Annotated in this window: 49 protein-coding genes, 1 other RNA gene and 1 riboswitch (1 of these 51 running past the window's edge); of the genes, 6 read left to right on the top strand and 44 right to left on the bottom strand. The window is 43.1% G+C overall.

The features are described 5' to 3' along the window. The 6 genes from AWH49_RS18715 to AWH49_RS18690 all read right to left on the bottom strand — a co-directional run. Window positions 1-686: dynamin family protein (locus AWH49_RS18715; RefSeq protein ID WP_211268420.1), on the bottom strand; the 686-nt coding region annotated here is incomplete at its 3' end. Window positions 687-1,189: 503 nt separating this feature from the next. After that, window positions 1,190-1,660 carry a chemotaxis protein CheX gene (locus AWH49_RS18710; protein ID WP_063966926.1) on the bottom strand — a complete coding sequence of 157 codons (471 nt, stop codon included), beginning with the start codon at window positions 1,658-1,660 and terminating at the stop codon, window positions 1,190-1,192. 436 nt (window positions 1,661-2,096) lie between these two features. Beyond that, window positions 2,097-2,579 carry a YhcN/YlaJ family sporulation lipoprotein gene (locus AWH49_RS18705; protein WP_063966912.1) on the bottom strand — a complete coding sequence of 161 codons (483 nt, stop codon included), beginning with the start codon at window positions 2,577-2,579 and terminating at the stop codon, window positions 2,097-2,099. A gap of 322 nt (window positions 2,580-2,901) precedes the next feature. Continuing rightward, window positions 2,902-3,141, bottom strand: a complete 240-nt coding sequence (locus AWH49_RS20240) for a hypothetical protein (protein ID WP_157723783.1) — start codon at window positions 3,139-3,141, stop codon at window positions 2,902-2,904. Window positions 3,142-3,274: 133 nt separating this feature from the next. Beyond that, window positions 3,275-4,579, bottom strand: a complete 1,305-nt coding sequence (locus AWH49_RS18695; protein ID WP_063966910.1) for a nucleobase:cation symporter-2 family protein — start codon at window positions 4,577-4,579, stop codon at window positions 3,275-3,277. Continuing rightward, window positions 4,576-5,163 (bottom strand): xanthine phosphoribosyltransferase, encoded by a 588-nt coding sequence (locus tag AWH49_RS18690; protein ID WP_063966909.1) that lies wholly within the window; start codon window positions 5,161-5,163, stop codon window positions 4,576-4,578. The genes AWH49_RS18695 and AWH49_RS18690 overlap by 4 nt, the downstream gene beginning before the upstream one ends. A 106-nt stretch (window positions 5,164-5,269) precedes the next feature. Continuing rightward, window positions 5,270-5,370, bottom strand: a riboswitch (purine riboswitch). A gap of 216 nt (window positions 5,371-5,586) precedes the next feature. On the opposite strand from AWH49_RS18690, the gene AWH49_RS20480 reads away from it, so the two are divergent. Genes AWH49_RS20480 through AWH49_RS18680 form a run of 3 tightly spaced genes read left to right on the top strand, consistent with a single transcriptional unit; the run spans window position 5,587 to window position 7,883 of the window. Then, a complete protein-coding gene (locus tag AWH49_RS20480; protein WP_169816017.1) occupies window positions 5,587-5,727 on the top strand; it encodes a hypothetical protein in 141 nt (46 codons plus the stop codon). Window positions 5,728-5,752: 25 nt separating this feature from the next. Then, a complete protein-coding gene (locus tag AWH49_RS18685) occupies window positions 5,753-6,238 on the top strand; it encodes a cupredoxin domain-containing protein (RefSeq protein WP_063966908.1) in 486 nt (161 codons plus the stop codon). Beyond that, complete coding sequence (locus AWH49_RS18680; RefSeq protein ID WP_063966907.1) at window positions 6,231-7,883, top strand: b(o/a)3-type cytochrome-c oxidase subunit 1; 1,653 nt, start codon at window positions 6,231-6,233, stop codon at window positions 7,881-7,883. The genes AWH49_RS18685 and AWH49_RS18680 overlap by 8 nt, the downstream gene beginning before the upstream one ends. A gap of 99 nt (window positions 7,884-7,982) precedes the next feature. Here the strand turns inward: AWH49_RS18680 and AWH49_RS18675 are convergent, their stop codons facing one another. The 8 genes from AWH49_RS18675 to AWH49_RS18640 all read right to left on the bottom strand — a co-directional run bounded on the left by AWH49_RS18675 (window position 7,983) and on the right by AWH49_RS18640 (window position 15,082). After that, window positions 7,983-9,128, bottom strand: coding sequence for a THUMP domain-containing class I SAM-dependent RNA methyltransferase (locus AWH49_RS18675; protein WP_063966906.1), 1,146 nt, complete (start codon window positions 9,126-9,128; stop codon window positions 7,983-7,985). 12 nt (window positions 9,129-9,140) lie between these two features. Beyond that, window positions 9,141-9,704, bottom strand: a complete 564-nt coding sequence (locus AWH49_RS18670; RefSeq protein WP_063966905.1) for an EAL domain-containing protein — start codon at window positions 9,702-9,704, stop codon at window positions 9,141-9,143. A 123-nt stretch (window positions 9,705-9,827) separates the two neighbouring features. Further along, window positions 9,828-10,218, bottom strand: an RNA gene (rnpB, locus tag AWH49_RS18665) — RNase P RNA component class B. Window positions 10,219-10,273: 55 nt separating this feature from the next. Beyond that, window positions 10,274-10,603, bottom strand: coding sequence for a cell division regulator GpsB (gpsB, locus tag AWH49_RS18660; RefSeq protein WP_018393750.1), 330 nt, complete (start codon window positions 10,601-10,603; stop codon window positions 10,274-10,276). Between the two features lie 290 nt (window positions 10,604-10,893). Next, entirely contained in the window at window positions 10,894-12,120 is a 1,227-nt protein-coding gene (locus tag AWH49_RS18655; RefSeq protein ID WP_063966904.1) for a ribonuclease H-like domain-containing protein, read from the bottom strand. Window positions 12,121-12,137: 17 nt separating this feature from the next. Continuing rightward, the gene (locus AWH49_RS18650; protein WP_063966903.1) at window positions 12,138-14,384 is read right to left on the bottom strand and encodes a DEAD/DEAH box helicase; all 2,247 of its coding nucleotides are present in this window, start codon (window positions 14,382-14,384) and stop codon (window positions 12,138-12,140) included. Window positions 14,385-14,456: 72 nt separating this feature from the next. Further along, a complete protein-coding gene (locus AWH49_RS18645) occupies window positions 14,457-14,819 on the bottom strand; it encodes a DUF1798 family protein (RefSeq protein WP_018393753.1) in 363 nt (120 codons plus the stop codon). Window positions 14,820-14,839: 20 nt separating this feature from the next. Then, complete coding sequence (locus AWH49_RS18640) at window positions 14,840-15,082, bottom strand: hypothetical protein (RefSeq protein WP_018393754.1); 243 nt, start codon at window positions 15,080-15,082, stop codon at window positions 14,840-14,842. 285 nt (window positions 15,083-15,367) lie between these two features. Here AWH49_RS18640 and recU point away from each other — a divergent pair, with 285 nt between their 5' ends. Then, entirely contained in the window at window positions 15,368-15,973 is a 606-nt protein-coding gene (recU, locus tag AWH49_RS18635) for a Holliday junction resolvase RecU (protein ID WP_063966901.1), read from the top strand. Window positions 15,974-15,999: 26 nt separating this feature from the next. Further along, entirely contained in the window at window positions 16,000-18,657 is a 2,658-nt protein-coding gene (locus AWH49_RS18630; RefSeq protein ID WP_063966900.1) for a PBP1A family penicillin-binding protein, read from the top strand. Between the two features lie 49 nt (window positions 18,658-18,706). Here AWH49_RS18630 and AWH49_RS18625 read toward each other — a convergent pair whose 3' ends face one another. The 16 genes from AWH49_RS18625 to AWH49_RS18555 all read right to left on the bottom strand — a co-directional run bounded on the left by AWH49_RS18625 (window position 18,707) and on the right by AWH49_RS18555 (window position 32,584). Beyond that, window positions 18,707-19,177: a YpoC family protein gene (locus AWH49_RS18625; protein ID WP_063966899.1), complete on the bottom strand. Its 471-nt coding sequence runs from the start codon at window positions 19,175-19,177 to the stop codon at window positions 18,707-18,709. Then, window positions 19,174-19,830 carry an endonuclease III gene (gene nth / locus AWH49_RS18620; protein ID WP_018393758.1) on the bottom strand — a complete coding sequence of 219 codons (657 nt, stop codon included), beginning with the start codon at window positions 19,828-19,830 and terminating at the stop codon, window positions 19,174-19,176. Before nth ends, AWH49_RS18625 begins: the two co-directional genes overlap by 4 nt. A gap of 12 nt (window positions 19,831-19,842) precedes the next feature. Then, on the bottom strand, window positions 19,843-20,529 hold the full coding sequence (locus AWH49_RS18615) for a DnaD domain-containing protein (protein ID WP_034285927.1): 687 nt from the start codon (window positions 20,527-20,529) through the stop codon (window positions 19,843-19,845). A gap of 103 nt (window positions 20,530-20,632) precedes the next feature. Next, window positions 20,633-21,826 (bottom strand): pyridoxal phosphate-dependent aminotransferase, encoded by a 1,194-nt coding sequence (locus tag AWH49_RS18610; RefSeq protein ID WP_063966898.1) that lies wholly within the window; start codon window positions 21,824-21,826, stop codon window positions 20,633-20,635. Window positions 21,827-21,843: 17 nt separating this feature from the next. Next, window positions 21,844-22,338, bottom strand: a complete 495-nt coding sequence (locus AWH49_RS18605) for a cell wall elongation regulator TseB-like domain-containing protein (RefSeq protein ID WP_063966897.1) — start codon at window positions 22,336-22,338, stop codon at window positions 21,844-21,846. 6 nt (window positions 22,339-22,344) lie between these two features. Further along, window positions 22,345-22,515, bottom strand: coding sequence for a YpmA family protein (locus AWH49_RS18815; protein WP_018393762.1), 171 nt, complete (start codon window positions 22,513-22,515; stop codon window positions 22,345-22,347). A 50-nt stretch (window positions 22,516-22,565) separates the two neighbouring features. Next, window positions 22,566-25,370, bottom strand: coding sequence for an ATP-dependent DNA helicase DinG (gene dinG / locus AWH49_RS18600; RefSeq protein WP_157723782.1), 2,805 nt, complete (start codon window positions 25,368-25,370; stop codon window positions 22,566-22,568). Window positions 25,371-25,446: 76 nt separating this feature from the next. Further along, window positions 25,447-25,830: an aspartate 1-decarboxylase gene (panD, locus tag AWH49_RS18595; protein WP_018393764.1), complete on the bottom strand. Its 384-nt coding sequence runs from the start codon at window positions 25,828-25,830 to the stop codon at window positions 25,447-25,449. Further along, window positions 25,815-26,687 (bottom strand): pantoate--beta-alanine ligase, encoded by an 873-nt coding sequence (panC, locus tag AWH49_RS18590; protein WP_063966896.1) that lies wholly within the window; start codon window positions 26,685-26,687, stop codon window positions 25,815-25,817. The genes panD and panC overlap by 16 nt, the downstream gene beginning before the upstream one ends. Then, a complete protein-coding gene (gene panB / locus AWH49_RS18585) occupies window positions 26,684-27,523 on the bottom strand; it encodes a 3-methyl-2-oxobutanoate hydroxymethyltransferase (RefSeq protein ID WP_063966895.1) in 840 nt (279 codons plus the stop codon). Before panB ends, panC begins: the two co-directional genes overlap by 4 nt. 246 nt (window positions 27,524-27,769) lie before the next feature. Then, the gene (locus AWH49_RS18580; RefSeq protein ID WP_063966894.1) at window positions 27,770-28,744 is read right to left on the bottom strand and encodes a biotin--[acetyl-CoA-carboxylase] ligase; all 975 of its coding nucleotides are present in this window, start codon (window positions 28,742-28,744) and stop codon (window positions 27,770-27,772) included. Then, on the bottom strand, window positions 28,729-29,922 hold the full coding sequence (locus AWH49_RS18575; protein WP_082862950.1) for a CCA tRNA nucleotidyltransferase: 1,194 nt from the start codon (window positions 29,920-29,922) through the stop codon (window positions 28,729-28,731). The genes AWH49_RS18580 and AWH49_RS18575 overlap by 16 nt, the downstream gene beginning before the upstream one ends. Next, window positions 29,915-31,057, bottom strand: coding sequence for an N-acetyl-alpha-D-glucosaminyl L-malate synthase BshA (gene bshA / locus AWH49_RS18570; protein ID WP_063966893.1), 1,143 nt, complete (start codon window positions 31,055-31,057; stop codon window positions 29,915-29,917). Before bshA ends, AWH49_RS18575 begins: the two co-directional genes overlap by 8 nt. 1 nt (window position 31,058) lies before the next feature. After that, window positions 31,059-31,451 (bottom strand): methylglyoxal synthase, encoded by a 393-nt coding sequence (locus AWH49_RS18565; RefSeq protein ID WP_063966892.1) that lies wholly within the window; start codon window positions 31,449-31,451, stop codon window positions 31,059-31,061. Between the two features lie 15 nt (window positions 31,452-31,466). Then, window positions 31,467-32,264, bottom strand: coding sequence for a 4-hydroxy-tetrahydrodipicolinate reductase (gene dapB / locus AWH49_RS18560; RefSeq protein WP_034285943.1), 798 nt, complete (start codon window positions 32,262-32,264; stop codon window positions 31,467-31,469). Continuing rightward, the gene (locus AWH49_RS18555) at window positions 32,261-32,584 is read right to left on the bottom strand and encodes a nucleotide pyrophosphohydrolase (RefSeq protein WP_034286755.1); all 324 of its coding nucleotides are present in this window, start codon (window positions 32,582-32,584) and stop codon (window positions 32,261-32,263) included. The genes dapB and AWH49_RS18555 overlap by 4 nt, the downstream gene beginning before the upstream one ends. A gap of 107 nt (window positions 32,585-32,691) precedes the next feature. On the opposite strand from AWH49_RS18555, the gene AWH49_RS18550 reads away from it, so the two are divergent. Beyond that, entirely contained in the window at window positions 32,692-33,561 is an 870-nt protein-coding gene (locus AWH49_RS18550) for a YitT family protein (RefSeq protein WP_034285946.1), read from the top strand. A gap of 38 nt (window positions 33,562-33,599) precedes the next feature. Here the strand turns inward: AWH49_RS18550 and AWH49_RS18545 are convergent, their stop codons facing one another. The 14 genes from AWH49_RS18545 to aroB all read right to left on the bottom strand — a co-directional run. Next, on the bottom strand, window positions 33,600-34,280 hold the full coding sequence (locus AWH49_RS18545; protein WP_034285948.1) for a zinc metallopeptidase: 681 nt from the start codon (window positions 34,278-34,280) through the stop codon (window positions 33,600-33,602). A 72-nt stretch (window positions 34,281-34,352) separates the two neighbouring features. After that, entirely contained in the window at window positions 34,353-34,559 is a 207-nt protein-coding gene (locus AWH49_RS18540) for a sporulation protein YpjB (RefSeq protein ID WP_018393775.1), read from the bottom strand. Between the two features lie 60 nt (window positions 34,560-34,619). Next, window positions 34,620-35,207, bottom strand: coding sequence for a lipoprotein heptaprenylglyceryl N-acetyltransferase LhaT (gene lhaT / locus AWH49_RS18535; RefSeq protein WP_169816016.1), 588 nt, complete (start codon window positions 35,205-35,207; stop codon window positions 34,620-34,622). A gap of 52 nt (window positions 35,208-35,259) precedes the next feature. Next, entirely contained in the window at window positions 35,260-36,027 is a 768-nt protein-coding gene (locus AWH49_RS18530) for a menaquinol-cytochrome c reductase cytochrome b/c subunit (protein WP_018393777.1), read from the bottom strand. A gap of 45 nt (window positions 36,028-36,072) precedes the next feature. After that, window positions 36,073-36,747 (bottom strand): menaquinol-cytochrome c reductase cytochrome b subunit, encoded by a 675-nt coding sequence (gene qcrB / locus AWH49_RS18525; protein WP_018393778.1) that lies wholly within the window; start codon window positions 36,745-36,747, stop codon window positions 36,073-36,075. A gap of 14 nt (window positions 36,748-36,761) precedes the next feature. Continuing rightward, window positions 36,762-37,265, bottom strand: coding sequence for a Rieske (2Fe-2S) protein (locus tag AWH49_RS18520; RefSeq protein WP_018393779.1), 504 nt, complete (start codon window positions 37,263-37,265; stop codon window positions 36,762-36,764). A 153-nt stretch (window positions 37,266-37,418) separates the two neighbouring features. Further along, complete coding sequence (locus AWH49_RS18515) at window positions 37,419-37,880, bottom strand: YpiF family protein (RefSeq protein WP_063966923.1); 462 nt, start codon at window positions 37,878-37,880, stop codon at window positions 37,419-37,421. A gap of 87 nt (window positions 37,881-37,967) precedes the next feature. Beyond that, entirely contained in the window at window positions 37,968-38,531 is a 564-nt protein-coding gene (locus tag AWH49_RS18510; RefSeq protein WP_063966890.1) for a ReoY family proteolytic degradation factor, read from the bottom strand. A gap of 19 nt (window positions 38,532-38,550) precedes the next feature. After that, window positions 38,551-39,819 carry a tetratricopeptide repeat protein gene (locus AWH49_RS18505; protein ID WP_063966889.1) on the bottom strand — a complete coding sequence of 423 codons (1,269 nt, stop codon included), beginning with the start codon at window positions 39,817-39,819 and terminating at the stop codon, window positions 38,551-38,553. A 159-nt stretch (window positions 39,820-39,978) separates the two neighbouring features. Further along, on the bottom strand, window positions 39,979-41,256 hold the full coding sequence (aroA, locus tag AWH49_RS18500; protein ID WP_034285954.1) for a 3-phosphoshikimate 1-carboxyvinyltransferase: 1,278 nt from the start codon (window positions 41,254-41,256) through the stop codon (window positions 39,979-39,981). Between the two features lie 16 nt (window positions 41,257-41,272). Further along, window positions 41,273-42,376 (bottom strand): prephenate dehydrogenase, encoded by a 1,104-nt coding sequence (locus tag AWH49_RS18495; RefSeq protein WP_034285955.1) that lies wholly within the window; start codon window positions 42,374-42,376, stop codon window positions 41,273-41,275. Window positions 42,377-42,391: 15 nt separating this feature from the next. Then, on the bottom strand, window positions 42,392-43,489 hold the full coding sequence (gene hisC / locus AWH49_RS18490) for a histidinol-phosphate transaminase (protein ID WP_034285957.1): 1,098 nt from the start codon (window positions 43,487-43,489) through the stop codon (window positions 42,392-42,394). Between the two features lie 15 nt (window positions 43,490-43,504). Continuing rightward, window positions 43,505-43,876, bottom strand: a complete 372-nt coding sequence (aroH, locus tag AWH49_RS18485; protein ID WP_063966888.1) for a chorismate mutase — start codon at window positions 43,874-43,876, stop codon at window positions 43,505-43,507. Continuing rightward, window positions 43,870-44,095 carry the 3' portion of a 3-dehydroquinate synthase gene (gene aroB / locus AWH49_RS18480; protein WP_063966887.1) on the bottom strand. The gene runs 869 nt beyond the window's last position, so 226 of the gene's 1,095 nt are visible here — the last part of the coding sequence; its start codon lies beyond the right edge, outside the window — the gene reads right to left on this strand; its stop codon occupies window positions 43,870-43,872. The genes aroH and aroB overlap by 7 nt, the downstream gene beginning before the upstream one ends.

Raw genomic sequence — 44,095 nt, 5'->3', positions numbered from 1 at the left:
GTTGCAAATGAATCATACACAGACTGGCGGAACGCACTAAACGATAATTCTTCTTCTTTATGTTTATCTATCTGGTTAATAATTAAATACAACTTCACCCCATGCGACAACAGTTCTTTCGTATAAATAAAGTTCAATTCTGACTGTACGTGGTTGTAATCCATCACGTAAAACACCATATCCGCAAGGTGAAGCGCAGACTCAGTTGAGATACGATGTGCATCATCTGTCGAGTCAACGCCCGGCGTATCCATCACGGTCACGTCAGGCGGCAAATGAGACGACGAATGTCCGATTTCAATGGATGCCACTTCATCGCCATCTTTTGCGAACTTTTTTACATGCTTTATGTCATATGGCGCTTTAAATAAGAGCGGACGGCCATTATGATAGTTAATTTTAGCAAAGTCTTCTTCGGCCGGTTTAATTTTAACGAGATTGGCACTTGTTGGAATAGGGCTTGACGGTAAAAGTGCTTCACCTGTTAATTCATTAATCATCGTCGATTTGCCGGCTGAAAAATGGCCGCAAAACGCGACGATAAATTCATGATCATTCATTTTACGTAAAAAGAGCTCGGCCTTTTCCGCCCGTTCAGTGTCTTCATTATGTATAAATTGTTCATAAAGCCTCGCTGTGCGTGCCCGAATTGTTTCCATCGTGTGACTTTTTGTCGGTGCTTCCATATTTGTTCCGTCCCTTCGATGCGTACACCTTTTTTTCATTATTGTATATGATTTTTGGCAAATAAAAAAGGATACAATGAAAGCGGTGTGCACCTGTTTCACTGTATCCCTATATTCATTGTCATTTATTATTTTTTAAATACAGGCGTACTTGTTTGATTTGCCGTACGATCCAGCACAAATTTCATTACTCCACCATACGTTACTACTGTCGCCGTCACAAATAACCAGATCATTTCAAACGCCTTCTCTCTTAGTTGATAATGATTTTCATCCTTATTTATATCCTAACACCCATTTTCTTTTTTTGCAACCAAAAAAGATGCCTTATTCATCATCGATCAGAAAGATGTATACATGAGTAAACATCACGCAAGGGCAAAAACGAAATCCCCCTTACGATTCACACGAAAGACTTTATGTCTATTTTATATAACAGCCTATTCAATGCCATCTTATATATACTTAAATATGTTTATGTATATGGAATTCGACAACTGCTGTTAGCCTTTTTCAATATTTAAAACTAACTCGTATTCCCCGGCTTCCTGAAACGCTATTGGCAGCTTGATCGCCTGCTTGAATCCGGAAATTTTCGAATCACCTACAATGATCGTTGGCGGTGTAATATCAATCGTAATTCCTTTTGTAAACAATGCGGCACCCATATTGCCCGCGATCATATTGACAACTTCACCGGCAAATGACTCAACCATTTCACCTTCGATTGGCATGCCAAACATCTTCGTCCCTAAACGTGAAAACGATTCTTCTGATCCTTCTAAAATTAGGCGGCCCGGCAAATCACCGGTGATCCCGATAAAAACACCTATTGCATGATGGCTAAATGACTCCGTTAATAATGTCGGTCGTCCCACCTGCGCTTCGATTGGAATGACCGTCCGGATGGATTCAATGGCGCAATTCAACACTTCTTTAATGACCGTATTTTTATCTAGTTGTGTGTTTTTCATATTCACACCCCGCTTTTTCTTTTTATCCCACATTAACAGGCAGTAAGACCCCCATTGAGTGAAGTTTCACTTTATTTTACTGTAGATCTCCTCATTTGTCAGTATTTTTTACTATAACTTTAGAACTAAAAAAATAGACATTTAAATGCTACCTATTAAAATAATCAAAATATGATTGAAGTTACTGATTTTTTTAGAAGTGACTGTACCCCCTTTTCTAAGTGTTTGTAGTATACACCAGTTCTATTTCATTCAATTATTGCTTGAATCTCTAAACTCCGGCAAGGCACTATCCAGAATTGAAATACTAATTCTGGCTTCTTTCACCTGTTTTTCAAATACTTCATAATAACCAGAAAAATAAACGAAAGGTCCTGCTCAAAATTAGCACGACCTTTCGTTTATTTTATTCATACATTTTTACATCTGAATTTATTTAAGTATTTGGGAATATTTTTCGAACTGTATTACCAAATTCGTCAATAAAATCTTTACTTGGTTCCCCTGCAGTAAGTCTTTTTTCAAACTCGGCCATATTCTTTACGAATTCAGGTTTTGCTGAAACAAATACTTCCTCAATCTGTGGATCTCCATCCATTAACAGGTCCGAAATTTTTTCTTCTATAGGAACTGGAACTGCTTCAGCTGTATCATTTAAAACTAAAGCAACATAAGCTTTGTGACCTTGAATGATCACATGTGCTTGATCGATTTGCTTCATATCTGCAATTCGTATTGCTGCAGACCTAGGCAATTCCAACTGCAATTCTTCATCTCCAGCAACCTTCTCCTCTATTGCTTTATCGCTTGTCTCTTCTACGACTACTTTTTCATTTTCAGCCACTCTTTCTTTATTATTACATCCTATCAATGTAAGAATGGTCAAACAAACTGTAATATAAATATTAAATTTACCCATCATATTTCCTCCTTTAACTATACAAAATATTTAAAAATTGATGATTTTGTCCCACAGTGCTCACTCCTTTTTAATGACTGCTTTTTTAGCCTTTCCGGATTCAATCTGGTTTATGAATGATTTTAATGAAGAAATTGAACATCAGAATGCTGGAGTATTATTGGAGCCGATGAAATTGTTCAGCTCAATAGTAATTGAAGAAATTAAGAAGTTGCATACATAATCCAATATCGGTGCCAACGATGTTAAATTTCAAGGCGCCGAAATCGTGGACTTTCACCAGATTCACCATAGAAAAGAAAAAAGATAGCCGAATAAACGGCTATCTCATCAAAAATCTGAGTCTAGCATTGACCGTCTGGATGCTTAAATCATTTGTTTTTGTCTTATAATTGAAATGATCTTCCTTCATATACACAAGATATTTTCTGATAATAGGAGATGTTAACTCAGCTACTAACATCACATCAGGATAATGTTCCTCATAACTTTTTATTGTTGGCGCTCGTAATCCTTCAGATTTCTTTGCTGATAAAAAAGCAATTAAATTCCAATTATTCATTTGATACACTTCTCTTTGTAAGTCTTTTTGAACACAAAAAACGTCACCTCCATTTCTTTTCATGTAAGAAATGGAGATGACGTTACGACATTTTAATGTCTTTAAAACATGGGGATATTTTCCATCAGTTGTTTTATGACATTTTTTCTTTCGCGGGCACATCCACTGTCCGCTTCCAGCCGATTTCATTAAACAGTACATTAAGGACAAGCGCCGTCAAACTGCCGGCGACGATTCCATTCCCCGTTAAAATTTTCACACCGTCCGGCAGACCTGCAAATAATTCGGGGACAACTGTCACACCAAGCCCCATCCCAACTGAGCAGGCAATAATCAGTAAGTTTTCCTGCTTACCCATGTCGACATTTCCGAGCATTTTAATTCCTTGAGCCATCACCATTCCGAACATCGCCAGCATCGCACCGCCAAGCACACTCGACGGAATAATCGTCGTGAATGCACCGATTTTCGGCACAAGGCCAAGGAAAATCAAGAAGCCGGCTGTGTAAAAAATAACGGTTCTTGATTTCACACCCGACAGTTGCATAAGACCGACATTTTGTGAAAAAGCCGTATACGGAAATGCATTAAAAATCCCACCGAGCATAATCGCTATTCCTTCTGCACGGTATCCTTTCGCCAAATCGTGTTCAGTGACTTCTTCATCACACATATCTGAAACGGCAAAGTAAACACCTGTTGATTCAACAAGACTCACCATCGCCACGAGGATCATCGTTAAAATACCGGACCATTCAAACGCAGGGACGCCGAAATAAAACGGCTGAATGACATGAAACCAAGATGCATCCATAACGGGAGCAAAATCGACTTTGCCCATAAAGAAGGCAATAACCGTTCCGATAAGAAGACCGAGCAGCACAGAAATGGAACGAGCAAAACCGTCAAAAAAGCGATACATCAAAATAATAATAGCCAACGTCGTAAATGCAAGGGTAATATTCTCGGTTGAACCAAAGTCTGGGCTGCCTTGCCCGCCACCCATATTATTCATCGCAACCGGAATAAGTGTCACGCCAATAATCGTCACAACCGAACCTGTCACAACCGGCGGAAAAAAGCGGACGAGCCTGCTGAAAAAAGGAGCGATAAGTAAAACAAAAATGCCTGATGCAATAATAGCACCATATATATAGTTAATACCGTGCGTTGTCCCGATTGCAATCATCGGACTGACAGCGGTAAACGTACAGCCAAGAACAACAGGAAGTCCGATGCCGATCCATTTGCCACGCCATACTTGCAGCAATGTCGCAATTCCGCACATGAAAATATCAATCGATACGAGATACGTCAGCTGTTTCGGCGTCATGCCGATCGCTGCACCTACGATTAATGGAACAAGGACCGCGCCTGCATACATCGCTAGAACGTGCTGAATGCCAAGGGATGCCGTTTTAAACGTCGAGGGCTTCATTTTTGCGGCCCCTCTTCTTTAAACTGGATTTCCCCTTCTTTAAGCGATCCGATACGCGCTAATGATTCAACACGTATACCTTCTTGTTCGAGCAATTGGGCGCCGTTCTGGAATGATTTTTCAATAACGATGCCAACACCTGCAATGGAGCTGCCCGCCTGACGAACGATGTCGATTAATCCGAGGGCTGCCTGGCCATTGGCAAGAAAGTCATCAATAATGAGCACATGATCATCCACCGATAAAAAGGCATTTGATACGGCAATACGATTCGCCGTTTCTTTCGTAAATGAATACACATTGGCTGTCAGTAAATCATCCGTCATCGTCAGCGACTGCCGTTTACGAGCAAACACGACTGGCACGCCGAGTACGAGACCCGTCATAACAGATGGTGCAATGCCACTAGATTCAAGTGTAACAATTTTTGTGATTTTTTCTGATGCAAAACGATTGGCAAATTCTTCTCCAATTTCTTTCATGAGCAAAGGATCGATCTGATGGTTCAAAAAAGAATCTACTTTTAAAACATGTTCGGACAAAACGCGTCCGTCCTGTTTCATTTTTTCCTGAAGACGTTTCATTCTTTCTTCCTCCTATTTATATCTTCAGACATAAAAAAAAGCCTAAAGCATGATTTTCTCTTTATTGAATAGAGTGAACAATGCCCCTCAGGCTGCGAACGGACGAACCGCACTGTTGTTCACTCATAGTCGAGCCATTTACGATAGTCCGGTAGAAACATGCAGACCAAATCCCACGATTATATGAGCGGGTATAGTTCATTTATGCTTTATATATTAGCAGAAAGCACGAAAAAATCAAGATAAAACACGAACGTTAAGATTCTATTTTTTCTGATTATTCGTTAACATATATTCACCACTATTTCACATTTTTTTCACAATAAAAAGATAATTCGTGATTTTTCTCACAGAATCTATTTTTTTACACACCTAAGATAGTGTTAACGGGGAATAAGACGATCAAGAGAGGAGAGATTTAGAATGGCTTCTGGAAAACGTAATCACAAACTTCGGGAAGAAGAGCACTCATTAAAAGGAACATTATACGCCGTATTTGGAATAGGCATTTTTATCATCGCTTCATGGATGGTCGTCTTTTCTATTTTCACTGATCGTTTCTAATTTGTTTGAAGGAGGAATTATACGTATGCATTTACACCGTTATGAAAAGTGGTGGCTCACGTTTGGAATCGGCTCGCTTGTCTTATTCCTCGTCATCGTTGGGATTAGTGCGTTCCACCAAGGACATCAGCCGCCTAGTTCAGTAAAAACGATTAACTATGAACAAGTGGACAAAGTCGCTCCATTTAATGAACCTGGCCTTAAAAAAGTAGAAGGTAAAGATTGGGACTACGAACTTGTCGTCGTCGCTTCTGCTTTCATGTATATGCCGACTGAAGTGGAGATTCCAGTTGGTTCAACTGTAAAAATCATCGCTACAACGAAAGATGTTGTGCATGGATATGGAGTGGCCGGCACAAATATTAACATGATGCTCGAACCGGGCTACGTAAGTGAATATGTCACAACGATGGATAAAACAGGTGAATACCTTGTCGTATGCAACGAGTATTGCGGCACAGGGCATCACACGATGAAAATGATGTATAAGGTGGTGGATGTAAATGAATAACAGCACATTTTTATGCGTAGATAAACGCGATGCACGCCTCGCGATGGCCCATATGTATGTTGCATTTGCGGCCCTTGCCATTGGCGGATTGATGGGACTTTTACAAGTATTTGTCCGTTCTGGACGTTTCGAGCTTCCAGCAAATATCGGTTATTATCAAGTATTAACCGTTCACGGCGTCATGCTTGGACTTGTCTTAACAACATTTTTCATTCTCGGTTTCCAAGCTGCTGCTGTCAGCCGTACATCTGGTACATTTACAGCGAAACAGCGCCTGGCTAGCTGGATTGGTTTTTGGATTATGCTGCTAGGTACTGTGATGTCAGCAACGATGATTTTATTAAATGAAGCAACGGTTTTATATACATTTTATGCACCGCTGCAAGCACACTGGATTTTTTATCTCGGTTTAACATTTATCGTCGTTGGCAGCTGGTTCGTCATCTTTGCCCAATTGGCAAAGTATGCACAGTGGCGCAAAGAAAACAAAGGAGAAATGTCCCCGCTTTTAACGTATATGGTCGTTGCCAACTCCCTCATGTGGTTCGTTGCAACACTTGGCGTCGCAGCAGAAGTATTGCTTCAACTTTTGCCGTGGTCACTCGGGTTCATTGAACGTGTCGACGTGGCAATTACACGTACACTGTTCTGGTATTTCGGTCATGCACTCGTATATTTCTGGCTCCTTCCCGCTTACATGGCATGGTATGTAGTTATCCCGAAAGTGATCGGTGGTAAAATTTTCTCGGATTCACTTGCCCGTCTTTCATTCATTTTATTTTTATTGTTCTCGATTCCGGTTGGTATTCACCATCAGCTAACAGAACCTGGTATTACAGAATTTTGGAAATTCGTACAAGTTATTTTAACCTTTATGGTTATCATTCCGTCGCTCATGACCGCATTCAGTATGTTTGCCACATTTGAGCTGCGTGGACGTGAACTCGGTGGTAAAGGATTGTTCGGCTGGCTTCACAAGCTGCCGTGGGGTGATGCACGTTTCGTTGTTCCATTTATCGGTATGGCCGCGTTCATTCCAGCTGGTGCCGGTGGTATTATCAACGCCTCTTATCAAATGAATCAGGTGATTCACAATACAATCTGGGTGACGGGTCATTTCCATTTAACCGTTGCAACAACTGTTTTATTAACGTTTTTTGGGATTGCCTACTGGCTCATTCCACATTTAACAGGACGCATTTTAACGCCACAAATGAATAAACTTGCAATTATACAAGCATTTACGTGGACGTTTGGGATGACGATTATGTCCGGCGCGATGCATTGGGTCGGTCTTCTCGGGGCACCACGTCGTTCGTCTTACTCAACATATGGCGATGCTGAGCAGGCACTCGAATGGATTCCGTATCAAATCGCACAGGCCGTCGGCGGCACAATCTTGTTCCTCGGCATCATTTTAGTCTTGATCATTTTCGTGAACTTATGCTGGTTTGCACCAAAAGGCGATGAAGAATTCCCTGTTGGTGCAATCGATAAAGATGCTGAAAAAACACCGAAGATTCTCGAAAACTGGAAAGTCTGGATTACTGTATTAGTTGCGCTCATCTTAGTTGCATACACAGTTCCAATTATGGACATAATCAACGGCGGTCCACTCGGATCAAAAGGATTCAAGTTCTGGTAATACCATATAAAAAGCGCAAAAGCAGGCCTGGCACCGCTTTTGCGCTTTTTATATCTTCTGGATTTCTGACCAATCACCACTGTTTCTGATCACTCCGCTTTATTCAGATTCAGAGCGGCGCGGCGGGCGCTTGCCCCAATATTGATAGTAATCACAGCGAATAAACCCGTTGAATAGTTTTCGCTTTTTCGTCGCTGGCTTGCCATATACTTCTTCAAATTGTTCATGCGACGTAAGCATGTAAATAGACCACGTATCAAGCGATTTGAACTTATATCCCATATCTGCATACAATTTTTCAACAGCTGGACGGTCGCTTAGTCGCTCACCATACGGTGGATTGCCAACGATGACGCCATACTCTTTATCTGTTTCAAACTGTGTAACATCTCTAACCCGGAAGTTAATTAAATCACCAAGCCCTGCTTCAAATGCATTGCTGTTGGCGATACTGATCATATTTGAATCAATATCAAACCCTTCAATATCAAGCGGCTGATCATAATTTGCTTTGTCTTCTGCTTCCGTTCGGACGTCATTCCATACATTGTCACCTATCCACGCCCACTGTTCAGACACGAAATCCCGGTTAAAACCAGGCGCAATGTTTTGACCGATCAGTGCTGCTTCAATCGGGATCGTACCCGAACCGCAAAATGGATCAACAAATGGCTTGTCTGGGTACCAGTTTGTCAGCTGAATAAGTGCAGCAGCCAATGTTTCCTTGATCGGTGCTTCTCCTTGTCCGACCCGATAGCCTCGTTTATGTAGACCTGCACCGCTCGCATCGATCGTAATTGTCACTTTATCTTTTAAGAGTGCGACTTCCAGTGGAAAATGCGCACCCGTTTCTGGCAGCCACGCCTCCATTTTATACACATGCTTCAATCGTTCTGCAATTGCTTTTTTGACGATGGCCTGACAGTCAGATACACTAAACAACGTTGACTTAACCGATTTCCCCTGCACCGGGAACGATGCATCTTTCGGCAAAAATTGTTCCCATTCAATCGCTTTCGTCTTTTCAAATAATTCATCAAACGTTTTCGCATAAAATTCGGCGGCCACTATTTTGACACGATCTGCCGTCCGCAGCCACATATTGCAGCGGGCAATTGCCGTCGCATCTCCTTCAAAATATACCTTGCCATTTTCCGTTCGTGGCGAATAACCGAGCTCTTTTACTTCTTTAGCAACGAGCGCCTCTAAACCCATAGCAGCTGTCGCGATGATTGTATACGTCATAACATCCTCTTTTCATTCGTATTCTTCCGTTAAATCCAAATAAAGAAAATCAATTAATTCTGCAAACTGGTCTATGGACTGAATAAAACTGCGGTCAATTTTTAAATGGTCTATAGGAAAACGCCTTAAATAACTAAGTGATAAGTACCCGGTGCCGAAATCATCAATCGACAATTTAAATCTGATACTTTTCAGCTCTGTCAGCCGCTGCACAGATTTTTTCGCGTCCAGCATGACCGTACTTTCGGTCACTGCCAGTTCAAGAAAACGGGCGGGCACATTCTCATCACTTATAATGCCACAGTCGTCTTGTAAAAATTGAAGCGGCGAGACATTGACGGCCAGCGAAAACTTGTTAAATCCAAATTGCTCCAACGTTTTCAAATCACGACATACTTGTCTCAGCACCAACTGACCAATATTGTATGAATATCGATTTGCAATGCCCGTCAACGGATCGCTGTGTGCCATTTTCTTTAACTCTTCTTCCGCCGTTTTTTGATTCGTTATATCTGTGAAGACACCAATATACTGCTCTACAAGTCCTTTGTCATCCGCCACAGCTAAAATCGTCAACCATTCAGGATAGAGTTCGCTATCTTTCTGTTTGTTCCATTGAAGGCGACTCTCCTGTTAAATAGAAGAAAAGCTCCCCTAATAAGGAGAGCCGAGTATTGTATATTTGAACCCTGAATAACGTTCTATAAGCCATGTTTTGTTCCTTCGTACTACAAACGGCCAGGGTGTGACCTCGTACTCCGGTGGCAATCATCTGTCTGCAGAAACTTATGCTTCTGCCTTTCCATTCGTTCAGTTCCGTCCGGAAAGTGCCCCTACCAAAATTTGGGTTGCTCACTCACGGGGTTTACCTCGTTCCACCTTTATCATTTCTGATAAAGCTCCGTCACTGTGGCACTTTCAAAGTATTCACACCATATCCACGAGGACGTAGGTGTTTTCCCTGCCGTCAGCATTAAAATGCTGCCCTGGCTTATGGTTTCGCCAGGCGCGATCACTACAGGCATCTCAGCACTGTGCGAGCATGGACTTTCCTCTGCAGCCGCTCGGACTGCAGCGATTACCCGAACGTTATTCATTTTCGTTCCTTTATTATAATAGATGAACGGTCCAAATGCAACGAGTATTTATTCGTTGTTAAGACGATCACCAAATACGTGCCGCTCTAAATTCGACAAACGTTTCAATATGTCGAAATTTGTTGATCCCGCTACTGGTTGCTGCGCGCGTATCGGCGGCTCCGGTTGTCTTTGACGGGAAGCGATGGAACTGTTTTCTTTTTTCAAACGTAAATTTTCCTGCTGTAATTCTTCAATTGCCTGTTGAAATACATCATAATCTTTAATGACCAGATCTAAAAACTGATCCACATCATCCGGATTGTATCCGCGCATGGATGTTTTAAATTCTTTTTCGAGAATATCTTTCCCGGTCAGCTTAAGTTGCTCTGACAACATTGCCTTGCACCACCTTCATCGATTCCTGTTTTTATACGTTAATTGTTTCAAAAACAGTGCCGTTTGTCAATTAGGAAACAGGTCGTCTAAAGGTTTATTGCTTTTTACAAAAAAGCATAGAAACTATCTTTTAAATTCGTTAACACAAATGCAGTCAACCCGATAAACACAAAAAATAATAGAAAAATCGCACGATTCAACCTGTCATTCACCCCATAGTTATAATTTCTCTTTTTAAAATGGTACTCTTTATTTTACGATGTTTTCAATCATGTTACAACAAAATGACATTAGTTTTTAAGATATTTCGACTTTTTTCTTTCTAGCCGTGTCAAACGGTGTTCAACTTCCTTTCTTACCCTTTCATCTGTCGCCATTTTAAGTGTCTGTTCGGTTATCTTAATCGCTTCGTCTATTTCCTTCCATTTATGTTCATACAGCTTGGCCAACTCAATTGATGCATCGAATGCCCGCTTACTGCGGGACTGCCGGACGCGGTCAAATAACGCTCTCGCTTCTTCAAACGATTTTCTCCGCTTATATTGCATCGCCAGTCTGTAGGCAGCGTCAAGCGCAACGTCGTCTTGCCCCCTACCTGCTGACTGCGCAAGGGCCATTCGGGCAGCTTCAACGTTGCCGGATGATTCAAACCATTTAGCGATTTCAAGGGCTGTGCGATCGTCATTTCGGGTCGAGCCATCTAGCACAAGCCGGCTAATATGTGTATACAGTGTAAGCAGGCTGAGAATATCACGCTCATTATGCTTCATTACCTGCAATACACCTTCCGGGTCCTCACGCTCCACATAATCAAAATAAATAATTGGTGCTAAGTGCCCCGGCACATCATCGATCCGCTCAATGCCAAGAATGTTTTTTTCTACATTGACGAGCTTGACCGATTCCATTGTATGTTTAAATAATCGGCGCGATGCATGATATAGATCGAAATGACCAAATGCGGGAAGAGCCGGCACTCGGTCACGCACAAATGTGTGGCGTGACTTTACCTGTGGCCAGTCAAAAGATTTCCCATTATAGGTTACAAGTGTCGTATAATCTGTTTCTTGTAAAAACTTCGCATAGAGTGCCGTTTCATTACCCGGTGACGGCAGGAAATACTGCTTTACTGTTACATGGTTGCCTGAAATGCGAGCCGTTCCGAGCAAAAAAATAACACTGCCTGATCCTCTAAGACCTGTTGTTTCCGTATCAAAAAAATACAAATCCGACGAAGAAAATCCTTTTGCGGACAACGGATGCGCGCCGTCAAAAGAAGACCAGTCCTGAATCGTTTTTTTTGCATCAAGGAATGTGTAATGGCCATGCTTATAATCAAGTGAATAATGCGTTTCACGGGTAATGCAGTACTCGCCTTCAAAATGGAATACGTTTGCGCCTGCCGCTTCCCACGTATCCCAGTGACGAATGTTCTCTTGCTGCTTTTCAATCGGTACCGCTGTCTCTTCCCGCACAAGATGTTTTTTCATCCGTTGCAGTTTTTTGGTCATACTCATCCGTCAGTACTCCTTCCTTAAAATTGATCAAGCAGTTGGATACTTTTTCGTTTTGCATTCATTCCGTCGATTTCCATGCCAATGCAAGAAGGACACCCATCCTGACATGGGCATTTTTCAATTAAATCTTTTGCAGCAGCTTTCACTTCATCGAATCTCTTATATACATCTTCAGCTAGACCAATGCCGCCCGGATAATGATCGTATAAGAAAATTGTCGGAAGTCCCGTATGTGTTGCTTTTATTTGCGAGACAACGTGAATATCATTCCGATCACACATCGTATGGATCGGCACAATGTGATTCAACACATTCGCAATCCCCATCAGCAATTGCTCAAGCGTCTTTTCTTTTAATTCCGGACTGATCTCTTTTAATTCCAGCCATGCTGCACTCGTATGCAGCTCTTCTTCCGGCAGTGAAATCGGTCCAGAGCCAATGTTTTCGAATGTCGACAGCTTGATTTTTTTGAAAATCGTCGGAAGTGCGTTTACTGTCACATCACCATAATGAATAGCTGTCGTGCTTCGCTCTATCGATCGATCAATTTCCAACACTTTTAACTGAACAGCTAGATTCGCATCTGTATAGTATTCCACATCCACTTTCCGGACGTACGCCTTTTTATGCGCCCAATCCAGCTTTTCAACTTGAAATTGCGCACCTTCATGCAAATAAATAGCTTCATCATGTAAAAGAGTCATCGCACTAAACCGGTCCATTTCACCGATAATTTTCACGTTCCCCACATCGGATTGATCCACAATGATCACATTTTCCTGAGAAGCAGAACGCAAGCTAATATTCGTTGCAGGAAATGATTCATGTGCCCAATGATATTTGCCCCCATTGTAGTGAAGTACTCGTTCTTCCTGCAAGTATTCCAGTATATCACGGACTTCGATCGGTCCGAATTCTTCCTCTTCTTTAAAAGGCAATTCATAAGCGGCACATTTTAAATGATCAACAAGAATAATCAAATTTTCCGGATTGATCCGTGCAGATTCCGGTGAACGCTCAAAAAAGTAGTCAGGGTGTTGGACGACGTATTGATCGATTGGAGTAGAACTTGCGACCATAATAATAAGCGCTTCGCCGTGCCTTCGTCCAGCTCGCCCGGCCTGTTGCCATGTGCTGGAAATACTTCCTGGATAACCCGTCATCACGCACACCTGCAGCTGCCCGATATCGACACCGAGCTCCAATGCATTTGTGCTGACAACGCCTAAAATCTCCCCATCACGCAGTCCTTTTTCAATAGCCCGACGTTCATTCGGCAAATAACCGCCGCGGTACCCTCGAATTGTCTTTGGACCTAGCTCTTTTTTTACCAGTTCTTGAATATGGCTTAAAATAATCTCCACTCTCACCCGGCTTCTCGCAAATATAATCGTTTGGATTTTATTCTTTAAAAATTCTTTTGCGATATTGTTCACTTCCACCGTAGCGCTCTTTCGAATATTGAGCGGCTCGTTCACGACCGGCGGATTATAAAAGACAAAATGCTTTCTTCCTCTTGGCGCCCCGTTATTATCGATCAGTCTCATTGGATTGCCCGTTAGCTGTTCCGCCAGTTCTTGCGGATTCGCAATTGTCGCCGATGTACAAATAAAGATTGGACTGCTTCCATAAAAAGAACATATCCGCTTCAATCGCCGGATTACATTCGCTACATGGCTGCCAAAGACACCGCGGTACGTGTGCAGTTCATCGATCACGATGTATTTCAAGTTTTCAAATAAATGAACCCATTTCGTATGGTTTGGCAAAATAGCCGAATGAAGCATATCCGGATTCGTAATAACAATATGACCCGCTTTTCGCACCTTCTGCCGGATCGCAGGCGACGTATCTCCGTCGTACGTAAAACTTTTAATATCGATGCCCATTTCACTGATCATTTCATTTAATTCACTTTTCTGATCCTGAGCAAGCGCCTTTGTCGGGAAAATATATAGCGCCCGGTTCACTTCATTTTCAGCGATCGATTGCAGAACGGGCAAATTGTAACAAAGCGTTTTTCCTGAAGCAGTCGGTGTTACCGCCACAATATTTTCTCCACTCACGACCGTCTCAAAAGCGGAATATTGATGCGTATATAACTCCCCGACACCTCTTTGTTGAAGGGCCTTTCGAATCCGCTCGTCGACCATTTCCGGGATCGGTTTCGTTTTCGCTTCCTCCGGTTCGATCTCATGCCAATTTATAATATGTTCATTGTTTCGTAATTCAGCAATTAATTCTGAAAGTGTTTTCTTCTTCATCGACCTTCACACCTCTCTTACTATGCTAGTTTAACGAACAAACGCTCTTTTTGAAAGCAAAAAAAGAACGCCTTATAGCGCTCCATCTTGTTTCAATATTTTTTCAAGCGATTCAAGCACGTATAACGCGGAATCTGCCGATTGAATAAATTTTGCTTTGCCAGTGTCAAAAAAATGTGCGTATGCACCGACGCGGCGTGCATTATCCGCCGTTTGTGTCACTTGAGCCGCATGTACATATTTTTGTGGATTTGTTTTCAGCCAGTCGAGCGCGGATTGTTCCCATGCATCGGCCACTTTGTCCATTTCGTCAGCAAATGGCTTCACAACACTGAAAAAATCAGCTACTTCCTTTGTTTCTCTCCGCTCTTCATAAATTGATTTTGCTTTATGGATAAGCGTTTGAAGTGTTTTCGTCTGTTCAATCAACTGCACTTCCTACTACCCCGTTTCGTTTACATTGACCCTGCCGCTGGTTTTAACGTAGACATGAAAGAAGGTATGTCCGGTTCGCCACATAAAAAGCGAGCGCCTTCTTCTACAAGTAACAGCCTGTTTTGAATGCGTTCTTTTTGCACCCGCATTCCGAATAACTGTCGATGCCGTTCAGCTGCTACTTTTGTGTGTACGAGTTTTTCCAGTTCCAGCGTCTCTTGTTCAATCTCGGCTAATCGTTCCATCCATTCTTCTTTTGTCATGATCGTCTCCACCCCTTTGCTGTGATAATGATAGGTATTCGCACTTCTTTGTGTAATCCCTTCCTTGTCGACAAAACAAGTTATCACCCGGCAAAGAAAGAAGGATTTCGACAATTATTATAGAAATGGCCTGGCTTTCTTATGCATATGCTAGCTACTATTATAGTAGCCGAATTACGTAGATTATTCAATTCTTAATGGGAAAAAAGCAATAAGGCTTTCCAAACAGGCGATTTGCTCATTCATGTGGTACAATATGTATGGATTCAAGAGGAGGGAAAAAAGATGGCTATCCGCTACCCAAATGGCAAAAAACATACGTATCCGGCACGTCTAAATCAATCTGAAAAGCCACTGAAAGACACCACCTTCAGCAACCGGGGCATGACGCTTGAAGAGGATATCAATACGACGAATTCGTACTATTTAAATCGTGGGATTGCGGTCATTCACAAAAAACCTGTCCCCATCCAAATTGTCCGCGTCGATTATCCGGTTCGAAGTGCAGCTGTCATTAAAGAAGCTTATTTCAGACAGGCGTCCACAACGGATTATAACGGGGTATACAAAGGAAAGTACATTGATTTTGAAGCGAAAGAAACGAAAATTGCGTCGTCTTTCCCGCTCAAAAACTTTCACGAACATCAAATCAGTCATATGAAACAGGTAGAGTCACACGGGGGCATTGCGTTTGTCATCATTCGCTTTTCCCAATTGGACGAGCTCTTTTTTCTACCTTTTCAAGTGCTGTATACGTTCTGGTGCCGAATGATTGAGGGTGGACGCAAATCGATTGCGAAAAAAGAACTCATTTCGTGCGGTACCCCTCTCAAGCTCGGATTATCGCCTCGAATCCCTTATTTGGATGCGGTCGAAAGCATATATTTTTAACTTTTGAAAGTGAGGAAATAAGACACATGTCTGAGGAATACAAATCGAGAACTGAAAAGAGGAGCCAACAACGAAAAAAAACGGCTCATTCAAGAAAAGTACCGAAACAGAAAAAAACACCTACTAATAAAAAGCAGTCGATTATTAAACGTATTTTACTTGCGCTCGTACTGCTTGTCTTTTTAACACTTGCAGGAGGCGCGGGATTGTTTGCTTACTTTGTAAAGGATGCACCGGAATTGGATGATGCGCTGCTTCGCGATCCTATCTCATCGAAAATTAATGACATGAACGGCGATCTTATTACGAATATTGGCTCTGAGCGGCGCGATTATGTCCAATATAAGGACATTCCTGTTCTCATGCGCGACGCTATTTTGGCGACAGAAGATGCTCGCTTTTTTAAACATAAAGGGATAGACCCCATCCGGCTTGCCGGCGCCGTTGTGAAAAATGTGACAGAAGGATTTGGCTCCCAGGGCGCCAGTACAATTACTCAGCAGGTTGTGAAAATGTCATATTTAGATTATGACAAAACGCTGAAAAGGAAAGCGCAGGAAGCATGGCTTGCATATAAACTCGAAGAAGCCTATTCAAAAGAAGAGATTTTTGAAATGTATGTAAATAAAGTGTATATGTCTAAAGGAATAAATGGCATTAAAGCTGCTGCTGATTACTTTTTTGGCAAAGAGTTAAGTGAATTGACCTTGCAGGAAGCCGCCTACATTGCTGGTATGCCACAAAGTCCAAATAATTATAATGCCAATGAGCACCCAGAAAATGCAGAAAAACGAAAAGACATCGTTCTTTCACTTATGAATCAACACGATAAAATTACGCAGTCAGAAATGCAAGATGCTCAAAATCAAGACATTACTGATTCTTTAATTGAACCAGTGAACAAATCAGAGGTATCAAAAGAATATGACTCCTATGTTGACCTCGTTGTTGAAGAAGTAGATAAAATGGGCTACAATGCGTATTCAGACGGCTTAATCATTGAAACAACACTCGATAAAGACGCACAGTTGTATATGAATAAATTGTTAAACAGCGATGAATTCATTAACTATCCGAATGAATTGTTCCAAGCTGGGATTGCCCTCACAGATACACAAACTGGTGAAATACGCGCTATTGGCGGCGGTCGAAACCAAGAAGTACAGCGTGGTTGGAACTATGCAGTTGATTCTCAGCGTCAGTCCGGATCCGTCATTAAACCGCTCATTGATTACGGGCCGGCAATTGAACATTTGAAATGGTCGACGTATGAACAAATTGACGATAGCCCGCTCAATTATTCCAATGGCGGACCATCTGTCGGAAATGCCGGCGGTTCGTACGCCGGAATGATGACGATGCGCGAAGCACTCGTACGATCGAAAAATACGCCAGCGGTTCGTACGTTGAAGGAAGTCGGATTTGAAGATTCATTTAAATTCCTGTCGGGACTCGGCATTGATATGAAGAACGAATATGAATCGTATGCGATCGGTGCTAATGACGGCGAAGATGCGATCTCCCCTCTTCAATTGGCCGGTGCATATGCCGCGTTTGGCAATGGCGGTACGTACAATGAGCCGCATACCGTGACAAAAATTACGCTTCCGGATGGTACGGAAATTAAAAGCGAATTTAAATCAGAATCAGCCATGAGTGATTACACGGCCTACATGATTTCGGATATGCTAAAAGACGTTGTGGACCATGGAACCGGAAGAGCAGCGAATATCCCGGGTCTCCCTGTTGCCGGTAAAACAGGAACAACAAACTATACAGCAGACGAATTAGCAAAGTATGACATCCCATACAGTGGATCACCGGATGCTTGGTTTGTTGGCTACACGACGAATTATACAGCCGCTGTCTGGACAGGATATGAAAACCGGACAGAATATTTATCCACAGAAAGCCAGCAAATTGCAAAAGAATTGTTTAAACAGTTAATGACGGAAATATCATCTGATGTAGAAACGGAAGACTTTGAAAAACCGGACAGCGTCGTTGAACTGGCTATTGTTAAAGGATCCAATCCGGCCCAAATTGCTGGAAACGGTGTATCGGACAGTGATAAAGTCTATGAGTTGTTCGTGCGCGGTGCACAGCCGAAACGGACAGTACAAAAAGTGAAAGAAAAAGAACCGAAAAAAGAGCCTGTTGAAGATGATACAGAAAAACCAAAGCAGGAAGAAGAGACAACATCTGGTGAAGTAACCGGATTAAGTGCTTCAGCTGACGCGGGCGGCAATATCTCTGTCTCTTGGTCGTTCAGCGGCAGTGGCGCCTCATTTAGCGTGACGAACGGAGCTGAAACGCAGTCGATTGGCGGATTTTCTACCGTATTTGGCGGCGGGCAGCCCGGTCAGACCTACTCGATTACAGTGACAGCGATTGTTGATGGTCAAAGCGTTGACTCCGCTTCTACATCGGTAACCATTCCAGGCGGCCAAACCGTGGAGCCAGAAAACCCTGTTATAGAACCAGAAGAACCAACTACAGTACCAGAAACACCAGAAGAACCAACTACAGTACCGGAAACACCAGAAGAACCAACTACAGTACCAGAAACACCAGAGGAACCAACTACAGTACCGGAAACACCTACTGATAATGGTAATGGTAATGGAAACAACAGCGGCAGTACGCAAAGTAACAGTATTAGGGAACCCGCAGAAACAGAATAAAAAACAAAAGAGCGTCTATATAGAGCATTTGCTCCGTATAGACGCTTTTTTATCGCTTACGAATGGCATTTACTGCTGCCGCCTTCCGTAATTCAGACATCAGTTCGACCAACTGTCGAAACGCCGCATATGTGTAAGGTCCGGCGACAATAAATTGAAATCGTTCGCGAAAATTAATCGGTTTTATGCTAAGCTCCGCTTCTCTTTGCTTCCAGACAGCAGGAGCTGCTGGCGAGCCATTCACCCAGAATAGCGCCATGAAAAAAAGAGCCAGCAGAGCGTTCATCTCTTCCTGCACATCTTTTTGACGCTGGCGGTGCTTTTCCTTCACAGCAGCTACAAGTCGTTCCCATATCGGCAACAACTCTGGCAGCCCATGTTGCTCTTTTAGCCACGGTGTTTTTTCACCGGTTAATTCATACAAAAAATAAGGATATTCATCAAGCTTTTCTGGGAGCGATATATGCTGTTCTTCTGAAAAAAAACGGAGCGACTCCGGCAATATGACTATTTTCTTCACGCGCCAGCCTTCCGCTTCATTCGCTTTTTCCCTTCCCGGCATAGATTTAAAAGCGGGCATTCCGGGCAGTTCGGAGACTGTGCCTTACAATGATAGCGACCAAAGAAGATCATCCGGTGATGTGTCACCGACCATTCATCCATCGGAATTTTCTTCATCAATGCCGCTTCCACTTCAGTCACATTGTCTTTCCAACGACAAAATCCAAGTCGTTTGGAGATGCGTTCCACGTGCGTATCAACCGCGATCGCCGGTACACCAAATGCAACGGATGCCACCACATTTGCTGTTTTACGGCCGACGCCTGGAAGTTTTACGAGTTCATCCTGTGTTTCCGGAACAATCCCATTCAACTCGTCAATCATCATATGCGACAATTTTTGAATGTTTTTCGCTTTGTTTCGGTACAAGCCGATCGAGCGAATGTCTTGCTCCAGTTCTTCGAGCGGCACCGCTATGTAGTCTTCCGGTGTTTTATATTTTTCAAATAACCCTTTCGTCACTTTGTTGACGAGTACATCTGTACATTGTGCAGATAGTAGAACAGCAATGACAAGTTCAAACGGATTCGCATGGTTCAGTTCGCAATGCGCATCTGGAAACATCTCGCCAAACGTATCGAGACAATGATGAATTTCTTTTTTTGTCAGCATATCAAATTCTCCTTACTGCTCAAGCCAATTGTAAAATGGAACAGCATTTTCAGAACGTGTTACCTGCTCTGTTCCAGTTGGTTTACGGAATTTCCGCCCTTGCTCGCGCGCCTGATCCACTGTTTTAATGCCTTGCTTTTTCCACTCAAATAAAATGCGGTCTATATAGCGGAAATTCAGCTTCATTGACATCACAGCTTCACGAAGAGCCGCTTTAATAACCGACGGATCGTGTGCATCCTGGTCAATCCAGAGCGCCAGCGTTTCACATTCAATTGCTGAGAGCGGCCGGCCAAATTCTTCTTCAAACAAGCTGTATAAATCTTTTTCTGCTGTCATCGCCTGTTGCAATGACTGTCCGCGTGCATCAGATTCAAAAAGAGCAGCAATCTTGTTCCAGAGCGGTTTTAATGAATAAAATTCATAGCCGGTCTGATCACCTTGTTCAATAGCCACCACTTGCTTTTGAATCATTTTTTTTACGCAAGCTGCACAATCGGAAGACGAAATCGTCATCCGTTCCGCAAGGTTTTCAAAACTTGGAAACAATATGCCTTTTTGAGTAAACGAATAAATGTGCAACAACACCATCATCTCTTTTTCATCGATTTGCAGCCGTTTATAGTTTTGGAGAAGAACGTTCGGAATGCTTGTCATCCCATCTTCCATCCAGTTCATTAATAGCTCTTTTTCTTTCATTTTCCATTCCACCTCGAAAACTTTTTCACTGGCATTGTTTCATATTATACTAGCTGACACATAAAAAGAAAAGCCGCCCGAATGGACAGCTTTGCTAATAATGTTACCCTTTTTTGTTATTGTTAACGTAATCTGCAATGCGCTGTGTTGCTTTTTCAAGCAATTCAAGTGATGTTGCATAAGAAAGACGGATGTTTTCAGGCGTTCCGAAGCCGCTTCCCGGTACGACCGCTACATTTGCTTCTTCAAGAAGAGCCGTAACAAAGTCATCTACACTTGCATGACCCGTCAATTTCGCCGCCTCTGTCACATTTGGATACAAGTAAAATGCACCTTGTGGTTTCAAGCATGTAACACCTGGAATAGCTGTTAACTTTTCATAAATAATGTTCAGGCGCTCTTGAAATGCTTGTTTCATCTCTTCAACTGGCGCTTGAGTCTCTGTATAAGCCGCAATGGCACCGTATTGGGATGTTGTTGTCGGATTTGATGTAGAATGGCTTGCAAGGTCTGTCATCGCTTTAATGACCTTTGCGTTACCCGCAGCATAGCCAATGCGCCATCCCGTCATTGAGTGAGATTTTGATACACCGTTAATAATGATCGTCTGCTCTTTTAACTCTGGAGACAATTCTGCAATCGAAATGTGTTTGTTGTCGCCATATACTAGTTTTTCATAAATTTCGTCGGATACGACCCAAATATTTTTACGGAGTGCCACTTCACCAAGTGCTGTTAGTTCATCCGCTGTATAAAGCATGCCTGTTGGGTTTGATGGCGAGTTGATAATCACTGCTTTGGTTTTATCTGTGATCGCTGCTTCTAATTGTTCAGGCGTAATTTTGAAATCATTTGATTCTTTGCCGTCTACGTATACTGGAATACCATCTGCAAGCTTTACCTGCTCCGGATAACTAACCCAGTATGGTGTTGGAATAATGACCTCATCGCCTTCATTTAAAATAACCTGGAAAAGGTTGTAAAGCGCGTGTTTTGCACCTGTTGTTACAATAATTTCATTTTGTTTATATGTAATACCTTGATCTTCTTTAAATTTGCTAATGATAGCATCTTTCAGTTCCGCAAGGCCGCCCGCCGGTGTATATTTTGTCTGTCCCTCTTTCAATGATGCATATGCTGCTTCAATAATGTGATCTGGCGTATTAAAATCCGGTTCGCCAGCGCCAAGACCAATGATATCGATTCCTTGCGCTTTCATTTCTTTCGCTTTCGCTGTAATGGCAAGCGTTGCTGAAGGGGTAAGTGCTTTAACTCGTTCTGCTAATTGTACATCCATTTGAATTCTCCATTCTATTATATGTTTTCGATTTTTCTCCACCATTTTCCGTTCGTAAACGATAAATAGTAGTAATTCAAATTACCTTTTTCATTTTCAAACGTGAACAACCAGACAGGGGTTTCTTTCTCAATGCCAAGTGTGAGCGAAAGAATCTCTGCATTGCCCGCTTCCTTCTTGAAGAGATTACGCGCTTCTTTTTCTGTTACACCTGTATCAAGTGGTTTAATAATCGGTTCTGACTTGCCATCCTGCGCTATCCAGACGGCGACATTTTTGCCGTTTTCATCTTTCCCTGTCGCCGCATAAAAGACATCCGTACTCTTGTACAGATACACCTCTTCCACTTCTGTGAGAGCAGCTTTTTCCTTCACTTCCTGTACAGCGGTCGCTTTTTCTTTTTCATACGGTTTTTGTGCATTATTATACATGATTCCAATTATTAGCGCAACAACAAGGATCGGAACTCCGATTATTAATAGCCATTTTTTAAAGTTTGTTCGTTTATTCATCGCTTCTTACGTTCTATAAATGGTGAAAACGGCTTTCGTTTCGTCTTCTGCATCAAGCGCCAGACCAAACATTAAATTTTCACGCTTCAGTGTCCGATTTAACGTATCCACGAGCTTATATAAATCACCGCTATTTTCAACCGTTACGGTCGACAGTACATCAATTTTCGACTCCATTACAACCCCTCCTGTTGGCATTATAGCAGGAATATCCACTCTTTATACAGTTATTTTTCATTTGGGAGCCACTTCTCAATTAGCTCCATTGTACCGGCAATATCTTCTTCAACGGCCGCTACACCTGGGATCGACTGTAAAAAGGATTTTCCATACCGGCTTGATACAATGCGCCGGTCAAAAACAACCGCAATCCCCCGGTCAGACTGCGTGCGGATCAAACGTCCGAATCCTTGCCGGAAGCGGATAACCGCCTGCGGAAGTGAATACGCGGAAAATGGATTTTTCCCTTCCTCCTTCAACTGCTTGCTTTTAGCCGCTACAAATGGATCATCCGGTGGTGCAAACGGGAGTCTAACGATAAACAAGACAGATAAATCTTCACCTGGAATGTCGATCCCTTCCCAAAAAGCGCCAGTTCCGAGCAAAATCGATTTGTCATACTGACGAAAATTTTTCGTTAGACGTGTAACACTTCCATTCGTAATGCTCTGCGCAATAATCGCATAATCGGCCAGCAGTTCTGTTTCTCGAATATAATCATATGTTTTTTTTAATATATCAAATGATGTAAACAAGACAAGCATTCGTCCACCGGCTGCTTCTGCTGCGGCGATAATATAATTGGCCACTGCAGCCGCATAAGCTAAACTGTCCACATCTTTCACTTCCGGCACATCATTCGGAATGACGATTCGACAGTGATCCGCATAATTGAACGGCGATTTGAACACGTATTCATCATATGAAAACGCAGACAAGCCAATTTCATGTGCAAAAAACTGAAATGAATCTTCAACGGTCAACGTTGCCGACGTAAACACGACATGTTTACGTTCAAGCAAATAATTGCTAATGAGCACGCCTGCGTGAACAGGCTGTGTGCGCATAGTCAATGTATTTAATAAAGACCGAACGTCGCCTTCCATCCAGACAACTTCGCGATCATCCGGGCGAAATACAAGTTCAAACAAACACTCATTCCACTGGCGGCACCGCTCGATTAGTGTCGCTGTATCATCGACAAACAACTCATCACGCGCAGGCATCTGTCCACGAATTTGTTCAATAGGGGCTATTTTTTTCGATAATTCTTCAGTGAACAACGAAAGATCTTTATAAATACGCTCCGCTCCCCATTCGATTTGCTGCCATTCGGCCGTTTGGCGCTTCTCTTCATCAATTGCCAACTGTCTTTTGGACTGTGCCATCCATTTCGTTTTTTGTCCGAAGAAAGCCCCTATCAAGGCAAACCACTCCTCCGCTTCCACTAAAACAGATGACATCCGCTTCGTTAGTTCAACAGAAGACGGAACAGATAGATGCTTTTTCTCTATTCTCATGATCTGATAAAGTAGCCTCTTCTCATCCGGCGTACCCATTTTCCCAAGCAAAAATTTCAATTGTGAAAGTGATAGTTCTTTTCCGAGCCGTTCACGTGCTGCTTTTTCAAACTGATGTGCTTCATCGACAATAACATGCCCATTGTTTGGCAAAAGCGGACGCTCTGCTTTCATATCAGCAATTAAAAACGAATGATTCGTGACAATTATATCCGCATTTGTCGCTACCTCTTTTGCGTACCCAAAAAAGTCATGTGCACGCCACGCCTGCTTCGCTTTATTCATATAATCATCTGCCTGACACACTTCTCCCCAAAGAAGAAGTCCACCTGAAGACAAATTTAATTCATCTCCGTCTCCTGTCATCGTTTCAAGCAGCCAGACAAGAATTTGCATTTTCGCGATCGTCCGGTCGTAATTCGTCTCTCGTTCTCTTAGCGCCCGCACAAACCGCGACAAGTCAAGATAATGACGTTTTCCTTTTAACACGGCTGCCTTCACATCAAATGGAAGCATCGTCTGCATTTTTTTCAGCTCGCGCTCAAGAAGCTGATGCTGCAATAAAACAGTATACGTTGAAATGATAACCGGCTTGCCTGACTGCCTGCTTTTATACACACTTGGCAAAAGGTAAGCTAGTGACTTTCCAGTTCCAGTGCCCGCTTCAATGACTGTGTGGACACTGCTTTCAAGCGACTTCTGCACCGCTTTCATCATCTCCATCTGACCAGGACGGCGCTCCATGCCAGGTACCCCAGCTAATAACGCCCACCTTGCTTCCACTTCTTCTGGAAATGAAATCGACTTATCCGCCTTCCGCTTTACTGGCCGTTCTTTTTTTCGGAGAGCAAGGCCCCTGTATACCGTCCATTCTGCTGGCAGCGTTTCAATACGCTTTTTTTTCTGCACAGCAATACGCGTGAGCAGGACGTGAATATCACTTTTCAGTCCAACGGCCAGTTTTGCAAGCTGCTCAATCGTCACAAGCGGCAATTGCTCAAGCCGCTCCATTAACTGCAAAAAAAGCTGTGCTGTTGCATAGGCATCACTGTCGGCACGATGCGGCTGTCCATGATTCAACTGAAACTGCTCAGACAAATCACCGAGCTTATAGCTGTCCGATGTCGGCAGTACAATTTTTGATAGTTCCACCGTATCGATTACAAGCCCCTCAAATGATGGGTAACCGGCGGCGGCAAACTCACTATTTAAAAACGTTAAATCAAACGTCACATTATGTGCGACAAAAACGGACGCATCCATCCACTCGTTAAAAAGACTAGCTTTCGCTGAAAATGGCGGCGCATCTTTTACCGTTTCCTCATCGATCCCTGTCAACTCTTGAATAAACGGTGGAATCGGCGCGTTCGGGTTTAAATATGTATCATATTGTTCCGTTATTATTCCTTTTTCAATGGCAACGAATGCCGCCTGCATGATGCGGCCTCCGCTTGCATAAGAATGACCGGTCGTTTCAAAATCAGCCACCACAAATCGTAAATCATTGATCACGGCAAACACACCTTTTAATAAATTCCTCTTCAGTTTACCATAAAAAAGACCGCTTCACGCACAGCGGTCTGAAAGGTTACATAATGGTTGCGGCCGGCTCTTGATGTAGCATATCCGCAATGTGATTGTTTTCGTCCATAATCAACACGTTTGGTTTATGATCTTTCACTTTTTCTTCCGCGACCATCACATACGAAATAATGATCACGGTGTCCCCTGGCTGCACGAGACGCGCTGCTGCTCCGTTTAAGCAGATAACGCCGCTCCCCCGCTCGCCTGGAATGATATACGTTTCAAGACGCGCACCGTTATTATTATTCACGATTTGCACTTTTTCGTTTGCCATCATACCGGCTGCATCGAGTAAATCTTCATCAATCGTAATGCTGCCGACATAGTTTAAATTTGCTTCTGTCACTGTCGCACGGTGAATTTTACCGTTCATCATTGTTCGAAACATGACGCTCTTCCTTTCACAGTTAAGATGACATTATCAATCAACCGAGCATTTTTATATTGAACAGCCGCCGCTATCATGATCGTTCCCTCTATTTCACGCACCGGTTCAAGCTCCGGATACGAAAGAATTTCTACATATTCTACTTCCGCGCCTGAATGGTCATTCAAATAATGAATGGCCTGTTCTTTTAAACGGCCCACGTTTGTTTCACCAGCCTCAAGTGCTTCTTTCACATGAGATAAAACCTTGTAAATCGCCGGCGCTTTTTCACGTTCTTCCGGCAGCAAGTACACATTACGCGAGCTTTTCGCAAGTCCGTCTTCTTCTCGTACTGTATCAACACCAACGATCGTAACACGCACATTGAGGGAATCGACTAAACCATAAATAACCGCCAGCTGCTGTGCATCTTTTTTACCAAAGTACGCCTTATCTGGCTCAGTTATATGAAATAGCTTTAAGACAACGGTTGCGACACCGTCAAAATGACCTTCCCGCTTTAATCCGCATAATGCGTTCGTCCGTTTTTTCACCGTTAACACGACTGCTGGCTCGTCTGGATACATGTCGTCAACAGATGGCATAAACAAGTAATCAACGCCCGCACTTTCCGCCAGTACTGTATCGCGTTCCGGATCACGTGGATACCGCTCGTAATCTTCATTCGGACCGAATTGAAGCGGATTGACGAAAATAGACATAATGACAACATCATTTTCCTTCCGCGCCTGTTTCGCCAATGTGATGTGTCCTTCATGTAAAAACCCCATTGTCGGCACGAAACCGATGGTCTGTCCGTTCTTTTTTTCCATGTGGACAACGTCTTTTATTTGCGCCACCGTTGAGATCACTATCATGATTGCACACCTCCATACAGCTGATCAAGTTCATCTTCATTCATCGTAAATGCATGTTCAGCAGCCGGGAAAACGCCGGCTTTTACATCTGTCACGTACGACTGAATAGCCGGTACACCTTGATTATCAAAATCCGCATAGCTTTTCACAAATTTTGCCGTGCGCCCGACACCGTAGCGCATCAGATCATGATAGACAAGGACCTGTCCATCTGTTTTGGCGCCCGCACCAATGCCGATAACAGGTATTTGCAGCGTTTTTGAGACAGATTCAGCCACTTGATGCGGCACACACTCAAGTACCAGCATAAACGCACCGGCCTGCTCCATCGCTTTCGCATCAGCAAGGAGACGATGGGCCGCTTCAGCTGTTTTCCCTTGTACTTTATATCCACCCATCACTCCGATAGACTGAGGCGTTAAACCAAGATGGGCACAAACCGGTACTCCCGCAGCCGTTAACTCACGAACACGATCGACAATATCACCGGCTCCTTCTACTTTTACCGCATCTGCTCCTGCTTCTTGCATCAGTTTTCGTGCCGCTTTCATCGTTTCTTCTTTGTTCACATGATACGTCATAAATGGCATATCGGTAATCGTAAATGTTTCAGGTGCACCACGCTTTACTGCTTTCGTATGATGAATCATGTCTTCAAGCGTCACCGATACGGTTGACTCGTAGCCAAGAACGGTCATACCTAATGAATCACCGACAAGAACAACATCTACTCCACCTGATTGTACTTGTTTTGCTGATGGAAAATCGTAGGCGGTGACCATGGCAATATTTTCATTATTTTCTTTCATTTGGATAAAATTGGCTGTGCTTTTCATCTGTTCGCCCTCCTTTTAAATTAGAGGTGACGAAACAATATAAAAAGGGTCCTCAGCAAAAAGGCAGAAGGACCCGTTCAATACGGCTTAAATGTTTCGACCCTCTGTCCCTGTCCATATGGATCAAGGCAGTTTACGTCTTATTAAGTAAGATTTCATTTTCACTTGTTTAACCGGTGCAGCTCACTTGATACCGCCTGATTTAAGTTCATTATAACAGGGTGTGTATTTTTTGACTACGATAATTTACTGTTCGATTTCAATATCGGCTGAATAAATATCATGAATGATTCCATTTTCATCTTCCAATTTCAAAACACCATCATCGGTAATGCCAAGCGCTTTACCACGGATTGTCCCCGTGACGGTGCGTGCAATAATGTGACGTCCGATTGAAATGGCATATGACTCCCATTTCTCTTTAATGAGACTGAATCCGTTCGTCATATATTCATCGTAATACGTCTCCAGGTTTTTCATAATTGCTTGAACAATTTTTGCACGCGAGACCGTTTCCCCTTTTTCAATCGCAATCGATGTTGCAATATCAGCAAGCTCTTCCGGAAATTCACGCTGGTTCACGTTCACACCGATGCCGATGATAATCGAGCGGATATGATCAGAGTCTGCTTGCAATTCAGTTAAAATACCAGTGATTTTTTTCCCGTTTAACAACAGGTCATTCGGCCATTTAATGGACGGCATGACACCTGTTGTATCACGAATTGCTTCTGTAACGGCGACTGCCGTAATAAGCGTAAACTGTGGCGCTTTAAAGGGAGGCAGTTCCGGTTTTAAAATGATACTCATCCAGATGCCTGTATATTTTGGCGACTGCCATGGACGCGCCATCCGTCCTCTTCCCTCTGTTTGCTCTTCTGCGATGACGAGCGTGCCTTCTTCTGCTTCTTCCGCAATTTGATGCGCTTCTTTTTGTGTTGATTCCACGCTTTCTTTAAAGACAATCCGCTTGCCTAAACGGTTTGTTTCAAGTCCGATCAGTAATTCATTTTCACTCACTTTATCTGGCTTGGACGTAATACGATACCCTTTTTTTCGGACCACTTCGAGTTCGAATCCTTCTTGGCGAAGTGATTCAATATGCTTCCAAACCGCTGTGCGTGAGCAGCCGATCATATCAGCAAGCGCTTGTCCGGATACGAATTCGCCGTCCGCTTTTGAAAAAGCTTCAAGTAACGTATGCTTTACAGAAGATTGCACGACCGCAACCACTCCTTTATTTGTTCTTTCTTATTTTCAATTTCACGATTCACAACCGCTTTTTCGGATAATATGAGACATTCTTTAATCCAAATGCCTCGTTGTTTTCCGCTCCACTCCATTAAATCAGAACCCGTTATGTCTAGTTCATCCCTGTCTTTGATCGGCAGTGCTTGCCAGTGGGCAATGACGTCTGTTGATTTTGATTCACGTCCATCAAGCACTGCTTCTACTTCAGCACAGTCAACTGCTGCTTCAAGCTGTGCCTCGTATAACAGAACATCGTGCCAGCCTTCTGCACGCACTCTTCTTAATGTACGAACACCTTTTTCAATTCGTTTAATCCGTTTCGCTGACATGCGCCAGTTACGCAAAAAGTCTGTTACGTGTCTGTCAGTTGCTTCATAAGCGATGAGCAGCCACATTTGATCCGCGTTTAATGACTTTAACGTTCTTGCCTTCATTTGGACAAGTGCTTTTTTTTGACTGGAAAGACCAGGTAGAAACAGAAAAAGGCCTGTCTCAATGAGGACAGATAATCCTTTCTCTTTAGCTAAGCCGGCGAATAGCTTATCCATTTCATTCAGTTTTCGTTCAACCGCAATGTGCGACAACAGCGGCGCATATTCTTTCATTGCCTGCCTCGTGTCCGAATCAAGTTCGAACGAAAGCTGACTGACAAATCGGGCGGCACGCATGATACGGAGGGCATCTTCTGAGAATCGCTCTGATGCATCTCCAACGGTCCGAATCATTCGGTTGTTCAAGTCTTCCCTTCCATTAAATGGATCGATAAACTGCCCATTGGACGTCATAGCCATGGCATTCATCGTAAAATCACGGCGCTTTAAATCTTCTTGCAGCGACCGAACGAACTGGACATCATCCGGCCTTCTAAAATCACTGTACGTGGATTCTGTGCGGAATGTGGTCACCTCGAAACTGTGACCATTAAGCAGAATAAGAACGGTTCCGTGCTCAATCCCAACGTCTACTGTGTGAAGAAAGACGGTTTTGACTTCATCCGGTGTGGCGGATGTTGCGATATCTACGTCATGAATGGGTCTATTTAAAAAAAGATCTCGAACTGCTCCTCCCACAAAGTACGCTTCATAACCGGCCGATTCAAGCGCCTGCAAGATCGGGAATGCTTCTTTAAAAAAAGGATCGTCAATCATAATCATTCTCCTTTAAAAGACGATCATACACCCGTTCATATTGCTCTACAATATCCGCTGAATGAAAACGTGTCTTCACCGTTTTAATGGCCTCGTTTTTTACTTTTTCATACAACAATTGATCCGTTAACAGTGCTATAGCCGCTTCGCTAATCGCTTCAATGTCGCCAATCGGACGGATGAAACCATTCTTCCCATCATCAATCACTTCTGGTATCCCGCCCGCGTCTGTTCCGACACATGGCACACCGCACGCCATTGCTTCAAGCGCAACGAGACCGAAGCTTTCTTTTTCAGACAAAAGCAGCTTCAAGTCGCTAATCGCATACAGTTCTGCTAAATTGTCCTGTTTGCCAAGATAAAGGACACGCCCTTCAAGTCCGAGCGCTTCGACAAGCCGGCAGACGACTGTCATTTCAGGGCCATCGCCGATGAGAAAAAGTTTCGCAGGCATTGACTCCGCAATACGGGCAAATACATTGATAACATCTGTAACCCGCTTCACTGGCCGGAAGTTCGACACATGAATAATGACTTTTTCACCGTCTTCAATGCCATACTCTTTTTTCAAATGATAAATCGATTCCATTGGCCGGTAGACACGTTCATCAATAAAGTTGTACACCGTTTCAATGCTTTTCTCAGGCGCAATCAGTTCCTTTGTCTGGCTTACAAGTGAATGAGACACAGCGGTGACCGCATCGGACTGTTCAATGCCAAATTTAATTGCCTGCGTGAGCGATGAATCAGATCCGAGCACCGTAATATCCGTTCCGTGCAGCGTTGTCACAATTTTTACGTTTGATTTCGCCATTTGTTTTCCTAGAATCGCACAAACCGCATGCGGAATGGCGTAATGAACGTGCAATATATCGAGCTTTTCCCGTTCAATGACATCCGCCATTTTGCTGGCAAGCGCAATATCATATGGTGGATATTGAAAAACGGAGTATTGATTGACGTCCACTTGATGAAAGAATATATTATGATACATCCGGTTCAGACGGAATGGAACGGCCGATGTAATGAAATGAATGTTATGTCCCTTTTCTGCCAGCAGCTTTCCGAGCTCCGTCGCTACAACGCCCGAGCCGCCGACAGTTGGATAGCAAGTTATACCAATGTTGAGTCTCATCTTATTCGCCTGCCGTTCCCTCACTCATCTCTGCTAAAATACCATTTACGATTGCGCGCGCTGTTCCAATGTTTGTCGCAAGCGGAACCGCATATACGTCGCAAAGACGCAAGAGCGCCGTTACATCCGGCTCATGCGGCTGTGCTGTTAACGGGTCACGGAAGAAAAAAACAAAATCAATTTCGCCACGGGCAACGCGGGCACCAATTTCCTGATCGCCCCCGAGCGGCCCTGATTGAAAACGATGTACATCAAGAGCGGTTGCCTCCATAATTCTAGTACCGGTCGTACCAGTCGCGAATAATGAATGCAAACCAAATACATCTTTATGAAGTGAAACAAACTCGATTAAAGCATCTTTCTTTTTATCATGTGCAATAAGTGCAATATTCATAAATAAACCCCTCCATTAATCAAGAATATTTTCAAGGCCGTACACAAGCGTTTTCGTTTTCATGACCGTTTCGACACACACTTTTACGCCGGACATAAAGGACGCCCGATTGTATGAATCGTGACGGATTGTGAGCGTTTCACCATCTGCACCAAATAATACTTGCTGATGGGCAATTAATCCCGGCAGGCGAACACTATGAATGTGCATTCCGTTCATTTCCGCCCCTCGCGCACCTGGAATCGTTTCTTTTTCTTCTGGGTGGCCTTGCCGCTTCGGTTCGCGCACGTCATTAATCATTTGGGCTGTTTTCACCGCTGTACCAGACGGCGCATCCAATTTTTTGTCATGATGCAATTCAATGATTTCCACGTCGTCAAAGTATTTTGCAGCCAATTGTGAAAATTTCATCATTAACACGGCACCTATGGCAAAGTTCGGCGCGATAATGCAGCCAAGTTCTTTTGATTCTGATAACTCTTTTAACTCCTGAAGCTGTTCATCAGTAAATCCCGTTGTACCAACAACGGGACGAATACCATGCTCCAGCGCTGCTTTCGTATGTATATAGCCAAATTCAGGCGTCGTCAAGTCAATTAATACATCGGCTAATTGATCTGCAAAACAGTCGCGTACATCTGTATAAATTGGTGCGTCTGATCCTTTAAATCCGATATCTGACAACGTTTCGCCGCCGTGTTTCCGATCAAGCGCTGCCACTAATTCAAATTCTGGTGTGTCCATCACCATTTTTACTGCTTCTTCTCCCATGCGGCCTCGTGGACCTGCAATAATGACACGAATACTGCTCATTGTTGTTCCTCCTCGATTTTCGTCCAGCGGTCTTTATCTCTCGTCTGGAATTTATTCATAACCCGATCATGTGCTGTCTGCAAGTCGATATCAAGCGAATTTGCTAGACAAATCGCCACAAACAAAACATCGCCGAGTTCTTCTTCAATCGTCTTTTCTTCTTCTGTCGATTTTTTCGGCTTTTCCCCGTAATAATGGTTTACTTCACGCGCAAGCTCACCTAACTCTTCTGTCAAGCGCGCCATCATCGCGAGTGGACTGAAATAACCTTCTTTAAACTGGCCGATATAATCATCGACTTCTTTTTGCATGCTTCGCATTGATTTTTCCACTTTATTCACCACTTTCTTTACCTATGTTACTAATTATAAACGGACGGCGCAATTTTTTTCTGCTTATCGTTATAATAAAAGGAAGGAGGGATTTTATGTTGTTTAGCATGCGTTTCAAAAATATCTTATTTATTTTACTGGGTTCGGCTATTTTTTCATTCGGACTCGTTCATTTTAACATGCAAAACAATCTTGCAGAAGGCGGATTCACTGGTATTACGCTTTTATTATACAGCTTTTTTCATATTAATCCGGCATATTCTAACCTTTTGTTGAATATTCCGCTTTTTTTTATCGGATGGAAATTGCTCGGACGTGTGTCATTTTATTACACACTCATCGGCACGTTTAGCGTCTCACTTTTTTTGTGGATTTTTCAGCGCTGGCAGTTTCACATTCCACTTCATGACGATCTGTTTCTTGCAGCTTTATTTGCTGGTGTTTTTATCGGTGTCGGGCTCGGTATTACGTTCCGCTATGGCGGCACAACCGGCGGCGTCGATATCATCGCACGGCTTTTGCATAAATACCGGCAGATCAGCATGGGGAAAACAATGTTTATTTTTGATGCATGCGTCATCCTTGCCTCTCTCCTCACCTACATTGATTACCGAGAAGCGATGTATACGCTTGTCGCCGTATTCACTGGTGCACGCGTCATTGACTTCATGCAAGATGGGGCGTATGCAGCGCGCGGTGCGATGATTATTTCCAATCAAAATGAGGAGATTGCCGCTGAAATAAACAAGCGGATGGAGCGTGGCGTTACCATTTTAAAAGGATACGGCTCCTACACAAAACAACCGCGTGATGTGCTTTACTGTGTCGTCGGCAAAAATGAAATTGTCCGATTAAAAAATATGATTCACGCTGTTGATCCGCATGCATTTGTATCCGTTACAGTCGTTCATGACGTATTTGGCGAAGGATTCACGCTTGATGAAAACAAACAGCCGATCCAATGACAAAAGCACCGAAATCATGAAGATTCCGGTGCTTTTGATTAATCATCACTTTGCTGCATACCTGTATACATTAAGATCAATCGCACAAGTTCAAGTACGGCAACTGCTGCAGCGGCAACATATGTCATCGCAGCAGCATTTAACACTTTCCGTGCTTCCCGTTCTTCGTCATTCCGGATAATCCCGGATGAAACAATTTGATTCATTGCACGGTTGGAAGCGTTAAATTCTACCGGCAATGTGATTACCTGGAACAATACACCCGCTGCCATTAGAACAATACCGAGCAACAGCATGTTTGTCATTGTGGAAAAGATACCGATCATAATAAACACCCATGATAAGTTTGAACTGATATTCGCTACCGGGACAAGTGCATGACGGAAACGAAGGAACGCATATGCTTCTTTATCTTGAATGGCATGACCGACTTCATGCGCTGCGACAGCGGCACCAGCAATCGAATGACCGTGAAAGTTGTTTGATGATAAATGAACTGTTTTCGTCATCGGGTTATAATGATCGCTCAAAAATCCTCGTGTCTCCACTACGTTTACTTGCTGCAATCCATTGTCATCGAGAATACGTCTCGCTGTTTGTGCGCCAGTAATACCTGTGGAAGCCGGTACTTGTGAATATTTTTTGTACGTACTTTTCACCTTAAATTGCGCCCATAATGGTACGATAATAATGATCGCAAAGTATAGTAGAAAACTCATTTACTTCTGTCTACCTCCATGTGTAATGTCGTATTTTGTTACTATTATTGTACCGATCTATTCCCCTATACGTCAATGTTTACGCTTCATCACTTCTTCTTTTTTCATTCCTTTATACTTTTTTCTTCCTGTATATACAAGTGCCGCAATGATCACACCGCCGGTCAGCGCCGTTACATGAACGAGCTGTTCTTTTTCTTTCGGCTTCATCTCTTCGGCGCCGCTCACTGGAACAAATACGAGAAGGAAACTCCATATAAAGACGATGATTTTATCCATCTCCACTCCCCCCATCCACATGTCATAGTATATGCAGGTGGATGGAGAAAAGATGATGACTTATCGCCAGGTTGTCCGGCTTGATCTGACGCACATGTACCATGTGACAAAAATCGATATAATGCTAAGCCAGAATGTAAAATAGCCAATCTCTTGAATGTACAAATGAAGCTGTGAATAAACGGGATACTGCATATATACGTAATCAATGATTTCATTATGTAGAGTCCAGGTAGCCGCAATCATCAGATGGATGACTTTCACCTTGAAAAATGGTGCATATAACAGTCCCTGTATCGCCATACCGAAATGAGAGGCGACAAGCATCCAGCCGAGCCACGAGAGGTGCCCCGTCACGATTAATGTCAATATATTCATCACAACGGCCCATATCCCGTATTTAAATAGCGTCATGACAGCGAGTGCCTGTATAAGACCCCACCCGCGTCCAATCAGCAAGCCGAACAAGGCTACCGTAAAAAACAAACTTGCTGTCGGGCTATCCGGCACAAACGGCAGGTAAATCGCCGGTGTCTGCTCAAGCTGAGGCATATACCAAATATATCCGTAAACAGTACCTACTAAGTTGACCAAAAACAGTGTCCACATAAACGAACGGTTTGACAAAAAGAAGTACAGCATCGGCAATCCTCCATAAAAAAAGAACCACCGAACAAATCCGGCAGTCCTTTCTTTTTTATTATTTTGCTTCAAGCGTTGAAATGAATTCAGACAATTTAACGAGATCTTCTTCATTGCCTTTATACATTCCGGCAGGCATTCCACCTCGACCGTTTTTCGCTATTTCAGCAATTTCTTCCGGCTTCAATCCGGTGCCAACGAGTGACGGAGCAGCTGCCCCTCCGGATAATGTATCACCATGACAGTTAATACAACCGTTTTCTTGATAAATTTTGAATCCATCCGAATTTGTGTCAATCTCTGCTTCTTCTACGATGGCTCCCATTGCTTCTTTCGCTTCCCAGTCAACTGCATCGGCTGATTCCCAAGTAAGGTAAATAACCGCTGCAAATGAAAGCAGCATAAACCCTGTCGCGAATGGACGTTGCGTTGGACGGCGTTTGGGTCCACGATCGATAAACGGAGCAAGCATTAAGCCTCCAAATGCAAGACCTGGAATAATAAAACCGCCAATTACGTTGTATGGACCCGAAGCATATGTGTATTTAAGCAATTGATAAAGAAACAAGAAATACCAGTCAGGCAGTGGAAGATAGCCTGTATCGGTCGGATCTGCTACACGCTCAAGCGGTGATGGATGAGCGATTGTTACGCATAAATAACCAATTAGGAATACGGCCCCGACCATCCATTCCTTCAAAAGGAAGTTTGGCCAGAAAGCTTCTGTTTTGCCCGGATATTCCGAATAATCTTTTGGTATATTTGGTTTTCGTTCTGACGGTATACGTGAGTCGCCGACGAACTTCATCCCTTTTCCACGATGCATTGTGTCCCCTCCTTCTTTTTTAAAAAATAACGGTTAATTTATTTTTTACAATGGTCCTGAAATACCTTGTTTGCGGATCATGATAAAGTGACCTGCCATTAAAGCAAGAAGAGCCGCCGGCAAGAAGAACACATGAATCGCAAAGAAACGAGTTAACGTTTGCGCACCGATAATATCAGGATGTCCAGCAAGCAATACTTTCAGTTCATGACCGATCAGCGGTGTTGAAGCCGCAATCTCGATTCCTACTTTTGTAGCAAATAGTGCTTTCATATCCCAAGGAAGCAAGTAACCTGTGAAACCAAGACCGAGCATGACGAAGAAAATAAGTACGCCGACAACCCAGTTCAATTCACGCGGCTTTTTGTACGCTCCCTGGAAGAATACACGTAACGTATGTAAAAACATCATAACGATAACGAGGCTCGCACCCCAGTGATGCATACCACGTACAATTACACCAAAAGCAACTTCATTTTGTAAATAATAAACAGATTCCCATGCATTTTTAATGTCTGGCACATAGTACATTGTCAAGAACATACCTGACAAAATTTGAATGACAGTGACAAAAAACGTCAGACCGCCAAAACAGTATACAAATGCCGAAAAATGATGGGCCGGGTTTACGTGCTCAGGCACTTCATGGTCAGCAATATCACGCCACATTGGCGTAATATCGAGACGTTCGTCAACCCAGTCATAAATTTTATTAAGCATTTATTACGCCTCCTTTACACGTTGTTTGCCTCCGGTTTGCCAAGTTGCAGCAAGCCGCCTTTTTCAGCTGTTGGATAAACATCAAGCGGTTTAAGCGGTGGTGTTCCTGGTATGTTCTTTCCGTTCTTTTCGTACATGCCATTGTGACATGGACAGAAAAACTTGTCTTTATGATCGTTTCCTTCCCAGCTGACTGTGCAGCCAAGATGTTTACACACCGGTGATAATGCAACAATTTCGCCTTTGTCATTTTTGTATACCCAGGCGGTGTGCGTTACTTCAGATGTGTACCATGCATCGGTTTGCTCATAAGAAAAGTCGACGCGTACAGGTGTATCCGTTAATTCAGATACTTTTTGCTGTGTCGGATGATATTCGCCGGCTGCTTCTCCTTTCAGCACTGGATCTACAGCGAAACGCACCATCGGCATCAACATCCCTGCTGCCATGAAACCGCCTACACCCGTTAGTGTGTAGTTCAGGAACTGACGTCTTGATACAGGTTGTTTTTTACTCATTCTTTTCCCCCCTCTATACAATAAGCTTCGCCCTCGACGGACCGTGTATGAGCATAAACATAAACTAGGACATCATTATGATAATCTATACAGCGTAACAGGTCAATATCATCCGGAATGAAAACAGATATTAGGTTGTGACGATTTTTTGAATTATGATACACTTTCCTGCCATTTCTGTACAATAATATTGACAATTTGCTTCGCCTGATTTTCAATGAGTGAATATTTCACACTTTCCTCCATATCACCAAGTGGTACAGACGGCACCCAAATAACAGCCGCACCCGTTTCTTGTTCCCTTTCTCTCCATCGACTATCTGATGTGAAAAAGAAGACATGTTTAAATCCAACCTTTTTCAGCCTTCCTGTCCACTCAGCAGCATCGCTTACCAATTCATCACGATCCGGCAAGTAGGCATGCGGCGGTGTGACGAGCAAACGCCCTTTAAATTGTTTTTCAAGAAATGTGACGAGCAGTTGAATAAATTCATACTGTTCCGCTGCCCCAATCATACCCGAACCAAAGTCAGCTGGCACAACAGGTACAATGGCCGTGTCAATATACTCTTTTTGCTGCAAAAAAAGAGCTGTATCTTTCCCGTTCCAGTTCATTTTTTTCACCTCTTTTTTTATCATACACTCCCTTTTCTGCTGTTGCAAACATGAGTGCGGGGCAAATGGCAAAAGAAAAACGCCTGTTTAATTATCAGACGTTTTGATGTGTTTTGCTAGATCATTTAATTGATCAGTCAACTGTAAAAATTGTTCTTTGTCTCCGCAATCAAGCGCTTCATCAATTTTTTCATTAAGCCTATCCCGTTGAAATTCATAGACGCTCCATTTCAAAAACTGTTCTGCCAGTTCTTTTTCTTTTTCTGTTAACCTCATCTGCTTTGGCATAAAAGGATTTTCTTCTCGAACGGCTGCGTATTGGTGCGACTGAGGAGCACCGTTAAACTTCAATTCAATAAAAATGTCTTCTTCTTTATTTAAACGTATATCATGAAACGATTTCTCCGCGTCTGTTGTCATAATATTGTCTTTAAAAAAACGAAACGGCGCGCTGTCTACACAGTGTGCAGACATAATCATGCCGCGCGGGCAATATTGGGCATCATCGACAAAGTGCACATTTTCCATCAGCTGGTCGTGGCTCATTAAATAGTTTAAAATCCAGACGGATTCTCTTCTTTTCAACTGATAATGATTTAAAAACCAGCGGATAAAATCTTTTTTCTCATGAGCAGAAACCGGGGCAGTCATTACCATCACTCCCAATCACTTAGTATACATCCATTTTAAGACGATCGACTAAATCTATCCATTCATCATTTTGCGGCTCTTCTTTTAAAAGCATTTCGAATATGGCAAGCGCGTCAGCACGACGTCCTTCTTCAAGTAAAAAATATCCATATTCCGATAAAAATTCCGTGTTTTCTTTTAATATAGGGAACAACTGTGCATACAGTTCGCCGGCTTCTTCATATTCTTCCAGACGCTCGGCCGCACGCGTCGCATCCCATAAAAGAAGAGGTTCTGCACTGCCTGATTCACGGAACATCGAGACGATTTCAAGCACTCCCGCGTATTGTTCTTTTTTCATTAAAAGCGCATTTAACGCAAGTGCCGCTTCCGTATATTCTGGGTCAAGGGCTAACGATTCGCGTAAATGAGATTCTCCTTCTTCTTCCATTCCGCTTTTCAATGCCAGTTTGCCGGCAAGCAAATACAATTCTTTTTGGTACGTATCACGGGCAAGGCCGGATCTTGCCGCTTCAAGGGCTAAGTCGATTTCTTCTTCCATTTCATATGCACGGGCAAGGTGCAAATAAATAGAATGGTAATCCGGGTCCAGTTCAGCTGCTTCTGTTAATTTAATCGCCGCGAGTTTATACTGTCCTGCTTGAAATGCAGTGAAACCGTACATGAAGAGCGTGTCGACATCCACTTTTGAATCAAGCGCTTTTTTATAGAACGGCAGACTTTCTTCAAACGCTCCGCCGGCACTGTATGCTTCGGCTAATCGTTTATAAATCAAAATGCCAGCGATCTCAGTTTCATTCGCTTCAGCAAGCGTCTCATATTGCCTCACCGCTTCCAAAAACTTGCCTTCTTCCAAATATAATTCACCGAGTGCAAGATTTATGATTAGCTCGTCCGGCTCTACACGCTGCGCTTTCAATAATTTTTGTTCACTTACTTCATACAGCCCTTGCATTTGATAGATGTCTGCCAGAACGAGCAGCGAGCGTGCATAAAACGGATCGGTATCATCAATTTCCTCCAGAATATTCATCGCTTCTTCTTCTCGGTCCATCTCGACCAGTGTCTCGGCTAATAGCAGCGACAACTCGCCTTCTCCCGGAAATGACTCTAGGAGAACCATGAAAAGCTGTCGTGCTTCATCTAAAAAACCTAGCTGGAGCAATTGCTCACCCAGCATGAATTGTTCTTCTGCGTCGCTTGAGGCAAGTACACTCTCATACAGTGAAGACGCCTTTTCCATGTCTCCCTGTTCAAGATGTGCAATCATTTTCTCTGCATTTATCATACATATTCGCCTCTTCTTTCATCAAACTTCTTTTCTTGATTCTTTATTTTAATCAAACACATTCAAATCATCAACTTTTTCGCTTGTATTGTTAATTCTATTCTTTTTGTTCATTTCCTTCTTTTTATAAACTGGAAAAACGTCCTCGACAAGAGGACGTTATTTGATCAGCTGATTCACATGTTCGAAAAATTCCGGATAAGATACCGCAATAGCTTCAGGATTCTCAAGCTTGACTTCTCCATCTGCAATAAGTGCTGCAATGGCCATGACCATACCAATACGGTGATCACCGTGAGAAGAAACAGATCCACCGTGCAGCTTCGATTTCCCTCGAATGATCATTCCATCATCGGTCGCTTCAATGTCTGCACCGAGTTTTTTCAACTCATCGACAACCGTGTCGATCCGATTCGTCTCTTTTACTTTTAACTCTTCCGCATCGCGAATAATGGTTTCACCTTCTGCTTGCGTAGCCAGAAGCGCTATAACCGGTATTTCATCAATTAAGCGAGGAATAAGTGCTCCGCTAATTTCGGTTCCTTTTAATTTGGATGTACGGACTGTAATCGTGCCAATTTCTTCGCCTTTAAAAGATGTTTTTTCAATCGTCATATCGGCACCCATTTGTTTGAATACATCAACAATTCCAGTACGCGTTTCATTTAATCCGGTATTCAGAAGAACAATCTCGCTATCTGGAGCAATGGCAGCAGCAACCATAAAAAACGCTGCAGAAGAAATATCGCCTGGTACGTATACATCGGTTCCTTTAAAAGACTGACCACCTTTAATGATGATGCGGTCTCCTTCACGGCGGACGATACCGCCAAACTGTTCAATCATTTTTTCCGTGTGGTCACGCGTCGCTTCTGGCTCGATAATAACGGATTCACCTTCTGCCTGCAGTGCGGCGAAAATAACAGCTGATTTTACTTGGGCGCTCGCGACAGGAAGCCTGTATTCTATCGTCTTTAGCTTGCTGCCTCGGATGGAGAGCGGCGTAAACCGTCCATTATCGCGTCCCGCTATATCCGCTCCCATTGATGCTAGCGGCACCGTTACACGATCCATCGGGCGTCTAGCAATCGATTCATCGCCAATCATGACCGAATGGAACGGCAATCCTGCAAGAATGCCCAGCATAAGACGTGTTGTCGTCCCCGAGTTACCTGTATCGAGAATCGACGACGGTTCTTTTAATCCATCCCATCCTGTCCCATGAACAATAATTTCTTCGTCTGTTTCTTCAATCTCTACGCCAAGTTTGCGGAAGCAATCAATTGTACTTAAACAGTCTTCCCCTTTTAAAAAGTGACGAATGACCGTTTTTCCATTTGCAAGCGCACCGAACATAATCGAGCGATGCGAGATGGATTTATCGCCAGGCACTTCAATTCTCCCGCCAAGAGACGGTTGTCCGAAATTCAGTTTCATCTGTTCATACCCTCTCTTATGCTAAATATAAGTCGTACGTCGTTTTTTGCTCAATGCAGATTTTTGCACGTAAGCGATCTTTTTCATTTTGAAAACTAATGACAAGAACACCGAATACATCTTCGCGTGTTTCCATAATGCGAATGTTTGTAATACTGATGCGCTCTTCAGCCAAATAGGCAGTCAACTCCGATATAACCCCCGGATAATCGGGTACATCCACGTACAGCTCGTAAAAAGAAGGAATCGCACCTTGTGAACGAATCGGCAAGGAATCACGAAATGTTTTGGCATCATCAAAATAACGATACAACCCATCCGCATCTTCTTTTTCTAAAATAGAAAGGACGTCATTCATTTCATCGCGCCAGTCCGCCAGAAGCGTAAGCAACATCTCTTTATTATGAAGCGAAATGTCTTTCCACATTTCTGGATTAGATGACGCAATGCGCGTAATATCTCTAAATCCACCAGCTGCTAGCCGTTCAATTAGCGGGTTTTCATCGTTAAATTTTCGCGCTTGGTGAACGAGGGAAGCGGCAATAATATGCGGAAAGTGGCTAATGACACCCGTCATTTCATCATGCTGCTCTGCTGTTACTTCCATTATTTTTGCCCGCGTGCCTTCCAACCATTTTTTTAAAATAGCCATATTCTTTTCTTCTGCCGATTTTGGTGGCGTCAACAAATAAAACGCATTTTCAAAAAGCAATTCTTTTGCTGCTGCAACACCGCTTTTATGCGATCCCGCCATTGGGTGGCCGCCGATAAATGCAATGCCTTTCTCTTCTAATACACGTGCCCGCTTCATAATACGGCTTTTCGTACTGCCTGTATCCGTAATTAATACACCTTTTTTTAGTGGAAGTGATGCCAGATGCTCAATCATATACTCCGTCTGCAAAACAGGCACAGCAATAATGATTAAATCTGCAGTAGCTGCACCAGCTTCAAATGAGGCCGCTTTTTCATCAATAATATTAAGCGCGTCCGCAAGCCCCAGTTCGGATTCGCGTAAATCAAATCCGATAATATGTGCCTGTGGATGGGCTTTTTTAATCGCCTTAGCAAGTGATCCACCAATTAAGCCAAGGCCTGCAATAAACACATTTCCCCTCATAGGCGAGTACACCTTCTATCTCTTCACAGTTTCTGTCAAAAAGCTTTTCATCGCTCTCATGACGCCTTCGTTTTGTTCTTTTGAACCGACTGTTACCCGGACAGTGCCTGGAACGCCAAGCGCTGCACCCGATCGGACGATGTAGCCTTTTGACATTAAATATTCAAACAGTTCATCGCTATCACATTTAAAATCGATCAAAATGAAGTTAGCTTCAGACGGATAATAATCTAAGTTTTCTTCCTTGCAAAATGCATAGAACTGTTCTAAGCCCGCTTTGTTTTCAGAGCTGCACATCTCAATAAATGATTGATCACTGATAGCTGCTGCTGCCGTCTGCTGTCCAAGTGTGTTTACATTGAACGGTTCACGAACAGGATCAAGCTGCGCGATTAATGACTCATCCGCAAAGCCGTAACCGACACGAAATGCCGCAAGACCGTAAATTTTTGAAAATGTGCGAAGAACGATCACATTCTTATATTGCTTGATGATTTCACGTGCGTCGAAGTAATCTTCTGCTGTAACATACTCATAATACGCTTCATCAAGCACAACGAATACATCTTGTGGTACGCGGTCTAAAAATGCGCGAAGCTCGTTGTCTGTAATATGTATGCCAGTCGGATTATTCGGGCTGCACAGCCAGACAATTGCTGTGTTTTCATCAATCGCATCAGCCATCTTATCAAGGTCATGTGCGCCTTCTAAAAGCTCAATTTCACGAACTTCCGCGCCTTCAACAACGGCATTATGACGATACTGAGGAAATGTTGGCGTCGGCATCACCGTATTTTTACCTGGTTCTAGCATAGCACGGGAAATCATTAAAATAATTTCATCGGAACCGTTGCCGAAAATAAGCTGCTTTTCATCGAGTTGTAAAAATTCAGCCATCACTGTGCGTAGACTACCTGTGTAGCCATCCGGATAAATCGCGAACGAATCAGCATATGCATGAATGCACTCTTTCACTTTTTCTGATGATCCAAATGGATTTTCATTCGATGCCAGTTTCACAACTTCTTTCAATCCATATGCTTTTTTTACATCGTCTGTCGTCCGTCCTGGCTGATAAGCTTTTAATGATAACATCTGCTCTTTCCATTTCATATTTGCGGTCCCCTTTCAATTTGTTGATTGCTGTAAATCTGGACGCAAAACGACTGCATCCTCTAAATAGATATGGCGAATATCTTTTTGCGCGACTTCTGTGTTCACGTGCATCATAATGCGAATGCATTTCTCTAAGCCGCCTTTTATCGCCAATTCCTGCATACACATGACAGGCACATATTCCCATCCTTTTAATTGGCGAAGAGCACGTGCTGGAAACATTGCATCTAGATCATCTGTTGCTGAAATAAAAGCCGAGCATACACTATCCGGTTCAATCTTGTTTTGTTCAATCATGTCCGTAATCAAACGTTCTGTTGCTTCTATCATTTCTGCACCATCGTTTTGTTTCACCGTGATGGCCCCGCGAATTCCTCTTACCAATGCACGGCCTCCTTTCGAAATTGTTCATCTATTTTCTGCAATTCTTCTTTCGTCATATCCGTCACGTATGGGTGACCAATTTTATTTAATAAAACAAATCGAACCGTGCCGCCAAACGCTTTTTTATCACGCGTCATGACGTCGTATATGTCATCAAATGAAAACGCTATTCCCGATTCAACTGGATAGCCTATCGCTTTTAGCCATACAGCAAAGGAC

This window comes from Domibacillus aminovorans (assembly GCF_001643235.1).
In the GTDB taxonomy this organism is placed as follows: Bacteria; Bacillota; Bacilli; order Bacillales; family Domibacillaceae; genus Domibacillus; species Domibacillus aminovorans.
The sequence above is the reverse complement of the archived record's forward strand: the minus strand, read 5'-3'. Positions and strand labels throughout refer to the sequence as shown.

What these genes read in the sequence shown, in the direction of transcription:
- AWH49_RS18710 (WP_063966926.1), bottom strand. Translation starts at nt 1,660, where the DNA reads ATGAAAAACACACAACTAGATAAAAATACGGTCATTAAAGAAGTGTTG.
- AWH49_RS18705 (WP_063966912.1), bottom strand. Translation starts at nt 2,579, where the DNA reads ATGGGTAAATTTAATATTTATATTACAGTTTGTTTGACCATTCTTACA.
- AWH49_RS20240 (WP_157723783.1), bottom strand. Translation starts at nt 3,141, where the DNA reads ATGAATAATTGGAATTTAATTGCTTTTTTATCAGCAAAGAAATCTGAA.
- AWH49_RS18695 (WP_063966910.1), bottom strand. Translation starts at nt 4,579, where the DNA reads ATGAAGCCCTCGACGTTTAAAACGGCATCCCTTGGCATTCAGCACGTT.
- AWH49_RS18690 (WP_063966909.1), bottom strand. Translation starts at nt 5,163, where the DNA reads ATGAAACGTCTTCAGGAAAAAATGAAACAGGACGGACGCGTTTTGTCC.
- AWH49_RS20480 (WP_169816017.1), top strand. Translation starts at nt 5,587, where the DNA reads ATGGCTTCTGGAAAACGTAATCACAAACTTCGGGAAGAAGAGCACTCA.
- AWH49_RS18685 (WP_063966908.1), top strand. Translation starts at nt 5,753, where the DNA reads ATGCATTTACACCGTTATGAAAAGTGGTGGCTCACGTTTGGAATCGGC.
- AWH49_RS18680 (WP_063966907.1), top strand. Translation starts at nt 6,231, where the DNA reads ATGAATAACAGCACATTTTTATGCGTAGATAAACGCGATGCACGCCTC.
- AWH49_RS18675 (WP_063966906.1), bottom strand. Translation starts at nt 9,128, where the DNA reads ATGACGTATACAATCATCGCGACAGCTGCTATGGGTTTAGAGGCGCTC.
- gpsB (WP_018393750.1), bottom strand. Translation starts at nt 10,603, where the DNA reads ATGTTGTCAGAGCAACTTAAGCTGACCGGGAAAGATATTCTCGAAAAA.
- AWH49_RS18655 (WP_063966904.1), bottom strand. Translation starts at nt 12,120, where the DNA reads ATGAGTATGACCAAAAAACTGCAACGGATGAAAAAACATCTTGTGCGG.
- AWH49_RS18650 (WP_063966903.1), bottom strand. Translation starts at nt 14,384, where the DNA reads ATGAAGAAGAAAACACTTTCAGAATTAATTGCTGAATTACGAAACAAT.
- AWH49_RS18640 (WP_018393754.1), bottom strand. Translation starts at nt 15,082, where the DNA reads ATGACAAAAGAAGAATGGATGGAACGATTAGCCGAGATTGAACAAGAG.
- recU (WP_063966901.1), top strand. Translation starts at nt 15,368, where the DNA reads ATGGCTATCCGCTACCCAAATGGCAAAAAACATACGTATCCGGCACGT.
- AWH49_RS18630 (WP_063966900.1), top strand. Translation starts at nt 16,000, where the DNA reads ATGTCTGAGGAATACAAATCGAGAACTGAAAAGAGGAGCCAACAACGA.
- nth (WP_018393758.1), bottom strand. Translation starts at nt 19,830, where the DNA reads ATGCTGACAAAAAAAGAAATTCATCATTGTCTCGATACGTTTGGCGAG.
- AWH49_RS18615 (WP_034285927.1), bottom strand. Translation starts at nt 20,529, where the DNA reads ATGAAAGAAAAAGAGCTATTAATGAACTGGATGGAAGATGGGATGACA.
- AWH49_RS18610 (WP_063966898.1), bottom strand. Translation starts at nt 21,826, where the DNA reads ATGGATGTACAATTAGCAGAACGAGTTAAAGCACTTACCCCTTCAGCA.
- AWH49_RS18605 (WP_063966897.1), bottom strand. Translation starts at nt 22,338, where the DNA reads ATGAATAAACGAACAAACTTTAAAAAATGGCTATTAATAATCGGAGTT.
- AWH49_RS18815 (WP_018393762.1), bottom strand. Translation starts at nt 22,515, where the DNA reads ATGGAGTCGAAAATTGATGTACTGTCGACCGTAACGGTTGAAAATAGC.
- panD (WP_018393764.1), bottom strand. Translation starts at nt 25,830, where the DNA reads ATGTTTCGAACAATGATGAACGGTAAAATTCACCGTGCGACAGTGACA.
- panC (WP_063966896.1), bottom strand. Translation starts at nt 26,687, where the DNA reads ATGATAGTGATCTCAACGGTGGCGCAAATAAAAGACGTTGTCCACATG.
- panB (WP_063966895.1), bottom strand. Translation starts at nt 27,523, where the DNA reads ATGAAAAGCACAGCCAATTTTATCCAAATGAAAGAAAATAATGAAAAT.
- AWH49_RS18575 (WP_082862950.1), bottom strand. Translation starts at nt 29,922, where the DNA reads ATGATTGACGATCCTTTTTTTAAAGAAGCATTCCCGATCTTGCAGGCG.
- bshA (WP_063966893.1), bottom strand. Translation starts at nt 31,057, where the DNA reads ATGAGACTCAACATTGGTATAACTTGCTATCCAACTGTCGGCGGCTCG.
- AWH49_RS18565 (WP_063966892.1), bottom strand. Translation starts at nt 31,451, where the DNA reads ATGAATATTGCACTTATTGCACATGATAAAAAGAAAGATGCTTTAATC.
- dapB (WP_034285943.1), bottom strand. Translation starts at nt 32,264, where the DNA reads ATGAGCAGTATTCGTGTCATTATTGCAGGTCCACGAGGCCGCATGGGA.
- AWH49_RS18555 (WP_034286755.1), bottom strand. Translation starts at nt 32,584, where the DNA reads ATGCGAAGCATGCAAAAAGAAGTCGATGATTATATCGGCCAGTTTAAA.
- AWH49_RS18550 (WP_034285946.1), top strand. Translation starts at nt 32,692, where the DNA reads ATGTTGTTTAGCATGCGTTTCAAAAATATCTTATTTATTTTACTGGGT.
- AWH49_RS18545 (WP_034285948.1), bottom strand. Translation starts at nt 34,280, where the DNA reads ATGAGTTTTCTACTATACTTTGCGATCATTATTATCGTACCATTATGG.
- AWH49_RS18540 (WP_018393775.1), bottom strand. Translation starts at nt 34,559, where the DNA reads ATGGATAAAATCATCGTCTTTATATGGAGTTTCCTTCTCGTATTTGTT.
- AWH49_RS18530 (WP_018393777.1), bottom strand. Translation starts at nt 36,027, where the DNA reads ATGCATCGTGGAAAAGGGATGAAGTTCGTCGGCGACTCACGTATACCG.
- qcrB (WP_018393778.1), bottom strand. Translation starts at nt 36,747, where the DNA reads ATGCTTAATAAAATTTATGACTGGGTTGACGAACGTCTCGATATTACG.
- AWH49_RS18520 (WP_018393779.1), bottom strand. Translation starts at nt 37,265, where the DNA reads ATGAGTAAAAAACAACCTGTATCAAGACGTCAGTTCCTGAACTACACA.
- AWH49_RS18515 (WP_063966923.1), bottom strand. Translation starts at nt 37,880, where the DNA reads ATGAACTGGAACGGGAAAGATACAGCTCTTTTTTTGCAGCAAAAAGAG.
- AWH49_RS18510 (WP_063966890.1), bottom strand. Translation starts at nt 38,531, where the DNA reads ATGACTGCCCCGGTTTCTGCTCATGAGAAAAAAGATTTTATCCGCTGG.
- AWH49_RS18505 (WP_063966889.1), bottom strand. Translation starts at nt 39,819, where the DNA reads ATGATAAATGCAGAGAAAATGATTGCACATCTTGAACAGGGAGACATG.
- aroA (WP_034285954.1), bottom strand. Translation starts at nt 41,256, where the DNA reads ATGAAACTGAATTTCGGACAACCGTCTCTTGGCGGGAGAATTGAAGTG.
- AWH49_RS18495 (WP_034285955.1), bottom strand. Translation starts at nt 42,376, where the DNA reads ATGAGGGGAAATGTGTTTATTGCAGGCCTTGGCTTAATTGGTGGATCA.
- hisC (WP_034285957.1), bottom strand. Translation starts at nt 43,489, where the DNA reads ATGAAATGGAAAGAGCAGATGTTATCATTAAAAGCTTATCAGCCAGGA.